Origin of the sequence: Leptotrichia rugosa (assembly GCF_041200005.1) — a bacterium.
GTDB lineage: Bacteria > Fusobacteriota > Fusobacteriia > Fusobacteriales > Leptotrichiaceae > Leptotrichia > Leptotrichia rugosa.
This window is the reverse complement of the sequence record NZ_CP165644.1, coordinates 805,771-863,441: the sequence shown is the minus strand read 5'-3', so window position 1 is coordinate 863,441 and position 57,671 is coordinate 805,771. Positions and strand designations below refer to the sequence as shown.

Genomic DNA, 57,671 nt, shown 5'->3' with positions numbered 1-57,671 from the left:
GACTTGGAGTATTAAAAAAATCACAACTCATAAACGAAATTTCAATCGTTACGATAGGTTCGCTTATGTACTATTTCATAATAAATTTGGCACTTATGTCAAATACCTGGACAAAATCACTATTTCAAGCGATTAAATTGCCAGATAACTTAATTCAGATTTTGGAAATCAAGCCAACTGATGTAAAAATTATTACAGCAATAATTTTAACGATAATTTTATGGAATGAATTTGCGAAAAAAGCCAAAAAAGGTAAGAAAAAATTGAAAAAAGAAAGTGGAAGATAAAAAATGATAGAAATAAAAGATTTACATAAAACATTTTTTTCAGAACTAGGGACGGAAAAAAAAGTTTTCAGAGGACTAGATTTTACAATAAATGATGGCGATTTTATAACAGTTATCGGAAGCAATGGTGCAGGAAAATCAACTTTATTAAATGTTCTAAATGGACAAGTGATACCTGACGCAGGAGAAATTATTTTAAATGGCCAAAATATAACAGCTATAGAACAGCACAAAAGAGCCAAATGGATTTCTCAAGTTTATCAAAATCCGACAATGGGAACAGCGCCTTCAATGACCGTTTTAGAAAATCTTTCGATGGCAAAAAATAAAGGTAAAAGATTTAATTTTACATTCGGACTGGACACAAAAAACATTGATTTTTACAAAGGACAATTAGCTGACATCGGTTTAGGTCTTGAAAAGCAGCTGCATACTCAAGTAGGACTTCTATCTGGTGGACAAAGACAGTGTCTATCGCTTATAATGGCAACACTAAACCGTCCAGACATACTTTTGCTAGACGAACATACAGCAGCACTTGACCCAGAAACTTCCAATAAAATTTTGGAAAAGACAAAGGAAATTATCGAAAAAAATAATATCACAAGCCTTATGATAACCCACAACATGCAAGATGCCATAACCTATGGAAATCGTCTTATTATGCTTCATGCAGGAGAAATTATTTTCGACATAAAAGGTGCTGAAAAGCAAAAATTGACAGTTGAAAAATTATTGGAAATGTTTAAGACAAAAGATGCCAAGTTATCAGATAAAGATGTGTTTTAAAAAAATTTTTAAATTCAAAAATTAAAAAATCGAAAATTATAAAAATAGAAGTGGAAATAATATAAAATAAAAATAAATTTCCACTTTTTTATTAATTTTATAAAAAATTTTAGAATCTTAAAATTTTTCTGCTATCCAGCTTTCTATTTCATATCTCAAAGGACGACTGGAAACTTTTTTTATAAATCCTTTTTTTTCCAATTCTTTCGTATATTTATTTATCGTCTGTTGAGTTTTATTTAAATTTGGAATTTTTGCTATATCTTTATTTTTTATTTTTTCAAATTCGTTAAATAAATAATCTTGAATAAAAATATATAATATTTGCATTTCTATTTTTTTCACATCTTTTCTTTGATTTTCAATTTCTTCACAAATTTTATCCATATATTCCGCCTTTTCAATCGTTTTTTCAATTAATTCCAAAATTGAATTTTGTCCTTCAATAACATTTTCCAAAATATTTTCAACAAAAAAAGTTATTTCTCCCAAATTATATTTACTCTCGACTTCTTTAAATGATTTATAATATTTCATTTTATTTTGTGCAATCATATATGAAATTGACAGCGCTGTATATTTTCCCACATATTTAGCCAAGTTCATTGACAGCAAATATCTTCCAAAGCGACCATTGCCGTCATAAAATGGATGAATATATTCAACAAAAAAATGAATTATTGAAATTTTTATAAGCGACGGAATTTCTTTTTCGTTTAAAAGTTTTATTACTTTTTCAACTTCTTTTTGTATATTTTCCTCTCCTAAAATTCCCCGATGAATTACTTCCATCGCATCGTTTTTTATTTCAACGCCATCTTTTCTAAAAATTTTTCCATCTAATTTATAATTTTCACTCTCCAAAAAATCAATAAACAATTTTTCATATATTTTCCTAAAATCTTCAGAACTTTCAATTTTTTCTTCTTTATTTTTCAAAATATTTTCATATTTTTTTACAATTCCAACTAATTTTTCTTTTTTACTAAATTTTTTTTTACTAGTTTTATTTTGCAATTCGGAATAAATAGCCTTTTTGCTAGAATGAATCCCTTCAACTTTGTTCGTATAAAGAATTTCATTTACAAACAGCTTATTTACTGTATAAAACATCATCAAAGAAGTCAACTTTTGAAATTCTAATTCAATTTTTTTACTATTTTTATAAATTTCTTCCTGCAATTTAAAGTGTTTCGGCAAAAATTTAAAAAACAATGGCACTTGCTTTTTTTTATATTCGGAATAAATCATCAAATTTGTAACAATCGTTGAGCTATCTTTTATTCTTTTTTCATATTCTTCATCTAATTTTTTACTTTTATAATATAATTTTTCTAATTTTTCATATTTTATATACATTTGAATCACTCCTACTATATAAATAGTATCATTTTTATATTTTAAAGTAAAGATTTTATAAAAAATTTTTTTATTTTTCATAATTACTAAAATTATTCAAAAAATTCAAAATACATAGTTTTTAAAATTTTTGTTGTAATATCCCATTTTTTTTGGTAAAATCTTAATTGAGAAAAAATATTTTTAGAAAGGAAATTAAAATGAATACAGAAAATCAAACATTAAATTTGAACACAATAATCAAAATTATTTACAAAAATAAAGCCTTAATTGCTCTAATTACAGTTATAACAATAGTGCTTGCGACAGCCTTTGTTTTTTTAAACAAATCTTTTAAAACGGAAATAAACTTATATGGAAATGACAAAGTTTTGACGGAAATTGGAGAAAATTCTCAATATTCACTTAGTTCATTTGAATTTTTTTCCTACATAAAAAATCATTCAAAAACACTAAAAAACTTAAATTTGCCAGAAAATAAATTTTTAAAAGAAATGTCAACTAGACTTACTACACAAACTGAAACTGGCGATCCGATGGTAAAAGTAAAATTTTCAACAAAAAGTAAATCCGAAGGGGAAAATTTTTCCAAAGAATATCACATACTTGCACAAAATTATTTGGCAGACAAAAAAAACAGTTATTTGAATTCTCAATTGAAATTATTGGATGAACAATATAAATTTATTTCTAAAAATACAGATATAAGAACGACGAAAGACCCTTTGACTGACACTCTGGTTTCAAGACTTTCATATTACAGACTTCTAAAAAATGATTCAAGCCCAGTTATAAAATACATTAATTCAACTACAAAACCATCATTAAATAAAAAATTAGTTTTAGCTGCAGCACTTTTTGTCGGACTATTTTTAGGAATTTTTGCTGCATTTGTTAAAGATTTTTCAAATACATTGGATTGGAAAGATATTAAAAGCAAAAAATAAATAAATTAAAGAAAAAGAGAAAATATAGAGAAAAAAATTAAAAAAAAAGAAAACAAGAAAAAATGAAAGGGAAAAGAAAAGGAGAAATGGATTTTTTTTATCACACGATAACAACATTAATTTTAATATTTTTTTATTATGTCGGCTTCAAATTTCCAGATTACGACTTCAAGTTTAAATTAAGCCATAGGAATATATTGACCCACTCTCCGCTACTTGTAATTATTTTATTTGTACTGCATCAAAGTAAAATTCTTACATTGACTTATAAAACGAAGTATGACATAACAGATTTTGTAACAGTTGGACTTAGCCTTGGAATTGCAATCCATTTACTTTATGACTTATTTCCCAAAAGTTTTAAAGGCACAGCTCTTCTACAATTTCCTATTGTGGAAAAAAGTTTGTCAAAAGACGAAACAATTGCATCCATAATAATTTTTATCATCTTTTTGACAGGATTTTCTGTTTATAAGATAAAAGATTACCTTGATTTGGCAACAAACCTCATTTTAATAATAATTACTTTTATTTTAAAAAGAAAAAGTGAAAAAAAATTTTTTCGAGTGGCATTTCTTTTCGTCGCCATTTTCTCACTTTTAATTTATTTAAAACAAAACACAATTTTTAATAAATTTTTTTAAAATCAAAAAAACTATCTTAAAAATTGATATTCAAATCTATTAAGATAGTTTTATTTTTTGCTTTTCTTTTAATTTTTTTACTTTTAAATTATAATTTAATTATTTATTGACTTCGTCAGCCAATTTTTTACCAACTTTAAATTTTACTACTTTTTTAGCAGCTATTTGCATTTTTTCTCCCGTTGCTGGGTTTCTTCCTTCTCTTGCCGCCTTTTCTTCCACTTTAAATGTTCCCCATCCAACGAATTGGATTGATTCTCCTTTTACTAAAATTTCTTTTGCTGTTTCTAAAAAGGAATTTACTAATTCTTCTGATCTTTTTTTAGTTTCTCCTGTTGCTTTTGCATAAGCATCTACAAATTCTTTTTTTGACATTTTCATTCCTCCAATTTTTTTTATCACTATAATAGTACCATATTTTCGGCATTTGTCAAGTTTTAAAAGAAGCTTTTTAAAATTTTTTTAATCATTTTTTCTTCTTGAAATCACTTTTATAATTTCATTCACAACAAACGGAACAAGTGACAATCCTATCACCATTTCCCAATGACTCGGATCTATCGCAGTTACTTTAAACATTTGTGCAATACTTGGAATTGAAGTCAGACCAATTTGCAAAACTATCCCAATAACAATTGCTCCAATCAAAAATTTATTTCCAAAAAATCCAATTTCAAAAATAGTTTTTTTACTATTTCTCATTGACAATGAATAAAATAATTGTGAGAATGTAAGAACAATAAACGCCATTGTTCTTCCATAAGTTAAAATTTCCCGTGTTGCGGGATTACTGTCTTTTACGACCGAAATAGGCACAGTCCCGCTATGAATAATTCCTAGGTAAAATGCCACAAGTGTAAGTACTCCAATCAGCACTCCACCAACAATTGATCTCATTCCCGCACCTTCAGAAAAGAAACTCTCCTTCGGATCTCTAGGTTTTCTAGTCATAACTTCCTTATCTCCAGGGTCCATTCCAAGCGAAATTGCAGGTAATGTGTCAGTTATTAGGTTTACCCATAGAAGCTGAGTCGCAACTAACGGTATTGCCCATCCAAATAATGTTGCAATAAACACACACAAAACTTCTCCCAAGTTACAAGAAAGCAAGAATATAATTGTCTTTTTGATGTTGTTAAAAATATTTCTTCCTTCTTCAATCGCATGAATTATCGTAGTAAAATTATCATCAGTCAAAATCATATCACTGGCACCTTTAGAAACATCTGTACCAGTAATTCCCATTGCCACTCCTATATCGGCAAATTTAAGCGACGGCGCATCATTCACTCCATCTCCAGTCATTGACACAATATTTCCCTGCTCCTTAAACGCCTTTACTATTTTAACCTTGTGCTCTGGCGAAACTCTCGCAAACACTCTATATTTATTCACTTCTTTGGCAAATTTATCATCCGGAATCTCATCAATTTCAGCTCCAGTTAAACTTTGGCTAATATCTGTCGCAATTCCAAGCTCTTTTGCAATCGCAACCGCCGTATTCTTATGATCTCCAGTTATCATAATCGGAGTAATTCCAGCTTTTTTAGCTTCCACAATCGAATCTTTCACTTCAGTTCGAGGCGGATCTATCATTCCAACGATTCCAACTACAACCAGATCCTTTTCCATCTCTTCAGGCGAAATTTGACTGTCAACATCTTTAAATGCCACTCCAAGCACTCTTAAAGCGTCATCAGACATCTCTTCAGCAACTTTCAATATTTTATTTTTCGCTTCTTCAGTCAATGGTAAAATTTCTCCATTTACAAGAATTTTATTTGCTCTTGTGAGAATATTGTCAATCGCACCTTTTGTGTGAACTCTATATTTCCCACCTTCTTCATTAAGTGTCGACATAAGTTTTCTGTCCGAATCAAATGGATTTTCAGAAACCCTTTTATATTTAGCATTCAATGCGTTTTTTTCCAAATCAAATTTATTTCCCAAGACAATCAGAGCCACTTCTGTCGGATCTCCGATATCTTGTCCATTTTCAACAGATGCATCTGAGCAAAGCACAAACGAACGGATTAACTCAGTTTCATCAATATTTGCCTTTTGTCCATCTTGACTGGAAATATCTCTCAAATTATCCAAAGTATAAGTTTTTACAACAGTCATCTTATTTTGAGTAAGCGTTCCGGTTTTATCAGAACAAACGATATTTACCGCTCCCAATGTTTCAACCGCAGGTAATTTTCTCACAATTGCATTTTTCCTTGACATAGTCTTTACCCCAAACGAAAGCACAATTGCAACAATCGCAACAAGTCCTTCAGGAATTGCCGCCACAGCTAGACTTATTGCAGTCATAAACATTTCAACTGCTTCTCTTCCTTGAATCAACCCTATGACAAAAATAATTCCACAAATTGCCAATGCTCCATATCCCAAAATTTTTCCAAGTTCTTCTAATTTTATCTGAAGCGGAGTCAATGTATTGTTATCTTCATCTAAAATCTGTGCAATTTTTCCAATTTCCGTATTCATTCCAGTTTCAACTACAACTCCTTCTCCTCTTCCATAAGTTGCCATAGTTGACATAAATGCCATATTTTCCTTATCTCCAATAGGTATTTTTGCATCAGTTGTAATAAAATTAGCATCTTTTTCACTTGGAACAGATTCTCCAGTAAGTGCTGACTCTTCAATCTGCAAATTAGCACTTTCAATAAGTCTGACATCTGCTGGAATATATCTTCCTGCATCAATTACTAAAATATCTCCCGGCACCAGTTCTTCCGAATTAACTTCAATCACTTCGCCATTTCTTCTAACCAAGCTCTTAGGTGTCGTCATTTGCTGTAATGCTTCCAATGCCTTTTCCGCCTTAGATTCCTGCACAACTCCAACTACCGCATTTATAAGAACTACCGCTAAAATTATCAAAGCATCAGCTATCCCGTCTTTCCCATGCGCAATAATATTAACAACAGCTGCACCAATTAACACATAAATAAGCATATCCTGAAGCTGTGCCAAAAATAGCTGCAATAAACTTTTTTTCGGCTTTCCTTTTAATTTATTAGGTCCATATTTCTCTAGCCTCTTTTTCACTTCTTCCGTTGAAAGTCCTGTTTTTTCCGAGACATTCAACTCTTTTAAAACATCTTTTGGTGATTTAGTAAACCACATATTTTAACATACCTCTTCTTTCTAAAAAAATCTTTATAACTAGAATCATTATACACTAAAATTGATTTTATTTCTATAATTTATTATGAAAAAAATTGCCCTTTTAATAAAAAGGACAATATATATTATAAAATTTATTGTTGATTATTCAGTTGTGTTTTTTACTGGCGCAGCATTTTGAAATTGAATTTCAATTCTTCTATTTTCTGCTCTACCTTGTTCAGTTTCATTTGTAGCAATTGGTTGTTTTTCACCCATTGATTCCACTCCAATAATTCTTGCTGGATTCAATCCAAATTCAACTAATTTATCTCTAACAGCAACAGCCCTTCTCATTCCAAGTTTCATATTATAAGCATCTGAACCTTTAGAATCTGTATGTCCAACAATTACTAAATTTAAATTATTTACTTCTGCATATTCTTTTACATTTCTTAACAATTCATAATATTTTTCTTTAACTACAGATTTATCAAAATCAAAATTCAATTTATTAGAATCAAGTGTTATAGTCTTAGGACCTTCATCTATAATTCCTTGTTCCTTAGCTTCTTCTAATTCCAAAGCATTAATTCTTATTGTATTTTCTCTCATTTTAGTTGTAGTCAATCTTCTAGCCATTACTGGTGCTGAAATCATTAAAATTGCAAATATGGCAATTATTGTTGATCTGATGGTTGTTCTTGTTGTGGTTGTTGGTTTGACCATGATTCAGCCTCCTTTTCAAGAGATTTGTATTCTTTACTTCCTGGATATGGTTTGTTAGCTTTTAAATAATCTTCGATAGTATCTAATCTACCTGCATTATAGTCTACCAATTTTGCGTTTGTACAAGACAAAGCTCCTAATCCTAATGCTAATAATATTAATTTTTTCATATTTTTATCCTTTCCCTTCCTGTAATAACTACTTATTTCTATTTTTTTATTTCATTTTTCCTTGAATTCCATCTAGTCTTTCTTCCATTTTATCTAATAATTCATTAGTTTTGTGAAATTTTTCAATATTATTGTTAATTTCATCGACTCTTTTGCTAATTCTTTGTATTTCATAGTTCATCTGTTCACTTTCAGACATATTTTTTCTATTTATTCTTACTTTTTTTACTTTTTTTACATTTAAATTTACAGCAGAATTTCCACCTTGTTTTGTAACAGCTGGTTCAGAAGTTGTTTCTTTTGTTTTTCTCTGTTTAGCAAGTTTTACTAATCTTTGAACTGCAGCATCAGTATCTTCACTTTTTGCCATCACAGCAAACGGAAGTTGACTAAGCATTAATACTGCTATTATTCCTACTTTTTTATTCATTTTTTTTCCTTTCTAAAATAAATTAAAAGAATTTATTTTATTTGATTATTTATTTACCTGAACTTTTTCTTATAACTTTTCTAGAAGATTTCTTCTTACCAAAAACATCATTAAATCCTTTTAGTTCATTTTCTTCTCTTTGAACACTTCTCACTACGCTTTGATAAAAATCTACTCTATCTTTTGCTCTTGCAGTGTTATATTCCAATTTTTCCAATCCAGTTCTTGGTTTGTACACCTCTTCCACACTTCCATCGGCATTTTCAATTACAGTTAAAGTTTTATCAACTTTTTTAGGTTTCAAACTATTGTAGTAATCTTTTCTTGCATCATTTATTATAGCTTGTGCACTTTTACCAAATATCGGTAAAGAGGATGCCACCACTACACCGAATAATAATAATTTACTATTTGATTTCATTTTCATTACCATTCCTTCCATTTTTTATTAATCCATAACTGATAAAAGTGTTTCTAGTTCAGTAATTTTTTGTTCTTTTTCAGCTATCATTTTTTCAATATTGTAATTATTTTTTTCAAAGTCTTTTAAAATAACTTTATATTTATCTCTGTGCCATCTAACTTCAGAATCTACTCTTAATTTTTCTATAGTTTTTTCTCTTCCGTCTCTTTGTTCTTTTAGAACTTCTACTTCAGATTTTAACTTTTCAAGTTGTCTCTTATAAGATTCTTTCTGTGCCGCTTCTTTCTTCAACAATTCATTATATTGATTTTCAATAGAATTTAAACTGTCCTCCAACTTACTTGTTGCGGAGTAACTTGTCATTGAAACCATCATTATTCCTATTAACAAGAATCCCATCTTTTTCATTCCATTTCCTCCTACTTTAATTTGAAATCAACACTCCTCACTCACAATTGCATAAATTTTTCTCAAACTATTCTATAATGTTACCACTCACAATTATTATACCAAATATTTTTTAAAAATACAATATCTTTATAATTTATTTTTAAGAAAATAAAACCCCATTAAATAAAGGGGTTCTACATATTTTCTATATTTTTTTAATAAAAAAATAATAATTTATTATTTTAATAAAATTAAAACTTCTTCAACTGTTTCCGCAGACTCTATTTTTTCTACAAGTTCTTCTTCAAAGCTCAATTTTGAAATTTCTGCAAGTAAATCTAAATGTTCCCCTTTTGCATCTTCTGGTGCAGCTATCATAAATATTAATTTTGAAGGCTCATCGTCCATACTGTCAAAATCTATTCCAGTTTTAGAAATTCCAAGTGCTAAGGACATTTTTTTTATTAAATGTGTTTTTGTATGTGGAATTGCGACACCATCTTGCATTCCTGTCGGAGATAATTTTTCTCTTTCATAAATTGAGGAAATAAATTCATCTAAATCATCAGCATTCAAAATACCATCTTTTACAAAAACTTGCGCCATTTCTTTTATAACTTCCTCTTTGTTTTTCCCTTTTAAATCCACTTTTATTCTATTTTTTGATAAATATTCTAAAATTTCCATTTTTTTAATACAAGACCAAAATTTTGGTCTTTCTCCTTTCTCAAAATTTATTTTTTAAAAATTTTTCCATCTTTTTAAGATATCCTCTATAATTTCACATTCAGACATTTCAGAAAAATTGTAAACAATATAGTTCTTTTCTTTTTTAAACCAAGTCAGTTGTCGCTTTGCGTAATTTCTGCTTTCTTTTTTTATTAATTCTATGGCGCAATCAAAAGTTATTTTATGTTCAAAATATAGAAATAATTCCTTGTAGCCTATCGAAGATATTTTATAAAGATTCTTTCTGTACTTATTATATACTTTTTTTGCCTCTTCAACAAGCCCATTTTTAATCATAATTTCCACGCGTAAATTTATTCTTTCATACAATTCATCACGATTTCTATTTAAGAAAATTTTTAAAAATTTATAATTATTATTTTTTATATTTTTCATCCTTAATTCACTAAATTTTCCATTAGTTAAATAACAAACTTCTATTGCTCTAATTAACCTTAATTTATTAAATAAATCAATTTCATTGTAAGATTTTTTGTCCAAATCTTTTAAAATTTCCTGTAATTCTTCCAAAGATTTACTGGAAAGTTCTTCTCTAATTTTTTCATTTTTTGGCGGCAAATTGGCAAATCCATCAGTTATAGATTTTATATAAAGTCCTGTTCCACCGACAAGCATAATATTTTTATTTTTAGATTCCAAATTATTTTCTTTTTCAAATAAAATTTTGTTGACTTCTTTTTCAAAATCTCCGACAGAATAATCACTGCAAGGATCTGCAACATCAATCATATAGTGCTTTACCCCCTGCATTTCCTTTGGGGATATTTTAGCTGTTCCAATGTTTAACTCTTTGTAAATTTGAGAAGCATCTGCGGAAATAATTTCGCTATTTATTTCCTTTGCTAACTTTATTGATAAATCTGTTTTCCCAACTCCAGTAGGTCCAGCTATTACAATTCCTTTTAAATTTTTTTTCACCCCAATTTCTTTCCATCCTTTCCTTTTATTTTTTCTCTTGTTTTTTCCTTCCCCCATTTTTTATTTTTTAAATCACATATTCAAATTCATATCCAGCGATAAGTATTGTATCTCCTTCTTTTACACCTGCTTTTTCAAGCTCAGCTTCCATTCCCAGACTTCGCATTTTCTGTAAAAAATTAATAATTCCCTCTTCTCCAATAAATACATATTTATTAAGTACATCATCCACAATTCGTCCATCCACTTCAAAGGCGTTTTCACCAGTTTGTCTTATTTCCCAGTCCTCTTTTTTATTAATGTCACTTAATAAATCCTCAACTGATTCCACTTCTTCCAACGGTTCTCTAGGAATAGTTTGAATCAATTCCCAAGCTTTAGATAAAACCGGTTTTATCCCATCATTCGCAATAACCGAAATTGGATATACAAATTCAGCTCCATTTTCTTTTACAAATTTTTCAAACTCGTCGTATTTTTCATCTTCATAGAGCATATCAATCTTGTTTGCTACAACAATTTGTTTCTTTTGTGACAATTTTTCACTATAATTTTTTAACTCCTCATTTATTTTTAAAAAATCTTCTTTCGGATCCCTTCCGTCAATTCCAGAAATATCAACAATGTGAATAATCGCTTTACATCTCTCAATATGCCTTAAAAATCTATCTCCAAGTCCCACTCCTTCATGAGCGCCTTCAATCAAACCTGGTACATCGGCAATTACAAAGCTTTCTTCATCTCCCATTCTGACAACTCCCAATTTTGGTTTTAAAGTTGTAAAATGATAACTTGCAACTTTTGATTTTGCTTTTGACACCTTGTTTATGAAGCTTGATTTTCCAACACTCGGATAACCAACTAAAGCAATATCTGCTAGCATCTTTAATTCCATTTTTATTTTTAGCTCAATGCCCTCTCTTCCACTTTGAGCGATTTTTGGCGCTTTTGTTACAGAAGATTTGAAGTGGATATTTCCACGGCCTCCATCTCCTCCTTTTAAAAACACCACTTTTTCATTGGGACTACTCAAATCAAGTAAAAGCCTATTTGTTTCAAAATCCCTAATCATCGTTCCAACTGGTACTTTTATGACCAAATCTTCTCCAGATTTTCCCGTTGCACGAGATGGCATCCCCTTTTGCCCATCTTGAGCCTTAAATTTTTTACTGCTTTTAAAGTCTACCAACGTATTGATATTTGGATCTGCAAGAAAGACAATATCCCCTCCTTTTCCGCCGTCTCCGCCATCAGGTCCGCCAAACTGGACAAACTTTTCACGCCTAAAAGTAGCGGCTCCATCTCCTCCTTTTCCAGAAATTACCGTAATTACACTTTCATCAATAAACATCTATTTTATCTTCCTTTTCTATATTCTATCTTTTTTATTTGCTCCACTTTTTTTCTTTTATCTTCTTTTCGTTTTAGTTTGCTTAACATTTTCCTTCTTATTTCTTCTGTAAATCCAAGGCTCAATGTAACCTTTTCTTGAAAATAATCCCAATTTTTTTTGTTTTGCATTTTGCTGATACTCTTCAAATTGCGTATCATTTTTGGCGTATTCCTGATACCACCATGCGTTTCCAGTTTTTACCATCTCTTCATTGATATTTTTACCATTTACATAAATAACCGCAACTGTTCTGCCATATCTGTCCTTATTTTTCACTTCTATGCTCAAAGTTTTCCCGGCCACTAATTTTTCTAAAGCTTGTCTACTTTCAGGACCATAATCCTGCGATTTTTCAGGCGCATCCATTCCATACATTCTAATTTTTAACATTTCACCGACAAATTTTCCATTTTCAACTTTTTGAATATTAATTGTATCTCCATCGCTGACTTTTAGCACTTGATAACCGTCAGAAATTTTTGGAATTACTTCTTTTTTTTCTTTAGATTTTTTAATTTTAGGATTTTTTGTGGCACTTTTAGAGATTTTAGCACTTTTAGTATTTTCACTGTTTTTTATATCTTTTCCGTTTTTGTTAAACATCCCAAAGAGCATAAATACTGCAATTATAACAACTGCCATAATTAATATTATCTGAGATTTTCCATCATCAATTTTTTTAGCCATTTTTCTCCTATTTTTCTATTTTTCCAATGCTTGTTTAAAGTCTGCAATTAAATCGTCAATATTTTCAAATCCGACTGCAATTCTAATCAATGAATGTGTAAATCCTCTTGCTTCCTTTTCCTCTTCAGGCATTTCAGCGTGAGTAATTGTGCTTGGATGGGTTACCAATGTTTCAGCTCCACCAAGACTAGCAGCAAATATTGCCACATTTAAACTTTCAAAAAACGTTTTTACTTTTGAGTCGTCTTTTAGAGTGAATGAAAATACTGCTCCACCACCAGTTGCTTGACTTTCGTGAATTTTTTTACCTTTGTTTGTATCCAAAGTTGGATAGTAAATTTTGTCAACTGCATCATGTTTTTGGAAAAACTCTATCAATTTTTCTGTATTTTTTTGTGCAGCTTCCACTCTTAATTTAAGTGTTTTAAGACTTCTCATAAGTAGCCAGCTGTCAAACGGAGAAATTAGCGCTCCCGCCGCAGTTTGAGCAAATTGAATTTTTTCTGCCAATTTTTCATCGTTTGTAACTGCAACTCCCGCAAGTAAATCGTGATGTCCAGATAAAAATTTAGTTGCGCTGTGAATTACAATGTCAACTCCAAAATCAAGCGGTTTTTGCAAATACGGTGTCATAAATGTGTTGTCCACAATTGTAATTAAATTATGTTCTTTCGCAAGTTTTACAACTCCCCTTATATCAGTTACATCCAACAAAGGATTTGACGGTGTTTCGATAAGAATTGCTTTTGTATTAGGCTTTATTGCTTTTCTTATATTTTTCAAATCAGTTGTATCAACAAACGTAGATTCAACTCCAAATTTTGAATAAACATCGTTCAAAATTCTATAAGTTCCGCCATAAATATCTTGCCCCAAAATGATATGATCTCCTGCTTCAAATATTGTAAAAACTGAAGTTGTAGTTGCCATTCCAGATGAAAAGGCATATCCATATTTACCGCCTTCCAAATTTGCAAGTAAACTTTCGAGTTGATTTCTAGTTGGAGCGGACACCCTTGAATATTCAAATTCCTGCGTTACTCCAAATTCTGCAACAGGAAAAGTTGAAGCGAAATTTACAGTTGTTCCCCATAATTCTTTCTTTTTTTCCTTTTTTATTCCATGTATTGTCTTAGTTTCAAATTTCATGCTTAATCATCTCACTTTCTTTAAACTTTTATTTTCTATATTTTTATATTTCTTTTCTAATATCACTTATAACAGGTTTTTTTCGCAAAATTTTTTCAAATGCAATTCTTTTGGCCCCAACATCTGGCTCTCTGTCCAAAAATATTACTCCACAATACTTAAAATTCTGTTTTTCCAAAATTCTTCTCATTGGCTCATTATTTTCATGCGTATCTGCTCTCAAGCTGAAAATATTATTCTTTAGGCAGACATCTTGCGAAAATTCCAAAAGTTTTGTAGCAATTCCTTGATTTTTTACATTTTTATCAACCGCAATTCGATGAATTACCACATAATCACCGCAAGTTAGCCATTTCCCATCAATTTTACTATATGGTGTCTCTTTTTCAGGAGAGAGTGCAATTGTCGCCACAACTTTATTTTTTCCATCAATTCGAGTTTCCAGCACATAACTTATCCCTTTTTTTATATCACTTTCAATTGAGTTTCTATTTGGATAGCCATTTTGCCACTGATTTAGCTTCATTTTTTTTAGCTCTTCCTTTGCCATTTCAATGATTTCCAAAATTCTGTTGACATCTTTTGGCTCTGATTTTCTAAAATTCATTTAATTTCCCTCCTTTCCTAAAAAAAATTATATTTGCCAGTCAATCTCTTTTTTCCCTAATTTTTTCAGAATCTCATTAGTTTTTTTAAAATGTCCACAGCCAAAAAAACCACGACTTGCAGATAATGGACTTGGATGCACACTTTCCAGAATATAATGTTTTTCCAAATTTATAAGCTTTTTCTTACTTTTTGCATTATTACCCCATAAAATAAATATAATCGGATCTTCTCTTTCGTTTAAATAACTTATCACATTGTCAGTAAAAATTTCCCATCCGATTTTTGAGTGAGAATTTGCTTTTCCTGCAACAACTGTAAGAGCTGTATTCAAAAGCAGCACTCCTTGCTTTGCCCACTTTTCCAAATATCCGCTATTACTCATTTGATAGCCGTATTCATCACTAATTTCCTTATAAATATTTTTTAACGACGGTGGAAGCATAATTCCTTTTTTTACAGAAAAAGCCATTCCATGCGCCTGATTTTGTCCATGATAAGGATCCTGTCCAAGTAAAACCACTTTACAGTCCTTGTAACTTGTAAGTTTAAAAGCTGTAAAAATTTCTTCAGCTTTTGGATAAATTTTCTTTGTCCTATATTCAGACACCAGAAATTTTCTCATCTTTCTATAGTAATCTTTTTCAAATTCTTTGTGATAACTAAAAATCTCATCCCAGTCATTTCCAATATTAACCATTTTTTTCCTCTTTTCAGCTTTCAACTTTTTTATTTTAAATTTTTTATTTACGACTATTTTTATTTCTAATCTTTAAAATTTATAACAATCTTTTTCTTTTCCATTTTTAGATTCACAATTTCTACACCTGCATTTTTCAATATTGTTCTCGAAGCAACAGTTGATTCCAAATTCTTATGTTTATCTGAAAAATAGATAACTTTTTTTATTCCTGATTGCACTATCGCTTTTGCACACTCATTGCATGGGAAATGTGTCACATAAATTGTGCTTTCTTTCAAAGATTTTATGCTGTTTAAAATTGCGTTTAATTCGGCGTGAACAACATACGGATATTTTGTGTCCAAAAAATCTCCAGTTTTCCCCCAAGGCATCTCATCGTCAGAACTTCCTAAAGGGAACCCATTGTAGCCCATTCCAATTATTTTTTTTTCCTTGTCAATTATACAAGCTCCCACTTGTGTCGATGGATCTTTACTTCGCATTCCAGACAAAAAGGCGACACCCATAAAATACTCGTCCCACGAAAGATAATCATCTCTCTTTGGCATCTTTTTCACCTCGTTTTTATAATTTTTTGTTTTTTTAATCAACTTTCATTTTTCTTCTCACATCTTTAAACTGAACTTCCACAGCATCATTCTTGCTAAGCTCAATTCCCCTTTTCACAATTTTTCCATTTTTTCTCGTAATTGTATATCCTAAATTCAAAATATCCTGAACAGAATATTTAGAAATTTTTAGTTTTTTATACTGCAAATTTTTTTTTGCGTCATTCAAAATATTTTTTATCGCAAAATTTATATTTTTCTCTTTTTCTCTCAAGTTTTCTTTTCGCTTAAAAATCTCTTTTTTTAAATCAATTTTATTAATTTGCTGTTTTCTGTATTCTAACTTTTCCTCAGCTTTTTTCAAAATTCTTTTAAGTTCTTTTATTAAAATTTTCTCTTTTTCAATAATTTCCATTTTTTTGTCGTCTAAAATATTCAAGAAATTTTTTATATAGTAGTTATTTTTCTTTTGCTCCAATTCTTTTCTCATCAAAGTTACACGATTTTGTAAAATTTTAGTAAGTCCATTTTTTTTATTATTCAATTCCTCAATCAAATTTTTCTTTTCAGGAATCAAAATTTCTGCAGCTTGAGTTGGAGTTGCAGCACGTCTATCAGCCACTAAGTCCGATAGTAAATTGTCAATTTCGTGTCCAACTGACGAAATAATCGGAATTTCAGACTTGTAAATCGCTTCTATTACGATTTCTTCATTAAAAGCCCACAAATCCTCAATACTTCCACCTCCACGTCCGACAATGACCGTATCTACACAAATTTTATTCTTTTCTTCAAAATTTTTAGCCCTATTGAAAAACTCAATTCCACTCACAATTTCCTGTGCCGCCCCATCTCCTTGAACTTTTGCAGGATAAAGAAAGATATTCACATTTGGAAATCTTTTGTGAGCTGTATTTACTATGTCTCGAATTGCAGCTCCTGTCGCAGCTGTCACAACTCCCACATTTGTTGGAAGTTTTGGAAGCAATTTTTTTTGGCTACTGTCAAAATAGCCCTTTTCATTATATTTTCGCTTTAACATTTCCATTTTTTCATAAAGTGAGCCAATTGAATTAGTTCTCTCAAGAAAATCGGCGACAATCTGATAACTTCCACTTCTTTCATAAAGAGTAACATTCCCCCTTATTTTCACTTGTTCCCCCTCTTTTAAATCCACAGGAACTCCACGGTACTTATATCTAAAAATTGCACATTTCACGCTAGCTCCAGCGTCTTTTAGAGTAAAATACAAATGCCCTGAACTGTAATAAGTTATATTTGAAATTTCACCTTGAATGAAAATATTTTTAAATGTATTTGTTCCTTCCAAATACTGTTTTACTTCAAAATTAATCTCACTTACCGAAAATACCGTTGCTTCCACATCTTTTCACCTTCTTTTGTCAAATAACTTTCAAATTTTTAATTTCATAGTAAAATTATACTTTACTTTGTTCGTAAAATCAAGGTTTTTTTATTAATAAATAATAAAAATAGTGAAACATAAAAGTCTCACTATTTTTTTATTCATGCTAAATTGTAAAAAAGTTTTCTTCAATTAGTAAATCAATCTGAATCCAAGTCCACCTCTTACATTTTCTCCCTTAGTGTCATATCCAGCATTTACTGTTACTCCGAATCTTGTGTTGTCAATTCCAATGTTAAGGTCAAACTTACCGCTTCCTTTTCTGTCTTCTTGCTATAAATATTGATGTCTTTTGTATTTTTCTATCATAACTACGTAATTAAGCTGTTTCATTCACTCTTACACCATATTTAAAAGTTTTATTCCAGTAAATATTTTCAAGTGTAGAAATTACAACTCCTTTTGATGTTGAAGCGTTTAAGAATAATGAATTTCCCAAATACACGGCAGTATGATTTCCTGTGCCTTCTGGTTTAAAAAATACAATATCTCCCGCTTTTAATTGGCTTCTTGGGACATGGTTTCCCGCTTGAGCTTGGTCAACTGACCGTCTTGGCAGCTCAAAGCTAAACACTTCCCGATAGACTCTCCGAGTGAATGCCGAGCAGTCGATTCCACTTGCAGAATCTCCACCAAGCACATATTTTGTCCCTTTCCATTGCTTATATGCCCGCAGTAATTTATTTTGCAGCGCCACAACTTTTTTTTGACTTGATGTTCCTTCACTTAATATTTTTCTCTGCTCCATTTTTAATTCTGTCAATTTCTGCATTACTAGCCGGGAATTTGGCATCTCTTCATCAACCAGTTCCTTTTCATCCAATAGCCCATTTGAATTAATATTCGTTGTGATATAATCTGAATCATCTTCTTCTTTTTCCGAATGCTTTTTCGCAATTTTATTTTTTATTTCATCATTATTTTCTTTTGACTTTTTATTTTTTTTAGTGTCATTTCCTTTTTTATAATAACTTTTACTTCATCATTTTGACTAGTATTTGCAACGACAGGATTAGCGCTGCTGTCCTTATCTAAATTAGTTTGTAAACCTGTACAACTTGCAGTAAGCAGCATACAAGCCGATGTAAATGCTATCTTTCTTCCCATTTTCTTTTTTTCCCTTTCCTTTCTTTTCTCTCCAATAAAAATGCTAAAATCCATCAATTTTTAAATATTAATAAAAAGAAATAAAAAGCGATTATTTTAAAAAAAATGGTATTACTAAAAAAATTAAAAAAACTAACTTTCAATTATCAAATTTACAGGTCCATCACTTTCTGAAACAATTTTCATATTTGCTCCAAATTCACCTGAACCAAATTTTATTTTTTCTTCACTTAATTTTTCTAAAAATAAATCGTACAGTTCTTTTGCTTTTTCCGCTTTTGCCGAATCAACGAAACTTGGTCTTCTACCTTTTTTAGTATTTCCATAGATTGTAAAATTACTGACGACCATTACTTCATATTCTAGATCTTTTAACGACAAATTTAATTTTTCATTTTTATCATTAAAAATTCTTAAATTTATCAATTTATCTATACAATATGTTATATCTTCTCGTGTATCTTCATTTTTTATTCCGACAAAAGCTAAAATCCCTTTTTTTATCTCCTCCTTAAATTTATCATTGACAAACATTTTAGCATAATTTACTCTTTGAATTATTAATTTCATTTTATATTCTCTCTCTTTTTGCAATTATATCATTTTTTTAAATTTGTATAGAATTATTTTTATCTTTTTTTAATAATATCTTTTTTCTTCTCCAATTGTTGTATCAAAGCTATGTCCTGGATAAACTTTCGTATCTTCTGGATACTGCATAAGTTTTTTTAGCGATTTCCCCATTTCAATTGGATTACTTGTAGGCAAGTCAACTCTTCCATAAGTTCCTTTAAAAATCGTATCTCCTGTAATCATAACTTTTTCCTTTTCATTATAATAGCAAATATCTCCCGATGTATGCCCTGGTGTTTCTATTATTTTAAAAATACATTCATCTTCATCTTCCGTAATTCCCGCTAATCCAATCATATCATTTTCCTTCACGGTTCTGATGTCCAAACTTTTGTCAATTTTAAATTCCACATCTTGCCAGATACAAAGCGAAATTTCTGGATTAAACAAAAATTCGTAACCTTTTTCACTCACAAAAAGTGGAACTTTTTTGTATTCCATCATCGAATTAATTCCCAAGATATGATCCCAATGTCCGTGCGTCAAAAGTACCGCCACCATTTCCAGCTCATTTTTTTCCAAAAAGTCAATAACTTTTGTCATTTTTTCTTCTCCTGGATCAACCACAAAACATTTTTTTCCACATTTTACTATGTAACAGTTGCTTCGTGCCAAATTATCGTTTACAAATCTTATTAATTCCATTTTTATTTCTCCCTTCAAATTTTATTTATTTTTAAATATTTTAAATTATTTTTATTTTTTATAAAAATTTTTTAATAAAATTATTTATTTTTTATCATCACATTCATATGCGGATAAGGTATTTCAATCCCTTCTTTTTCAAATTCTAATTTTATTTTTTCATTTAATTTTAACTTTAAATCTATGTAGTGTTCAGTTCTCGTGTAGACATAGACATAAAAAATTATCGCAGATTCTCCTAGTTCTCCCACACCAATAATCGGTTTATGCGATGGCAAAATCAACTTGTCATGTTCTGTAATCTCTTTTTCTTTTTCAACTTCTTCGAGTTCATCGAGCTCCTCTTTTAAATTCTCATGCGCTGATTTTTCAGCTTCTTCCATTTTCTTTCTGGAAAATAACGTAGAAAAGAAATTTATTTTTTTTCTTTCCTTCGATTCCAGAACTGTACTTTGCCACTTTTTAAACAAATTTTCTTTTCTTTTATCTTCTTCGATTTTATCCATTGTCTCTTCTTTAATAATCTTATTAATGACCTCTTTAACCTTTTGAATATCACTGTCGTAAGATACTCCTATGGTTAAATCTAGCCGTCTTTCTCCATCTTCCCTTATGTTTCTGATTTCTGTATTAGTTATAATTCCATTTGGAATGATTACAAGCTCATTTTGCGGATTTATAATTTTTGTGTAAAATAATTCAATTTTTTTTACAGTTCCGATGTAATTATTATATTCAATCGTGTCTCCCACACGAAACGGCTTAAAAGTAAGAATAATAATTCCACCGCAAAAATTTCCCAACGTTTCTTTAAAAGCGATCCCAAACACTATCCCAGCCGCCCCTAAAAATGTTGTAATTGAAGTCGTATTAATTCCCAAAATTCCAATTGAAATATAAATTAATATAAAATAGTAAATAACCGAATAAAGTGAAATCAAAAAAGATGCAATACTTTTATCCATATTCGATTTTTCAAATATTAAATTTAATATTTTTTCAATTCTTCCTTTAAATATTTTTGCAATTTTAAACATAATGTAAATAATAAATAATTTAAAAATATTTGTCTTTAAAAATTTAATTATGTTGTCAAGTTCCAAAAATTTTTGCAATGCAGTTAGTTTCATTTTTTCTCCTATTTTCATTCTATTCTAAAATTATAAAATTATAAAAAAATAGAAATATTTTTTCTATTTCTATTTAAGAATAAGCGGGGCAAGACCCCCTTGATAATTTTTTTAAACATTAAATCTAAAGAACATAACATCTCCGTCTTGCACAATATACTCTTTCCCTTCAAGCCGCATCGCACCTTTCTCTTTTGCTCCGTTCCATCCATTTAATTCAATAAATTTATCAAACGAAACAACTTCTGCTCGAATAAATCCTTTTTCAATATCCGTATGAATTTCACTAGCCGATTTTTGTGCATTTGTTCCTTGTTTAATCGTCCAAGCTCTGACTTCCTTCACTCCAGCCGTAAAATATGTAATTAATCCCAATAATTTAAATCCAGCACGAATTAATCTATTTAAACTTGGCTCTTTAATTCCAAGTTCATCAATAAACATCTGTCTTTCCTCTTCATCTTCAATTTCGATTAATTCAGCTTCCACTTTTGCCGAAAAAGTCACAACTTCGCTGTCATACTGTTTTGCAAATTCCCTAACTTTTTTTACATAGTCATTTTCAGTCTCGCTTGTCAAGTCATCTTCAGAAATATTTGCTGCAAACATCATTGGCTTTATAGTCAAAAATTGATAAACTTTTATTAATTCTTCTTCCCTTTGAGTAAATTCTAAAGTTTTTAACAATTTGAATTCTTCCAAATGTGCCTTACATCTTTCAAGAACTGCAAGTAATTCCTTTCCTTCAGCGTTTCCGCCACGAGCCAGTTTCTGATTTTTCTGAATTGCTCTTTCGACAGTTTCCAAATCAGCGAAAATAAGTTCCGCATTGATTGTTTCAATATCTCTAATCGGATCAACGCTTCCTTCCACATGAATAATGTTGTCATCGTCAAAACATCTTACAACTTGACAAATTGCAGCCGTATTTCTGATATTTGACAAAAACTGATTTCCAAGCCCTTCCCCTTTAGAAGCACCTTTCACAAGCCCCGCAATATCCACAAATTCAACTGTCGCTCCAACCGTTCTCTCTGGATTAATCACTTTTTCCAAAGCCTTTAGCCGTGGATCTGGCACACTCACAAGCCCCACATTTGGCTCAATTGTCGCAAACGGATAATTTGCTGCCTCTGCATTCTGTGTTTTTGTTATTGCATTAAATAATGTTGATTTTCCTACATTTGGTAATCCTACAATTCCTATTCCTATCATTCTTTTTATTTCCTTTCTTAAAATAAATACTTTTTAAATAATTTTATATATTTGCAAATATATTTGCTATTTTCCATTTTTCCTTATCGGTTGTCTTATTCAAAAAATAGTCAATGTCATAAATTGGAATAACAGTTATCCCAAAATAGTCGTACTCCTTGCCAAACATTTTTTTTATATCTACTTTTTGACTTTTTATAAGTGCCTTTGTTGGCCTTTCTCCAACTGAAATTATATATTTAGGATTCACCAGAGCAATCTGTGTATCCAAAAAGACACTGCACGCACTGATGTTTTCTTCTTCGATGATATTATCTGCTTTATAGCACTTTGTGAGAGTTGTAAAATAACATCTTTTCATATCCAAATTTGAATATTTAAAAAAATTTTTTAATAACTTTCCGTTTTCATCTTCTAGCAAAAGTCCTCTCTCTGCTTCTTTTCCATTTATTTCATCCATCAAAAAGAATATTTCAGCTTCTTGGTTTCCTTGCCCAACAATGCGGACATTGTCGTATTTTTTCCCCAATTTACATCTCTCGCAAATATCTACTTCAACTTCCAAATTTTCCCACATATTTTTTCCTTTTAAAATTTCAAAAAAATTAATTTCTTATATTTATTTTACAGTTTCGCCACTAAATTAACGATTTTTTAAGGTAATTTGTAAATTTTTGTACCTGCCTCCCCAATAACTTCAATTTCCAAATTTTTTCTGTTTTCTTTTTTCAAAATCTTGTGCAGCGAGTTATAAGCCAGTTCTGGCGTGTTGTTATCTTTACTTATATGCATTAAATAAACTTTTTTTAATTTGTCGCATAAAACTTCTCCAACTAACTTTGACGCATCTTCATTTGACAGGTGACCGTATCTGCTTTTCACACGATTTTTCAACTCCCAGTGATAAGGTCCTGTTATAAGCATCTCGTAGTCATAGTTGCTTTCCAAAACGATGACATCACTATTTTTCAAATTTTCTCTTATAATATTATTCACACATCCAACATCACTCGCATAAGAAAGTTTTTTTTCACCAAATTCAAAAGTGTAGCCCAGACATTTTTTTGCGTCATGCATAACTTCAAAATTATTTATCACACAATTTTCAATCACAATTTTATCTTCTCTTATAAAATTAAGATTTTTTTTATCTATTTTTCCAATTTTATCTTTAATTACGCTGTAAGTCAATTCGTGTAAATATATCGGAATATCATATCTTCTGGATAGAACTCCAAGCCCCAGAATATGGTCAGTATGCTCGTGCGTCACAAAAATTCCCTCTATGTCTTCAATTCGCTTTTCTATGTCATTCAATCTTTGAGCCGTTCTTTTTCCGCTAAATCCTGCATCAATTAAAAATTTTTTATTTCCCATTTCAATAAAACTGGAATTTCCACTGCTTCCACTCCCTAAACTTGAAAATTTCATTTTTTTTGATTTCCTTCATTTTTTTGTTTAATTATCAACATATAATTATATTTTTTAAATTATTAAATATTTGGTGTAACCTTTCCACTTTTTTTATCGTAGACCCAGCCACCTTTTTTATCTTTTTTTATTACAATTTGGTTGCTTCTTTCCCTATGAAGCTTCAAATTTTCAGGAATTTCATAAATTTGTTCAGTCCCATAGAATGTACTAAAATTAAAACCGTCATTTTTAGGACTTTTGACAAGAGATAAATTATTTTCAAATCCCGCAATCTCAGGATAAATTCCCTCTTTTTTATAATATTCATTCACAGCATTCTGAAATCTTGCCGTCTCTACTTGCACATCAGCCTTTATTAATTTATCGGCTTTTCTTGAAGCCATGATTACGACAATAAAAATTGCAACAGCGAATGCAAACACAAAAGAAATACTTCTGAATAACAATTTTTTCAATATTTTTGAACTATTTTCATTAAACGCCATATTCTTCTCCATTTTTTAATTTTTTTTTGACTTAAATATTGCTTCTCTCACAACGACTTTAACCGCTTCTGGATACACAATTTCTACTTTTAACGTTCCTCTTTTGACATTAATCCAGCCAAGTCCTGCAATTACAAGCTCTTCATTTTCTTTAACTTCTATAACTTTTGTTACAAATTTATTTTCAAAATATCTCTCCTTTTCATTTTTGGATAAAATTTGAAAAAAATCTCCTTTTAATAAGTCAGAAACTCTTTCCTGATGTGTCACATGAAATTTCACATTTTTTGAGCTATACGCTGAAAATATTGTCTTGTACCCCGAATTTGCTTCCAAAATCTTAAATCTACAAAAAACATCAAACATAAATACTTGATTTTCTTCAAGCTTAAACGTCTTTCTTGAGATTTCTCCAGCTGGAACCAATTTTAATCCAGATTCCACGCTTATTAAATCAGAAACTCTGCCAACTGGAATAAGTCCAGGTGTATCTACAATTGTAATCTGAGTGTCTGGAACTTTATTATTTATTGATTTTAATGTCGTTCCAGAATATTTTGAAGTTGTGATTCTATCATCCTTTAAAAGTAAATTTATAATCGAAGATTTCCCAACATTTGACACTCCCAAAATTGTCGCTCTCACTTTTTTATTTTTAAAAATATTATTTATTTTTCTGATTATACCATTTACGCCATATTTATTTTTAGCACTCACAAATGCAATATCATCTGGCACAATTCCCTCTTCGGCAAGTCTTGCTTTTACCCAGTTTGAAATCTCTGTTGGATGAATAAAATCTGGCAATAAATCAATTTTATTAATCAAAACTATTGAATTGTAATCTCGTAAATAGTCCAGAACTTCATCGGTAAACGAACCTTCAAAGTCAATAATATCAAAAATTGGAAGTATTATATCAGATTTTTTTACACTTTGTAAAACTTCTTTTCTGTAATCTTCCGAACTAAAATTATTTGTCAAATTTTGCCCATAATTTTTTATTTTATAACATCTCTGACAAAGCAAATTTTCTTGCGTCCAAAGTTTTTCTTCTGGAACAAACCCTTCTTTATTTTTGTCTTCACATTGCAATTCAATTCCACAACCAAGGCATTTTTTTGTTATCAAATTCTTTCCTCTCTTTCCTCCGTCACTACATTTTATACTTTTTATAACCTTCTCTTCTCCCTTTTAAAACTACTCTGTGATAATCCTTATTTTTCGTAATAAGCATTCCCACAAAGCTTCTAAAGATTTTTTTCCAATATTTAAAAATATACATTCTATTTTTTCTATACTTAACTTCTTTTTTTGCCAAAGCTCCAAATCCCAAAGCGTAGTTATAAGCTCTCGTCAAATCACTGTAATTTCCTTTTTTTGCTGGATGAAAAATTATATCATTTGCAAAATATCTACCTTTGTAGCCTTTATGAAGCAAAGTCAACACATAATCAGTTTCTTCGCCACTTCCATAAGTTGCTCCAACTCCCAACTGCTCATCGAATAAAATTATTTCGTCCCCGTTATAATTCACAAAAAAAGTGATGGATTTTACAGTCGTATCAACATTATCAGGTGTAATATTCATATCTTTTGTTTCCATAACACCTGTTCCATAATTTTTCCCACGCTCAAGCGTACGGCATGAATAGATTTTATAATTTTTTTTTCGCTTAAAAAAAGAAACTACTTTTTCTAGCGTATCGTCGTCATACTCACAATCATCATCAGGAAATCCAACTATTTCGCCATTTCTCAAAATAAGCCCTTTATTTCTATTAAGACTAAGCCCTTTTTCATCGCTTTTCACATATTTTATGTCAAATAACTTTTCATATCTTTTTAAAATTTCAAATACTTCATCGTGCTCATTCTGATCTATCACAATCAATTCAAAATCTTTAAATGTCTGTCTTGAAAGGCTATCCAAAAACAATATAAGCTCATTCGTGACATTTATCGTCGGCATTATCAAAGAAACTTTCATAAAAAAACTTCTCCTTTCAAATTTTTTTATTTTTCAATTAAATTAGCGAATATCCAATACAGCCATATATGGAAGATGGTCTGATAATTTTGTCCAGTCTTGCGTGTTGTCATTTATGTAATAACTTGACTTGACTCTCCATTTATTTGACTTATTCCCAAAAATATAGTCAATTCTTGGTTTATCAAGCGATCTTATCTCAGGCGAACGAGTTTCCATATAAGTATCTTTCCAATTTTTCATCATTTCACTGTAATAGCTTGTTGTCGGTAAAAAATTGAAATCTCCGCTTATAAATTTTATGTCATTTTTGTCAAAAAAACTTGTCAAAACTCCAAGTGATTCTATTTCCTCAGGTTTCATTTCCTGTTTAAAATCCAAATGTGTATTCATAATTAAAACTTTTTTCCCAAAAACTTTTTTTTGAATTTCAGCAATTATGAGCTGTCGTCTTTCCCGTCCCATCGAAGGCAACTCGTAGCTATAAATCTTTTCAATCGGATATTTTGAAATAAATGCAATTCCAAATTCACCTTTGTCATAATCCATTGCTTTCTGAAAATAATAATAGCCATATCCCAGCTCTTTTGCAATATCCGAAGTCACATCTCTAAAATTACTTCTCTGCGTGTTTCTGTCAACTTCCTGAAGTGAAACAAAGTCCGGTGAATACGGCTTTATGCTCTGCCCCAATTTTTGCCCATTTGTAAGTCTAGCTCCGTAAATATTATATGTCATCAATTTTAATTCCTTTGCCGAAAGCATGATAGCGTTTGCCATCAAAAACAATGACACCATTTTTTTTATACTGCTCATTTTAAAATTACTTCTCCTGTTTTTTTATTATTATATCATTTTTTTTTATATTCGTAAAATTTATTTTTTAAAAATAAAAATGGAAGACCTTTTTAATTTTCTTCCATTAATTTAGTTATTTAGTTAATTTAGTAATATTTAGATTAATTTTGATATTTTTTATTTAAAAAGTTCATTTATCTTTTGTATAGTAGAATTTACATCATTTGATTTTGTAATCTCAACTATACTTGTCCCAACTATAACTCCATCTGCAAATTTTCTCATTGTGTTAACATTGTCATTATTTTTTATTCCAAATCCCAATGACACAGGCAAATCAGTTTTCGTTCTAATATTTTCAATAAATTTTTCAAGTCTTGGTAAATCAACTTGTTTACTTCCTGTCACTCCAAGCGACCCAATTGCATATACAAATCCACTTCCCCTAGATGCAACTTTTTCAATTCTATCCTGTGAAGTCACACTCACAAAAGGAATAAAATCAATATTATTTTCTTTAGCTTTCTCAAACAGTTCTTTAGCTTCCTCATAAGGCAAATCAGGAACTAGAAGTCCTTTTATGCCACATTCTACACATTTTTTAATAAATTTGTCAATTCCATAAGAAAAAATTAAATTATAATAAATTAAAAATACAAGCGGTTTTGTAACTTTCTCTTTCACTTCATTTATCAAATCAAATACTGTATCTGTTGTAACTCCAGCTTCCGATGCTGCAAAAGAAGCTTCAGAAATAAGTTTTCCATCAGCCAGTGGATCTGAATAGGGAACTCCAACTTCTAATATATCAATGCTTGTCTTATCCAAATTCTCTAAGAAATTTTTTGTAAATTCCAAGTTTGGATAACCTGCGACAACATATCCAATATTTGTTTTTTCTCCATTTTGTCTTTTTTTCTCAAATACATTCTTTATACTATTCATTAACGTCATCTCCTCTCAATACTGAAAACACTGTATGCATATCTTTATCTCCTCGTCCAGATACATTTACAATTATAGTTTCTCTTCTATCTTTAGAAAGTGTCGGACAAAGTTTTTCCAGATAAGCAAGTGCATGAGCGCTTTCTATTGCAGGTATTATCCCTTCTTTTCTAGTTACCAAAATTAGTGCATCCATCGCTTCTTTATCAGTAATCGGTGCATAAATTGCCCTTTTCATATCGTGCAAATACGAATGTTCATACTCTATTCCAGGATAATCAAGTCCTGCTGAAATCGAGTGAACTGGTAAAATTTGCCCATATTTATTTTGAAGCACATAAGTTTTCATTCCATGAATAATCCCTTCTCTTCCAAGCGTTAACGTAGCAGCATGTTTATCTGTATCAATTCCAAGTCCTCCAGCTTCAACACCATACAATTTCGTAGTTTTGTCATCTAAAAATCCACTAAAAATCCCAATCGCATTACTTCCTCCACCAACACAAGCAATCACATGGTCAGCATGTTTCCCTAAATCTTCAATCTGATGTCTAGCTTCTTTTCCAATTACCGATTGAAAATCCCTAACAATCGTAGGATAAGGATGTGGTCCAACAACAGAACCAATTACATAAAATACAGTTTCAATCTCCGCAACCCAAGCCTGAATTGCCGCAGTAGTAGCTTCTTTCAATGTTTTAAGTCCATCTTCAACCGAAACAACTTTCGCTCCTAAAAGCTCCATTCTAAACACATTCAATTTTTGACGCTCAATGTCAACTGCTCCCATATAAACATCACATTCAAGCCCAAGAAGTGCCGCAGCTGTAGCAGTCGCAACCCCATGCTGTCCAGCCCCAGTTTCAGCAATAACTTTCTTTTTTCCCATTTTTTTTGCAAGTAAAACTTGTCCCAACGCATTATTAATTTTATGTGCTCCCGTGTGATTCAAGTCCTCTCTTTTCAAATAAATGTCGTGGTTGTAATAGTCGCTCAAACTTTTTGCATAATAAAGTGGCGTTTCTCTTCCAACATAATTTTTCAGCAAATCTTCAAAATTTTCATAAAATTCCTTGTCATCCTTCAATTCATCGTAAGCTTTTTCCAACTCAAATAATGCCGTCATTACCGTTTCTGGAACAAACTGCCCTCCGAATTCTCCAAAATATGCTTTTTTATTTTCCATAGTTACTCCTTCTATTTTTTATTAAATAATATTTTTTTAAATACTTTTTATCGGTATATCTTGACCCCTTAATATATAAATATCGCTATTACCTAATTTTTATTTTAACTTAACTTTTTACAATTTCAATTATTTTTTCTACTAATTTTTTATTTTTTCTGTTATCAATTTCAACTTTGCTATTTACATCAACTACCGCTGGTCTATAAGATATTGCTGCTTCCACATTTTCTGTTGAGATTCCTCCAGCTAAAATAAATGAATATGGACTCACTTCCTTTAAAATTTGCCAATTAAAAGTTTTTCCATTTCCACCCGCTTTTTCGCCTTTTGTTTCAAAAAGTGGATATTCGATAAACGATTTATAATCATTAATATTTGGAAGTTTATTTTTCACAGCAAAACTTTTCCAAATCACAGTTTTATCTTTAATACTTTTTACATCATTTTTCAAATCATTCAAATAATTTTTATGAATTCTCTCAAGCGCTTTTCCCAGCTCTTCACAATATTCCGCTGTTTCATTTCCGTGAAGCTGTACAACATCAATTTTAAGCGTTTCTACAATTCTCACAATATCTCTAATCATTGCATTTACAAACACGCCAACGACTTTTTTCTCATTTTTATGCGCAATTTTTACAATTTGACTTGCAATTTCAATATTCACTTGCCTTGGACTTTTTGCAAAAATACATCCAACATAATCAATATTAAGTCCCTTTAACTCATCCATTTCCTCAATCGACCGAATCCCACAAATTTTTAGTAAAGTTTTATTCTTTTCCAACGCATCTCCTTTCAATCCACTAAATTCAAAAATTTATATTATTTTTTAAATTTTTTCCAAATCCAAATTCCCTCTCATAAGCGCTTCCCCAATCAAAAGCCCATCAACTCCAATAGTTTTTGCATATTCCAAATCATCTTTTGTCATAAAACCGCTTTCTCCAACAAGAATAAGTTTTTCTTTCATTTCATCTGGAATTTTATCTACCAATTTTTTTGTTGTCGAAATATCCACTTCAAAAGTATCAAGATTTCTATTATTCACTCCCAAAATTTCCAAGTCAGGTATCTTTAAAGCTCGTTCCAACTCAACCTCATCATGAACTTCAACCAAAACATCAATCTCCAAATCATGTGCCAATTTATGCAACTCACACAAAGTCTTGTCATCCAGCATTCTAACAATAAGAAGTATCGCCGAAGCTCTCAAAAACTTAGCATGTGCCACCTGAAACGGAGTATAAATAAAATCCTTCCTCAAAATTGGCATTTCTGGAAATTTTTCCCGAACAATTTTTATAAACTCATTCTCCCCTTTAAAATATTCTTTTTCTGTCAATATCGAAAAAGCTGCAACCCCTTTATCCACATAACTTTGTGCCTGTTTTAACAAATCAAAATCATCTTTTGCAATTTTTCCCTTCGATGGAGAAGCTCTCTTAATTTCTCCTATAATTCGTACTCCATTCTGTTTCAATGCCTCTTTCAACGACGGCTGCTTAAAAGATTTTAATTCTTCTTCAAGCTGTATATCTCTTTTTATTTTTATTTTTTCTAAAATGTCCATGTTTTTCCTTTCAATAAAATATAATTTTATCAATAAACTTAATAAAAATTCCCAACACAATTACATGCGTAAAAAAAATTATTATTTTTAATTTAATTTTATATTTTTTTCTTTTTTCTTTATCTTTAATTCTATTTATTTTTTCAAGCTTTTTAAAACTGAAGTATATAATTATTATTTTAAATAAAATCCAACTTATAGGAAGATTCCAAAATCTATTTTTAATCGTATTATTAAGAAGATAAGGCAAAATCCATAAAGGATCTACTGGAGCATCAAACCAAAAGATAATTATAGATATTATGTCAGGTACTATAAAATACCTCAAACATTTTTCTTTATACAAAGTTTTTATCATCATCTAAATTCCACTTCCAAAAAATTATTTCACATAGTTTTCATAAAATTCATAAACTTTCCCACTCTCAATTGCTTCCAAAATCATTTCTTTCGCCTTCGCAGGATGATCCACCACATTTGCAGTATAAAGCCCAAACATCGCATTTAATACAACTATATCAAATTTTGCAGATTTTTCTTCACCTTTTAATATTCTCTTTAAAATTTCAGCATTTTCTTCTGCAGTTCCACCTTCGATTTCAGAGTGAAAAGCTCTTTTAAATCCAAAACTTTCAGGCGAAATTGTATATTCTAGAATTTGATCTCCTTTTACTTCGATAATTTTTGTATCGTCGCAAATCGTAATTTCATCAAGTCCATCATTTCCACGAACAACTAACGCATGTTCTCTTCCCAATAATTGCAATGTTTCAGCGTACAATCTATGAACAGGTTCGTGATAAAGCCCAACCAACTGATATTTTAATTTTCTGTTAGGATGCAACAAAGGCCCTAAAACATTGAAGACAGTTCTTATTCCAAGCTCTCCTCTAACTTCTCTCACTTCTCCCACCAATTTATGGAAAAATGGCGCATGGAAAAATGCAAGATTTTTATTTTCAAGTTTATTTATTTGATTTATCAAATTATTTTCAAGCGGTACACCCAATTTATCCAATACATCGCTACTTCCACTCTTACTTGAAACCGCACGATTTCCGTGTTTTGCGACTTTTATGCCCATCGCTCCCAAAATAAATGCCACTGCTGTAGAAACATTTATCGTTTTAAATCCATCTCCGCCAGTCCCACAAACATCTATCATATCACTTTCATCCTCAAACGTTGTGCTGTATTCCAAAATATTTTTTACAAAAGCAGTAAGCGATTCTGGATAAAGACTTTTTTCTGAAATTAACACAAGAAGTGCTCCTAGTTGCACAATATTATAGTTCTTGCTGTCAATGATTTCACAAATTTCCCTAAAATCAGAATCTGTAAGCGAAATATTGTCTTGCAGTTTCTTCAAATATTTTTTTAAACTTTCATTTTTTTTCATATTTTTTAACTCCTTTTTTATCTCTACTTCTCTTTTATTTTTATTATCAAGTTTTACAAAATTTTCTATTATTTTTTTACCATATTCCGTAAAAAATGACTCAGGATGAAATTGTATTCCATAAATGTCTTTATTTTTATGTTCAATCGCCATAATTACGCCATCTTTTGACTTTGCTGCAACGATTAAATCTGGACTTAGTGTATCTTCATCCACATAAAGTGAGTGATAACGCATTACATTAAACTTTTTAGGTAAATCACGAAACAATTTTGAATTATCATAAAGTACTTCAATTTCCGAAGATTTTCCGTGCATTGGATTTTCCATTCTTTTTATTTGTGCACCAAATATATAGCCAATCGCTTGATGTCCCAGACAAATTCCTAAAATTGGAATATCTTCGATTTCTTTCAAAATGTCAAGACAAACTCCGCTATCTTTCGGATGCTTTGGTCCAGGCGACAAAACTATTTTACTTGGATTTAATTTTCTAATTTCTTCTATCGAAATTTCGTCATTTCTCACTGTTTTAACTTCTTCGCAAGACAGCTCCTTTAAATATTGCTCCACATTAAACACGAATGAATCGTAGTTATCTATCATTAAAATCATATTTTCTCCTATTCTACAAAAAATTTTTTTATTTGCAAAATTTTATTTTTTTGATTTTTTATTTTTAAAAAATTCTATTTCTTAAACTTTATTTATAACTTTAATTACAATTTACAAAAACTATATTTTTTTAGAATTTTTTTCAAAAACCCCTATAATAGACGCTCTTTTATTGCAAATTTCCTTGTATTCATTCTCTTTTACTGAGTCAAACACAATTCCCGCTCCAGCTTGAATAAACACAGTTCTTTTTTCATCAATCTTATTAATATCGCAATTTTTATTTTCAAAAAACACTGTTCTAATCACAATCGCAATTTGCACATCTCCATTAAACCGTAAAAATCCAATTCCTCCGCCATATACATTTCGCTTGTAAATCTCAAATTCTGAAATTATCTGCATTGCACGAATTTTTGGTGAGCCAGAAAGCGTTCCCGCTGGAAGAGCAAGGGAAATCACGTCAAATACCGACACATCTTTTCTTTTTTTTCCATAAACTTCTGACACAATGTGCATAACATGCTGATAATTTTTAATGTGCATAAGATTTTTTACCACGACACTTCCTTTTTCCGCAAATTTTCCCACGTCGTTTCGAGCCAAATCCACAAGCATCCTATGTTCAGCACATTCTTTTTCGTCATTTAACAAATCATTTGCCAAGAATGCATCTTCATTGGCATCTTTTCCTCTCGGACGAGTTCCTGCAATTGGAGCGATATAGATGTTATCCGATATAATTTCAACTAATATTTCTGGACTTGAACCAACCACATCTCCATATTTTGTTGGGAAATGGAACATATACGGTGATGGATTTGCTTTAGACAAATATCTGTAAAATTCTAACGAATCCATATTTGTTTCTAACTTCAACTGTTCACTCAAAACAACTTGAAATATATCTCCAGATTTTATATATTCTTTCGCTTTTTCAACTATTTCATAAAAATGATTTTTTTCATCATCTAAATTTGTCTTAACAGAATAATAAATTTCTTTTTTATTTTTTAATTTTTCTTTTGCTTTTTCTTGTTTTTCTTCTTCTTCTTTATTTTTTTCTTTTAAATTATCAAAATATTTTTTATTTCCGTAAAATGAATAATCTTTACTCACTTTTGAATAGTGCAAATAAGCCTTCGCATTGGCAAAAATGAACTTTGGAAATTCAAACTGAGAATTTTCAACATTTTCTATTTTTTCAAAATAATGAATACTTTCATACGCAAATGTTCCAAAAAGTCCTGCAAATGGCGCAATTTTTTCTCTTTTGAAAAGCATTTCATAGTAATTTTTCAACATTTTGAAGTCGTATTCATTTGAATCTAAATAATTGCAGTCAATTCCGATAATAATTTGTCTTTCGTCTTCTGCAAGATACGAATTTGGAAAATTTTTTCTTATAACTGAATAATAATAAATCGGTTCTTTTGTAAACATAATTTATTTTTCCTTTCTTTGATTGTACGAATATTATAAGGCAAAATCTTTATTAATATTTTTCTGTAATTTCCCATAAAACACTTTATTTATAGTGAAGTAAAAATTTTAAAAATTATTTTTAAATATCAAATATTTTTTATTTTCCAATAAAAATTTTTTTAGATTGATTTTTTTAAGATTTAAAAATAAAATTTTCTTATTTGCCGTCAGATTTTTACTTTCTGTAATTTTACTAAAATTTGTAAAATAAAAATCCTTTAAACCACAAATGTAGAATAAAGGACTTAAAAAAATAAAAAACATTGATAAATTTTGTTCACCAATGTTTTTTTTTATTTTATATTTTAGCAATTAATTAATAAAATTATCCCGAATTTATGGCGAAAAATATTAAATTGTATTTAAAATTTGCCACCACCATAATAATTTTACCATCTTAATCACTCCTATTTTTTAATTTTTTATTTGTCTTAGTATACAACATTTTTTTTAATTTGTAAAGTCTATTTAAAAAATTTTTTATTATTTTTGAATTATTATATAAAAATAAAAAATGGCATAGTAGCTAAAATAATTTATAAAAAAGGAATTTCTATTATTTTTACTATGCCATTTTTTTTAATTTTTGTTTTTACCGAATATCGGGATGTCTTTCTGGTCTATTTAATAACTGAACTAATTTACTTGATTCCTCTTTTGTTAGTTTTTTGCTATTTATTGAATTTACCAAAGAATCAATTTCTTCTTTAGATAATCTAGGTCTTGCATTTTTATCTGCTTTTTTGCCTTTAAATTTTTTCTCAAATTCTAATTTACATTCTTCGCTCATTTTATCATCAGGTTTAGGACCATCAAAATGAGGTTTAATCAACTGAGTTAAATTTTCAGCTTCTTCATCTGTCAATGTTACTGCACCTTTTTTTAATTTTGCTTTTAAACTTTCAATTTCTTCTTTTTTAACTATTTTAACTATTGTTCCATCTGGAGCAATCATATTTCCATTTGCATCTTTTTTTAATTCAAGTTTCTGCGGCGGTTTGCAATCCGCTTTTTTATTTACAGTTTCATTCGTATTTGAAGCTCCTACTGCAACTCCTGCATAAACCGACAGTGAAGCTAATAAAGCCATTCCCATTATTCCTTTTTTTCCTAATCTTTTCATAATATATTCTCCTTGCCAATCAAAATATTTTTGATTTATTTATTTCTTATTTTTTCAACATATGTATAGTATCATTTATTTTTGACAAAAAAATGAAAAAATTGTGTCTTTTTTGTGAAATTTTAAAAATTTTTTTATATCCTGTTTTATCACAGAATAAAATATTTAGCGATAAATAAAAAAATGTTGAAATTAAAATTTTTACACTATTCCTACTTTATCTTTTAAAGAAAAAAGCTGGACTAATTCAAAAATTTTGTATATAATTTATTAAAAGAAAGAAAATTTAAGAAATAAAAAAATGAATAATGGGAGAATATTTAATAAAAAAAATTATGAAAAAAGAAATATTTTTAAAGCAATTTTCAAAAGAACTGGAATATTTGGCAAGTAAACTTTTTAATGTTTATGAAATTGCCAGCGACTATGAAATAATAAGTTATTCTGAAGAATTTTATACTCCAAATTTTTGGAAAAAGTTTCAAAAAAAGGCAAATGGTCTAAATGTGATTACAAATGGCATCTTTGAAAACAGTGATAGACGGCAAATCGCTTTTGTTCCCGATAATTTTATACCAAAAAATAACGAAGATTTTGAAAATTTTTTTGATTTTCCACATAAACTACTAAAAATTTCGATTGCTTCAAAATTTAAAGAATACAAGCATAAAAATTTTTTGGGAAGTCTTATGGGATTAAATATAAAAAGAGAATTAATGGGAGATCTGATTTTAGAAAATGGTGCGGGATATATCCCTGTTTCAAATAAAATTGCCGATATTATTTCAAATGAGCTTACGCAAATTGGAAAAGCACCTTGTACAGTTGAAATTGTTGATTTAAAAGAAATAAAAAATTTACCGAAATACAAATATGACGACAAATTAATTACAGTTTCATCAAAACGGCTTGACAACATAGTCTGTGAAATAACAAATATTTCAAGGAACAAAGTTATAGAACCAATTGAAAAAGGAAAAATCTTAGTCGATTACACGAAGGAAACAGACAAATCAAAATTGATTGAAGTTGGAAGTCTGATTACAATAAAAGGATTTGGAAAATACAAGCTTTTTTCTGAAAAAGGGGAAACAAAAAAAGGTAAAGAAAGACTTCTTATAAAAAAATATATTTAATAGGAGATGAGAATTATGAGAGATGTAACACCAAAAGGAAATTTAGAATTATTTTTAAAATGTTTAGGAATAGCTGTCGGAGCAGTTGCAATTATAGCACTTCTAAAACTGGCATTTTCAGTATTTATGTCGGTTGCTGGATGGATTATTCCGATTGCAATTGTACTTTTTATTTATAAAAAATTTTTTGACTGAGAAATAATAAAAAACAGGAGGGAAAAATATGGAAAGAAAAGATATACCAAAGGAATATAAATGGAATTTAGGCGACATTTATGAAAATTATGAAAAATGGAACGAAGATCTTGCAAAAATGGAAAAAATTCAAGAAGAACTTGTTGAATATAAAGGAAAATTTGATAATGAAGATAAACTTCTGGAATTTTTGAAAAAGCAGGAAGAGTCAGAAAAAATTGCTTACAAGCTTTATAGATACCCACAACTTGCGACAGACCTTGACTCATCGGACAAAAAAGCAACTGAAAATATGCAAAAAATTCAGTTTTTGTTTGCAAAAATGGGAACAGAGCTCTCTTGGGTAAATCCAGAACTTATTGAAAATAGAGAAAATATTGAAAAATGGATTCAAAAAAAAGAATTTTCAGATTACAAATTTGGACTTGAAAACTTGTTTAGACTGCAAAGTCATGTTTTGGACGAAGATAAGAGTAAGCTTCTTTCTTATTACAGCTCATATTTTTCAGCACCAAGAAGCATTTATTCTGAAATAACAGTAACTGATGTAGAATGGCCTTTGGTTACACTAAATAATGGCGAAGAAATTCAGGCGACAGCTGCTAATTATAGTAAAGTTGTGTCTACAAATAGAAATCAGGAAGATAGAAAATTGATATTTGAAAATTACTACGGCATTTTTGAAAAAAGAAAAAATACGATTGCGGCAATTTATAATTCAATTTTGCAAAAAAATGTAGCAAATTCAAAAGCTTATAACTATAAATCATTTTTGGCAAGTGCTTTGGAAGATAACAACATTCCCGAAGATATTTATTTGAATTTAATAAATACTGCGAAAGAAAATACTGCGCCGTTAAAACGATATATTAAATTAAGAAAAGAAATTTTGGGCCTTTCTGAATATCATAACTATGATGGTTCGATAAATCTTGTTAAATTTGATAAAGAATATGAATATGACGATGCTAAAAAAATTGTTTTAAATTCAATTGTGCCGCTTGGAAAAGATTATACAAAAAAAATGGAAAAAGCAATTTCACAAGGCTGGCTTGACGTATTTGAAACTCAAGGAAAACGCTCGGGAGCTTATTCTGCTGGAGTTTACGGAGTTCATCCATATATGTTATTAAATTACAACAAGACTCTTGACAGTGTATTTACATTGGCACATGAATTAGGACATACTTTACACACATTGTATTCTCAAGAAAATCAACCTTTTTCAACATCAGATTACACAATTTTTGTAGCGGAAGTGGCATCAACCTTTAACGAAAGACTCCTACTTGACTATATGCTTGAAAAAACGCAAGATCCAACTGAAAAAATAGCGCTTTTGGAACAGGAGATAAGGAATATTACAGGAACATTCTATTTTCAGGCGTTACTTGCTGACTACGAATATCAGGCACACAAATTGGCGGAAACTGGCCAGCCAATTACAGCTGATGTTTTGAGCAAGATAACAGAAGATTTATTTAAGGCTTATTACGGCGACGAAATTGAAAGAGACGAACTATTAAGTATTTTCTGGGCAAGAGTGCCACATTTCTTTAATTCACCGTTTTATGTGTATCAATATGCAACTTGTTTTGCTTCATCGGCAATACTTTACGATAAAATGATAAAAAATGAAGATGAAAACACTAGAATTGAAGCACTAAAAAAATATATCGAGCTATTAAGTTCAGGTGGAAATGATTTTCCAATGAACCAATTAAAAAAAGCAGGAGTAGACTTGAGTAAAAAATCTACAATTGAAGCAGTTTCTAAACAACTTGACAGTCTCCTAAATAAATTGGAAGCTGAAATTAAAAAATTGAGAAATTAAAATAAAAAATTTCAAAAATATAAGGAGATGATTTTATGAAACTTAAAGAAAAATTTAAAAACTTGTTTCCTGATATGAAAAAGGGAATAGAAAGATTTCCAGTAACTGTGATATTTGGTTTAATACTTTTTATTGTAACAATATTTTCAATTGAAGGCAGCTATTATAAGCTAGAAACTTGGATAGAATATTTAATCATAGCGATACCTTTTTCTGCGACAGTTGAGCTTATAAGAGAAAAATATTTTGAAAATAAAAATCGTAAATTCTTTAGAATTATCAATTTTTTTGGGACAATTTTGTTTATTTTTGTTTCAAAAATGTTTTTTAAAAATTATTTTGCAGGAGAAGTAATTAACGTTACTGCAGCAGTACTGATATTTTATGTACTTTTTTATTTGATTCCGATTGTTTACAGAAATGAAAACAGAGAAAAATATTTGCAGTCAGTTGTTGGAAATCAAATAATTACAATAGGTTTTGCTTTAGTTTTATTTTTAGGATTTTCTGCCATAATAGGCACAGTCGATGTCCTTCTTGTAAATCTTTTACACACACTATATATTCATGCTTTCGTGTTTTCATCGGCAGTTTTCGGGGTAATATTTTTTGTATCAAGATTAAAAGAAAAAGATGAAAGTCTTGAAAATTATGCATTGCCAAAAATTGTGGAAATTTTAATCTGCTATATTTTAATACCATTAATCTTAATTTATACAGCAATTTTATATTTATACTTTGCAAAAATTATATTTACACTAAAAATGCCAAAAGGAGTTGTGTCGCACTTAGTTTTATGGTATACAGCTTTTAGTCTGTTTATAATAATTATGGTAACTCCAATAACTTTTAAAAATAAATTTGCAAAATTTTATAAAAAATTTTTTCCAATGATTTCAGTACCGCTTATTCTACTGGCACTTTTTTCAATAAACGAAAGAATTTTTCAATATGGAATAACAGAAAATCGATATTTAGTGGTAATTCTTGTAATTTGGCTGTTATTTAATATGATTTTGTACATTGTAAAAAATGATGTAAAATGGGTACTTATTTCATATATTTTTGCAATTTTAATCGCAGTATTTAGTCCATTTAACTTGGTAACTGTTTCTATAAACAGTCAAAATAAACGGCTTGAAAGACTTCTTATAAAAAATGGAATTATTCAAAATGGAAAAATTACAAATAAAAATGATAAGATTTCCATAAAAAGTAAAAATGAGATTATGTCAGTAATAGATTATTTTTACAACAATACTTCAGAATTAAAATGGAAAAAAATAAAAATTTTAGGAAAAACATACGAAAAGCCAGAAGATTTTATGAAAGTAATCGGCGCTAACGACTTCTGGAGAAGCTATGAAAGTATTGACAATCAAGAAAAAGGCGTTATTTCTGAAATTAGTTTAAAAATGAATGATGGTATTAAAATGACCGAAGCAAAGGGATATGATTACTTAATATATGATTTTAGCGTTTCGTATCTATTGGATGCAAATGAAACAAAAGAATTTGACAACGAAAACTATAAAGTAGTATTAAAAAATAAAAATTTAATGATTAAAAATATTCAAAAAAATATTGAAGTATTAAATATTGATTTAAACAAAATTGCAACTGAAGTCTATTTAAAAATAAAAGAAAAAGCTAAAAAACAAAATCAAAGTTACGTCGAACTTCCTGAAAATGATTTAACTTATTTATCTGAAACAAAAAATTCTAAATATAAAATTGTATTTAGCGACATTCATTTTAGTGAAGAGGATAAAATTGATGGTTTGAATATAAATATTTATTTTAGCGAAAAATAAAATTTTTTTAAATCAAAATTACATATATTTTTACATTATTTATTAAAAATCAATTTTAAAAGGGAATGTTTCTCTTATTTACGAAACACTCCCTTATTATTTTTAATATCCTTAACCTACTTTTTAGTGTTCTAAACTTCTCAATTCACAGACTGCAAATATTTTTACACCAAATTAATATTTTTTTAACTTGTAAGCATAATCAAGCTTAAAAATGTTCCGACCAGTACTTCTCCACCCATCAATCCATTTGAAAATAATAACATTCTGCCATAAAAACTTTTTGAAATCCGATTTGCTAAAAAACTTAACATACCGCCAAAAAATACTGTCAATGTAAAACTAAATGGCATATACATTCCTATTCCAAAAATTATTATATTAAAATTGAAAAATTTTAAAATTGCTCCTATTAAAAATCCTGTAAAAAATACTTTCAAATGCGGAATTTGATTTATAGAGTCCAATATAATTGAAATTTTTAAGTTGGAACTAGCATATGATAAAGTTTTTTCTGATGAAAAAAATAAAAGAAATAAAAATGTTATTATAAAAGAGCTGGCAACTGCCCCTATCATCTGTGCCAAAAACTGTTCTCTTGGATTGATTCCAACTTTTGTGCACATTTTAGAATTATTTAAAATATCTCCTGCAAAAGAACTGGCAACAGTTACAATACATGCCATTAAAAATAATATCAAAGTTGTTAGTCCCACAATATATCTTTCTCCAGAAATATTTAGTCCATTAAACAGCTTATTTAAAAATGATATTAAAGAAATTGTCACAATGGCATTGATTTCTATTGGATTTATTCCTGTTTTTCCAGTTGTATAACCAGAGATTACTACGGCAAAAATTACTAAAAACATCGAAAGTATTGATAAAAACAGCGGTATTTTATAAATCATATTCGTGAAAAAAAGAAAAAAAATTGTCAAAAATAAAAGTTTTACCAAAATATTTGAATTTTTTTTAAAATTTTCAAATGTAAACGTCTTAAAAACTATACAAAATCCTATCCCAACTAAGATTCCCATAGTCAAACTAAATTTTACATTTGCGAAATCATCTATTTCATAAAATTTTGAAATTAAATCTGAAATAAAATAAACTAAAATTCCTCCCAAGAACCAGAGAAAAGTTTTTGAAAGACCTAAAATATAGCCTATTCCGACTAACATTGGAGAAATATAAAAATTAAGACCATTTTTTAAGAAAAAAACTGTTGGAACTAATGGTTTACTTCTAGAAAAATTGGCATCCCGCAGAATGGTTACGATTGAACTCACTCCCACTCCAAATCCAACCGCTCTGGAACTTTGAATGTTTTTTCCAGAATTTATCACATTAAAAGTGGCTTCTCCAACAGGAAATTCGAGTTTATCCTCTTCTAACATCTTGGCTCTAAAAATATACGACACAAATCCCCCCAGAATGCTCCCAACTAAAACTGTAAAAAACATTGTATCTCTATTAATACTTTCAAGGCTTCCTCCAAAAAGAACATAAACTGGCATAGTAAAAGCTACCCCAGCCGCAATCGTGGTTCCACTTCCCATAATCATCTGGGTAATCGCTATTTCTTTGTCATTTGTGTTTTTTAGAAAATTTAGAATTAATATGGAAATTGTTGTAACTGTAATTGAGGACCAGGTTAAAGTTCCAAATTTCAATACCATGTAAAATGCACTAGATGAAACTAAAACTGCGCCAAGAACTCCCAAAAGGATGGAAGTGATTGTTATATTTAATTTTTTCCCTTCAGCCATACCAAGCTTTCTCCTTCTTTAGTATAAAAATATTTTATAAATAAAATTGCTGTATGAATTATTCACAATTTTGTCAAAAAGAAAATTTTAAAGTAAGAATAATTTTTTACAGCAATTTTTTACTTGTTATTTTTTATTATTTTAAAATTTAAACAAAGATTATTGTGTGAATTATTCATATTAAGGTCTGAAAGGAAATCCATATTTCAGGAATTCCTCTCCGATTAGCACTTTCGTGCTCTACAAAGTTCAGAAGTAGGAATAACTTTTTAACAATAATCTTTAGTTTATTTTAACATAAAAATTAACACTTATCAAGTTTTTTTAATAAAAATCTGCTAAAATTTGTGCAAGCGGAAGCGGATTGTTCACATCAATTTTATCAAATACGACATCTGCCACTTCTTTATCAAACACTTTTGTCCCTCTCGCTTTTACATTCATCTCAATCAAATCATGCATTGTCATATATTCTTTGTTTACAAAATATTTCAAAACATCTTCAAGATAAGCTATTTCATTATTTTGAAGCCTATTTTGCTCTCTATAATTTTCGCTGACAGGCAAATTCATATCAATCCAAATGTATTCCGATTTTTGTAAATCCACCAAAATTGTACTAGTTGTATAATTTTTTGACAAAATTTGAAAACCTTGACTAATTGCACTGCTAAACATATTTTCTCTATCTTGCGATTCTTCTTTTGTAAGTTCTAAAACTCCTGTAAATACGCTATTAATTTCCTTAAAATTAAACCCGTTGTAACTTCTAATAGTCATTAGAATGTAATTAATCCCTTTTTCCTTAATTTTTTTTAGATCACAAATATCAATAAATTCCAGTGCTCCAGAAGGTGCATCTACGATGTCTCCACTAAAAGCAAAACCTTCTTCAACCTGATTATAATATGCGATTGAATTTAAAAATTTAAACTCAGAATCAAAGTAAATGGCAGATAAATCAATATCTGTTCGGATTTTTAGGCCATCTTTTTCAAAATTTTTCCAGCCAACAAAAAATCTCAAAACCTCAGCATCGCTGTTAAATTTGATTTTTGAACCTTTTGTCATTGGACGAAGTGAGATGTTGCTATCTTTTTCACTCGTTGTGACCACAATATTTTTATAACTCTCATCAACAAATACTTTTTTTAGCTCATCTTTTTCTTTTAATTTTTCTTTAATTCCATCTCTTACAACTTCCGCCAAGTCTTCAATCAATTCATTACTTAAAAATATTGTCTCATCTATTTTCCTCCAAATTCCTTTACTATTCACAACTCTTGGAATTTCCATCTGTAAATTTTTGATTTTTTCTTTCTCAAGAATTTCAAAAATTTCAATTTTACTTTTTTCTCTTCATCATTTTTTCGATTTTCTAAATCAGATTCATTTTTCTGTTCTTCCTTGAAAACAAGATTTCTAAAAACATTTCTAATTTTTGAGCGTTTTTCAGGTGAATTTTTTTTCAAAAATTTCTTCCACAGTTTTTTCTTCTTCTGAAATTTGTAAGTTTTTGATTTTTTCTATTTTTATTTCTATTTCTATTTCTTTATTTTTTTAATTTCTTCCAATTGATTTTTTTTCTTTAAATTTAAAAGTCTGTCATAAAGTTGCAATAAAACCCTTGTATTTACATCTTTCATACATTTTTTTAAACCATCTATCAAAATGTGATATTGTTTTTTACTTGAAATATTCAAAAGCGACAAAATTTGTCTTGTATAATCGCCAGAAAATTTTAAATAAAGTCCAATAAATTTTTCTAAATCTTTATTTGACATATTTGAAATATTTTTTCTCACTCTGTCAAAATAACCTTTTGGTGTTTCATATTTAAATTTTGAAAATAACATATTCATAATTTTTTGAACATTCGGATATTTTTTTAAATTAATTTTTTTTGCATTCAATTTAAAAAACTTGTGCCACGGCTTTTTGTATCTTTTAATATCAGGAAAACTGTTTTTTATTTTATCCAATTTTTTTATAATTTGATCCAATTCTATTCTACTAAAATATGCAAAATGAATATACTTCGTATTCAATTCTTCATTTGACAACTTTGCAATAAACCGTAAAACATCTGTTGCCGTGTCAAAATCTCCAATTAAAATCTTTCTTTTTTCCCAAACATAACTTGACAGCGTCGTAAGAGTTTCCTTCATCAAAATATTTTTAGAATATTCCTCCAATTCATCGCCAGAAAATCCATTTGACAAAAAGCAGACATCTTCCAAATATTGACTGGACAAAGTGACATTGCTTGAAAGTAAATTATAAAACAATTTTTCAATATCAGAATCAACCACTAATTTTAAGTGAGAAAGTTCAACTAATTGAGCTGGTTCACTTTCTTCGTATTCAAACTTTTTTTTATTCTTAAAACTTTCATGTTTTGGAACATAGCCAAACCAGTAATGAAGTATCTGATTTATATAAATATCCGCTTCTTCCATATTCATCACATCTTTCGGAAAATTTTTATAAAAAACTTCATATTCTTTATCTGACTTAAAATCTTCAATATTTTCCAGAATTTCACGGCACAAATCTATGGCATAATCCCTATCTACTTTAAAAATTATCTCTGCCAAGTCCTTTTCAAAAGTATATCCATATCCTTGAAATTTTTTGATGATCGTAGCCATCTCGGCAATACTCAATGTATTATTATTGCTCACTTTTTCAATATTTAGTTTTTGCTCTTGAACATAAACTCCGTTTAAATGTCGTAAAGTAATATTGTTTATTGATTTTATCATTCTTCTTCCACCTTTTAAAATAGTTTATACTTAATTATACTAAAAAGATTAATATAAGTCCAGCACTAAATTTTCTCTTTATTAAGAAAATATTTTATTTAATTTTTTTATTTTTAGTTTTTTAAAAAAAAGACTAGAATTTTTTATTTTTCTAGTCTTTATTTTAAAATTATTTTTTTTAAATTTTTTAAACTTCTTAAATTATTCCTTGAAATATTTCAAAATTTCTTGCATAACTTTATCTGACTTTAAAATGCTTGAATGACTTTCCCCATCAATTATTTTAAATTTACAGTTTTCCAATTTTGCACTTTTAACTGGAACCGCTCCGTCACTTTCTCCATCTGTTATTACCGAATATAACGGATTATTTGCTCTATTTCCAACCATGACATAACAGTTGTAATCTGGCTCTTTCAGATGATTTACAAAACTATCTTTTTGAACATTTATCTGTTTTATCGCTTTCCCCAAATATGGACTTAACAGTTCTGTAAAAAAATTTCCTGCCATTGAACTTCCGTGAGATGGCGGCGAAAGAAACACTACTTTTCCTAATTCTTCAAAAGTATTTTCTTGTAACTGGTATCTCAAAACGACTGAACCCATTGAATGAACTATAAAGTTTATTTTTAATTTTTTTTTGTTTTCCGATACTCTTTTTTTATTTATTTCATTTAAAATTTTAATTTTTTTCTCAATTTCTGGCTCAATATATTTTTTTGCTATATCTTGAATTTCATCTTTAGTAGTTGGATACTGAATATTAACTCCTGAATATCCATTTTCCTCCAATTTTTTCTCAATATACTCCAAATTGTCCAATTTACTGTAAATACCGTGCATCAAAATAACAATATCTTTATCTGTCTTTTCAATATTCCCAAATTCTTCTGTCCTAAATTCATGCGTCAATATTCCAGCATTAATATTTATTGTTACTGACAATAAAAAAACAATTTTTAATATATAATTTTTTATATTTTTCATATTTTTCCCTTTCACTAAGAAAGCCTATTACGAAAATCCTCATACTTAAATGTACGAATAACTTTTAATCCATCCTTTTCAGTATAAACTGCAATTGACGGAAGATTTATTCCATTGAAGGTGTTTGTTTTAACCATGCTGTAATGCGCCATATCGGTAAAAATCAGTTTATCCCCAACTTTTACTGGCTCATCAAAAGAATAATCTCCGATAATATCTCCTGCAAGACAAGTTGGTCCACCAAGTCTATAATTATATTTTTTCTCATTTGGCATTCCAGAACCGAAAATATACGGTCTATACGGCATTTCTAAAACATCAGGCATATGACACGAAGCCGATGTATCAAGCAAAAGTATATCAATTTCATTTTTTGTCATATCCAGTACCTCTGACACCAAAAATCCAGTATTTAGTGCAGCAGCTTCCCCAGGTTCAAGATAAACTTCTACATCATATTTGTTTTTTATATGATTTATGCATCTCACAAGTTTTTCTATGTCGTAGTCTTTTCGAGTGATATGATGTCCACCGCCAAAATTTACCCATTTCATATCATAAAGATATTTTCCAAACTTTTCTTCAAATATTTTTAGCACATTTTCCAAAGCGTCGGAATTTTGCTCACAAAGTGCGTGGAAATGAAATCCATCTAATCCAGAAAGTCTTTTTTCATCAAAATTTTCCAAAGTCACTCCAAATCTTGAATATCTTCCCGCAGGGTTGTAGATTTCTGTTTCAACTTCTGAAAATTCAGGATTAATTCTAAGTCCACAGCTTATTTTTTTTCCAGTTTCTTTTATTTTAGCAAAAACTCTGTCTTTAAATTTAGCCCACTGATTAAACGAATTAAACACGATATGATTAGTTAAATCTAATATTTCATCAAATTCATCATCTCTGTAAGCTGGATTAAAAATGTGAGTTTCGATATTTTTATCAGAAACTTTTTTTTCCATTTCTTCATAGCCAAGTTTTGCCTCAAATAGTGAACTTGCTGTAGTTCCGTCCAAATACTGCGCTATTAACGGATAAAAATAAAACATCGAAAATCCTTTTTGTGCCAATAAAATTTTACATCCAGTTCTATCTTTCACACCTTTCAGCACTTCCAAATTTTTTTTCAAAAGCCTTTCATCTACTAAAAATGATGGTGTTGGAAGATTTGTAATGTCTATGTCTATATATTTATTTTTTGTCACTTTTCCTCCTAATTTAAATATTTTGTTAAAATTTTTGATTTAAAAAAATTTTCACAAAAACTAATCCACTAATTCAGGATTAAAATCTTCAATCCAAGGAAGTCCAAATTTATTTAATGCATCCATAAATTTATCAGGATCAAGTTCTTCCACATTGTAAACTCCTGGTTTTTTCCATTCTCCAGTAAGTACCATAAATGCTCCAATCATCGCTGGAACTCCAGTCGTATACGAAATTGCCTGAGAACTAACTTCTTTGTAGCATTCTTCATGTGTGCAGACATTGTAAAGATAATAAGTTTTATCTTTTCCATCTTTTTTCCCTCTAAAAATATTTCCAATATTCGTCTTTCCTTTAGTTCTAGGTCCAAGTGAAGCAGGATCTGGAAGCACAGCTTTTAAAAACTGCAGTGGCACAATTTTTTGACCTTCAAAATCAATTGGCTCAATCGAAGTCATTCCCACATTTTCCAATACTTTTAAGTGAGTCAAGTAACTTTGCCCAAAAGTCATAAAAAATCTAATTCTCTTAATACCTTTTATATTTAATGCAAGTGACTCAAGTTCTTCGTGATGAAGCAAATACATATCCTTTTCCCCAATTTGCGGAAAATTATACACTCTTTTAATTTCCATTGGCTTTGTTTCCACCCATTTTCCATCTTCCCAGTAACTTCCATTAGCAGTCACTTCTCTTATATTTATTTCAGGATTAAAATTTGTCGCAAACGGATACCCATGATCTCCAGCATTTGCGTCAAGAATGTCAATATAATTAATTTCATCAAAATAATGCTTTTGTGCATAAGCTGAAAATACTCCAGTCACACCTGGATCAAATCCGCAACCTAAAATAGCTGTAATCCCAGCATCTTCAAATTTTTTACGATAGTCCCACTGCCATTTATACTCAAATTTTGCCGTATCTAGCGGTTCATAATTGGCTGTATCCAAATAATCTGTCTTAGTTTCAAGACAGGCATCCATTATTGTCAAATCCTGATAAGGTAGTGCCACATTTATCACAATATCAGGTTTATATTCATTTATTAATGCCACAAGTTCTGGCACATTGTCAGCATCAACTTTAGCCGTCTGAATATCAATTCTTCCCGCATATTTACTTTTTTTGATTGTTTCTTTAATTGCATCACATTTAGATTTTGTTCTACTAGCAATCATAATGGAGCTAAAAACTTCTGAATTTTGTGCACATTTATGACACACGACATTTGACACTCCTCCTGCTCCTATTATTAATGCTTTTTTACCCATTTTTTTACCTCCTGCTTTCATTTACATTTAATAGTTTTTAAATTTTTAAATTAATTAATCAATATAAATTATCCCATTTTTAAAATAAATTCTATTTGCATTTTTTTCTTTCAAATCAAATTTTATTTCAACAGAATTTACTTTTATTCCCATTTTCCTAGCTTCTAACTCATTTAATGTCCTATTTACCTTTGCTAAATTTATACTTTCAGGTATTAATTTATTTATCAATTCTTTACTTATGAGCACTTTTTTTAATTTATATTTAAATTTTCCTTTTTCAAATGGATAATTTAAATTTGTATTTATTCCTGTTTTTATCACCGCTTCCACTTCCATGGCTTTGTAAATTAACTCAACTTTACTGTTGTCATAAGGTCGGATTTCTACTACTGTAATTCCTAATCTGTCAATTGGATATTCTATATTATCATTTAATTCTGGTTTTTCCACTCTTGGTACATTTTTTCAATTTCTTTCACTTGCGTCTGCATTTCAAATGAATAAGAAGATACTCCCGTAACAATTAACATTGCAATTAATAATTCTTTTAACATATTTTCCTCCTTCTTAAACTTTTTTATACGATTTAAAATATATAAAAACTACTAATAATATTATTTTTATAAAAGAATAAAGAGCTAAATTTATCTTTCTTTATTTTACTTTTTCAATTAATTATATCACAAATATTTTAAAATTTTAATTATTTTTATAAAAAAATTACAACATCAAATGCTGTAATTTTATTAATATTTTATAATTCTTGTTTTAAAATGTGTCCCATTTTTTCTTTTTTTGTTTTCAAATATTTTCCATCAATTTCATTTGCAGGGATTTCAATTTCTTCTCTATTCACAACTTTTATTTTATAATCTTCAAGACCCTTAATTTTAGCTGGATTATTTGTCATAAGTGAAATTGATTTTATTCCCAAATCTTTTATTATTTGAGCTGCCACTGCATAATCTCTTAAATCTCCCTCAAATCCAAGTTTGTGATTGGCTTCCACTGTATCAAATCCTTCATCTTGAAGTTTATATGCTTTTAATTTATTTAAAATTCCTATTCCCCGACCTTCCTGTCTTAAATAAATAACAAGGCCTTGCCCCTTTTTTTCTATTTCATTTAAAGCTTTGTGAAGCTGAGCTTGGCAATCACATCTTTTCGAGCCAAAGACATCGCCAGTCAAACATTCAGAATGAAGTCTGACGCTTACGTTTTCTTTGCCTTTCACGTCGCCTTTAATTACAGCAATATATTCCTTATTTTCTATTTTATCGCTATATCCTATAAAGTCAAATGTCCCATATTTTGTTGGTATTTTGACACTTGCTTCACTTTTTACCAACTTTTCGTTATTTTTTCTGTATAAAATTAATTCATCAACTGTAATAATTTTTATGTCGTGTTTTTCACAAAATACAAATAGATCATCTCGTCTTGCCATCGTTCCATCGCTGTTTAGCATTTCCATAATAACTGCAACTGGCTCAAATCCAGCAAGTTTGGTCAAATCCACAGCGGCTTCAGTGTGTCCCCGTCTTTCCAGAACTCCATTTTTCTTAGCAATCAAAGGAAACATATGTCCAGGTCTAAAAAAATCTTCTGGCTTTTTATTTGGATTTGCCAAATCCAAAACAGTTTTTAATCTGTCAGCTACCGAAATTCCAGTTGTTGTCCCTTCAGCCGCATCTACTGAAATTGTAAAAGCCGTCCCGTGATGGTCAGTATTGTGATGGGTCATCGGATCCAACATAAGTCTTTCGGCTACTTCGTGGGAAACTGGCACACACATAAGTCCTCTTGCTTCATTTATAATAAATCTCATCCATTCATAGGTTGCAACTTGTGCAGGAAGTATCAAATCCCCTTCATTTTCCCTATCTTCGTCATCCACAACCACAATTGGTTTTCCAATTTTCAAATCTTCTAAAGCTTCTTCAACACTATTAAAATTTTTTTTCATTTTATCTCTCCAATCAAAACTTATAATTTATTTTAGCTATAAAATATAAATTGTTACATTTTGACAAGGAATAAAAATTCCTTTATTTTACTTAATTTTGCTCAATTCTTAAAATCCATTTTTTTGTAAAAAATCCATCGTTATTTTTGATTTTTCTTCTTTTTTACCATTTTCCATTTCCTCAAATTTCAAAATTTTCTCAACATATTTTCCAAATAAATCGGTTTCAATATTGACAAAATCTCCAGCCTTTTTTCTCCCAAGCGTAATATTTTCAAGCGTATGTGGAATTAAAGACACCGAAAAAGTTCCTAAATCGTCATCTACATCAATTACGGTAAGACTTGCTCCATCTATCGTAACTCTACCTTTTTGTACCACATATTTTATATTATTTTTGTGCTTTTCTTCCAGCTGAAATTTATATAATTTTGCTATTCCTTTAGAAGTAATCGACAAAATTCTGGCTTCGCTGTCAACATCCCCCATAACCAAATGACCACCTAAAAATGTTGTAAGAGTCAATGATTTTTCAAGATTAACTTTATCTCCAATTTTTATTCGTTTAAGTCCACTTCTATTAATCGTTTCATACATCACATCCGCTGTAAAATCCTTACCGTTCATCTTTGTAACAGTAAGACACACTCCATTGACCGCAATACTGTCTCCTATTTTTGCTTTTTTAGTAACTTCATTGCCTTTAACAGTTATGCCAAGTCCTGTTTCTTTTTTGGAAATATTTATCACTTCTCCCATTTCTTCAACTAAACCTGTAAATATATGAATCACCTCCCTTTAAATTTAGAGAACTTTATTTTCTACGCATTTTAATTTTTACTTTTCTGAATATTTTTTCAAATAAAATTTCATTCCAATATTTTCGCCATAAATATTATTTTTCACATTATTTAATAGAATAGCTTCTTCCATTTTATCTTTTGAAAATCCTGAAATAAAAGGTTTTGCATTTTTGTCTCCTAAAATTTTATTGGCAACAAAAATCTCTCCCGCATCTATCACTTCTTCTTTAAATGCAAGTGAAATAAGACTTTCTCCGCCTTCTAATAAAACGCTGTCAATTCCCATTTTTCCAATCTCTTCAAGCATTTCTTTAAAACTAAATTTTTCTTTATCAAGAAATATAAATTTCACTTTATTATTTTGACTTAGTCTTTTCTGTTTCATCTTAATTTCAAAATCTTTGTCATTAATATTTTCAGAATTTTCAACAAACTGATTTTTTTGCGAAGTAATAATCACAGTTTTTTCATCTTCATTATTTTTTACAACTTTACAATTTTCATCAATCTTTAAATGTGGATCGACAACTACTCTAAAAGGATTTACTCCATTTTGAATCCTTGCTGTAAGACTTGGATTATCAAGCACAACTGTGTTTATGCCGACCATTATTCCCATAAATTTATTTCGGTAAAATTGAACTTTTTCACGAGCAATTTCATTTGTAATCCATTTGGAATTTCCTGTCTTTGTAGCAATTTTCCCATCCAAAGTTATTGCACATTTTAAAAACAAATACGGAATTTTTGTTTTTATATATTTAAAAAAAACTTGATTTAATTTATCGCACTCATCTTTTAATACACTTTCTACGACTTCAATCCCAGCTTTTTTTAGCATCGCCACGCCTTTTCCAGCAACTTGTGGATTTGGGTCACTTGAACCTACAAAACATTTTTTTATTCCCATATCAATTATTTTTTTTGCACAGGGCGGTGTTTTTCCATAATGTGAACACGGCTCCAAAGTAACATAAATTGTAGCCCCACAAGCCTCTTTCCCTGCTTCTTCCAATGCATAAACTTCCGCATGTGGTCCACCAAAAAATCTATGATACCCTTTTCCTACCACTTTTCCATCTTTTACAACAACAGCTCCGACCAAGGGATTAGGATTCACTGCTCCTTCTCCTTTTTTAGCCAGTTCTATTGCCATTCTCATATATTTTTTGTCAATATTTTCTTCCATTTTATTTTTTTATTTTCCTTTTTTTATTAATTTTTAAAGTTTTTAAAATTTAATTTTAGAAAATTAGAAATATCAAATATTTAAATATTTATTATAAAATTATCCAATATTTTTTATCAAATCAATCATTTCTAATGCTCCAAATGCTGCATCAGCACCTTTATTCCCTGCTTTTGTCCCCGCTCTTTCAATAGCTTCTTCAATATTATTTGTAGTAAGCACACCAAACATAACAGGTAATCCTGTGTGCAGTGAAATCTGAGCAACTCCCTTGGAAACTTCCGCACAAACATAGTCAAAATGAGGAGTTGCTCCTTTTATAACAGCTCCCAACGCCAAAATTGCATCATATTTTTTTGACTCAGCCATTTTTTTAGTAATTAAAGGTATTTCAAATGCTCCTGGAACCCATGCAACATCAATATCGTCGTCATTTACATCATTTCTTTTCAGTACATCTACTGCTCCTGCAACCAATTTTGATGTAATAAATTCATTAAATCTTCCTGCAACAATTCCTATTTTTAAACCTTTTCCATTAAATTTTCCCTCTAGTGTTCTCATTTTTGTTCCTCCTATTTTATTTAGTTTTTAATTTTTATAATTTTATTTTTAAAATAAAAAAAACTGGATTTTTAACCCAGAGCTTTAAATTATTTTAAGAAATTTTTATAACTTTATGAATTTTTTACTTATGTTAATAGTTAAATTTTTCTTTTCTTAAATTCACATATTATATCACTTCTTTCATCCAGACTGTACTGTCGGTAACGGAATTGCACCGTTTCATGCAACTAAAATATATTTAGCTTTGCTCGTGGACTTTAACCACCGGTCAGGAATTTCACCTTGCCCTGAAGTTTACTATTAAAGCTATTATATACTCTTTTTCTCAATTTGTCAAATGATTTCATTTTTAATTTCTTTTAAAATTAAAAAAAATTAATCAATTTAAAATTTTATTTTTTTAAAATTAATGATATAATACTACAAGTGTCGTTTAAAAATTATAATTACTAAGTTCGACATTTAAAATATAAAATAATACAAAATATGCAAACAAGGAAAGGATTTTTAACATTTATGAAAAAAAGGGACTTTTAACTACGACTTTTATGATGGTCGCAATGCTTATGGAACTTTGCAAGCCAAAGTTTCAAAAACTAAAAAACCTATAAAAAAGAAAACTTTAGCAGCAAATACGAAATCAAAAAATATTTCAAGAAAAAAATAACTTCTTCTAATTCAGGAATTTACTCAATTCCAAAAAATAATAAATCAGAACTTGTTGTAGAAAAGATGAACGAGTTAAAAAAATATCACGAAAAAGTGCTTCACTCAGGAACAGCTGCTCAAAAGAAAAAGTTTTCACGCAAAAAAACTTTTGACATCTTATAGTCATTGGAAAGGGACAAAATATGCATTAGGTGGAGATTCTAAAAAAGGTATCGACTGTTCTGCCCTAACTCGTCAAGTTTATCGTGAAGTGTACAAAAAAGAGCTTCCAAGAGTTTCAGCTCAGCAAGTAAAATCTGGAAAAAGAGTTGCAAATAAAAATTTGGAGCCAGGAGATATTTTATTTTTCAAAACTAACGGCGGAAAAACTAACCACACTACAGTTTATGTTGGAAATACATTATTTATAAACGCCTCTTCTTCAAAAGGTGTTGTTATGTCTTCTCTAAAAAGCCCATATTGGAATAAGTCTTATAAATATGGAGTCAGAGTAAAAAAATCATAAAATAATTTATTTAATCTCTAAATATAAATTATATTTAGAGATTTTTTATTTTTTATACAATGAAAATGTCTGGAATTTTTTTAAAATATACACATAAATTCAGTAATATAGCAACTTTTTATTGTATTTACATGATTTTCAATATGATAATTTTAAATAAAATATCATAAAAAAATCACAGTTAAATTAATAACTGTGATTTTATCTTTTAGATATTTAACTTTTTGTCTAATTTTAAATATCTAATTTTTTTGAGACGATTATTTCATGAGATAAATCCTCTTTTGCTATTTTACACTTCTGTAAAAAACTTATTTGAATTAGTAAATCAATCTAAATCCTACACCACTTCTTACATTCTTACCTTTAGTGTCGTATCCTGCATTTACTGTTACTCCAAATCTTGTGTTGTCCACTCCGATATTTAAGTCAAACTTACCGTTTCCTTTTCTATCTTCCTTGTCTCCTCTTATTCCAAACCAGTCTGCATCTGTATATCTTACTCTTCCTTCGTTGTTCTTACTTGCCATCTTTCCTAGTTCATTTTCATATGCCGCTGTAAGTCCTACTGATAGATTTGTTTTTACTGCCATTGGTTGGATATATTTGAACTCTAGTCCTGCTTCCGGTTTTACTGAGAAATAGTTGTTTCCTTTTACTTCCAATCTCATTTCCCCTGAATCCTCTTTAATTTTACTAAATCTTCCATACTCCATCTTTAATGCTCCATACGGTCTTAAGTGTGTTCTTTCACTCAATCTTATATCATATCCCAAGTCTGTCTTAAGCGCTGCTCCATATGAATGATAATCTGATTTTGCTTGGAATATATCGTCTACAACTAAATATCTACGTTTCATATCATTAATTCCGAAGAATATATCTCCTCCAATTGTCCATTGTAGTGATCCATTATGATCTTTTGACGGCGACATTGTCTTAAAGATTCCTGCTTTAATTTGAGTTTGGTTTTCTCTTGAATGCCCTATATCTTTAAATTTAAATCTATTTGTTACTGCTCCTGCATACCATCCTTGTGAGTTACCCATCTTAACTGTTTCATCTTCATGAACATAAGCTACTCCGTAGGCATTACTTGTATAATCAATAACCCCCGCTGTGTCAGTATTATATTCATCTCTTTGACCAAATACTTTTATCTTGTTGTTTTGTTTTGATGAATTTCTCCAGTCATGTTTTAAATATCTGAATTCTTTGTCCAACAAGTTTCCTGTTGCATTGATTCTTTGCTGTAGATTTCCATATTGGTGTCCCATCATTTCGTCTGTCGCTTGATAGAATAAGATTTCCTCGTTATTTCCTATTCCATTTAACTTATTAAATAATGTTTTTTCTCTTGTCCCTAAACCTTCAACTCCATATCTTTGTTCCAATCCATCTAGGAAATTGTATGTATCTGTACTATTTACTGGAGTATTTTGATTTCCTGCCCATTTAGTATATGGTATTTTTGCCAAGTAAGCATTTTCTATTGTTCCATCTGTTTGGTTTTGTGCTACACTTGACATCCATGTAAGTGAACCTGAATAAATATTCCATTTTCCAATCTGTGGATTATTTAAAATCATCTGATTATATGGTGCAAGTATTTGTGGACTTAATTGAATATATTTACTTGTTGTATTTTGTGCCGCTTCTGTCCCTATAATCAAATCTGCATTCTTTAACGTACTCAGATTACTTAATCCAACTATTGGTCTTGTAAACCGTTTGTTTGAAGTGTCTATATACATTCCTATTGTTGAAACTTCCATTGGTTTGTATTCTTCTCCTGTCGTTGTCGCTACTTCTGGTACTACTGGCACTCCGTTTACTGTTATTGTCGCTGTTGATGAACCTGATGGCGCATGTATCTTAATTCCCGCCATATCTTTTGATATTTCATGTCCTGGCTGCGGAATCTGAGTATTTACTGATCCTGCTCCTCTTATAGTCAATGTTCCGTAGTTCTTGATTATTCCTGGATTATTTCCTGCCGCATTTCCTTTCGAAAGTAATCCTACCGCTTCATCGGCATTAATATCAATTGTTCCATTATTTTCTATTGTCGAACCAGCTTTAACTACCACTCCAACTACTTTCTTCAGTCCTGTTCCATTTGACTTGATTATTCCGTTATTTATTCCTTCTGCTCCGTTATCAAGGTACATTCCTGTTGTGTTGCTTGCATTCAAGTTAATTGTTCCACTGTTTACTACCTTTGTTCCTTTGTTTACTCCGTACATTCCTATACTGTATGGTCCTACTACATTAATTGTTCCCTTGTTTTCTATGTTTCCTGTATAAGCCGGTGTTGTCGCATCTCCTATATATCCTGCCGCCATTCCTATTGCATACTGGTTAGCTGTCGGATCAGAATTTGAAGCTCCTACTGTTATTGAAACACCTGGATTATTTACCGCATTTCCTCCATTTATACTGTAAATTCCTACGTTTCCTATTCCTGAACTGTAGTTAATATCTGCATTATTTACTACATTTCCTGCTGAATAAAGTCCATAGTTTAGTGAACCAGTCGAAGTTAACGGTGTATTGTTTATCACTGTTCCTGATGTATCTCTTGAGAATACGAAGACTGTGTTATCTCCAACTGTCTGTGAAGTCATATTACTTGTTATTGTGTTTCCTGTTCCTTCATTGATGAATCCATATGAACCATTACCAATTGCCATTATAGAACCTGCATCTGCCGTTATGTTGTTTCCTGTTCCTTTTGTGTATACCCCAATTGCTTCATCTTCTCCCAGATTAATTACAGAACTGCTTGTTAGTCTAACGTTTCCGCCTGTACTTAGTATTCCCTTACCTTTGTTTCCAATATTTAGTGTTCCGTTATTTACCACATCTGCACCTTCAGAATAGATTCCATAAGCTTTTCCGCTTTTATCTGTTATTGTCGCTGCATTTGTTAGAGTTCCACCTGTTGTATAAAGTCCAACAACACCTCTGTCGCTACCGTTATTTACAATGTTTATATTAGTTGTATTTGTTGCTGTATTGTCATAGAAAATACCAGCTCCAGAACCATTTGCAGAACCTGTGTATTTTATTTCAAAGGTTTTTCCATTAGGATTTACAATTGAACCGTTTGTAACAGAAATTCCTACACCTTTGTCTTTTACTTCTATTCCTGTATCTGAAGTAAAGTTTACAACACTTTTTGTTCCACTTGCATAAACTCCAATTCCGTTAGTTCCTACTGCAATGTCTGAACTTCCTGTTCCTCCTAGATTAATCGTGTTTCCTTTTCCTTCAGACACTATTCCAACGCCACTGTCTCCGGTCATAACAATTTTACCATTATTTGTAATAACTCCATTTGAAGTTGAAACTACCCCTGAATTCGTAACATCATTTGTATTTCCGTACAATCCAATTGAACCATTTCCCGCAACTGTTATTGTACCATTATTAGTTACTTCTAAAACCTTATTACTTCCCAAAGTTCCAGTTGTTATCTGTTTGTCAGTTCCATAAGTTTTTAATGTGGAAGCTGAAGCAAATCCTGCCATACCTACTCCGCTTGAAGTAATATTTATAGCACTATTATTTGTAAGGCTGCTTCCATTTATTCCATACGCTCCAATTCCGTTATCTACATTAATAGTTCCTTTATTATCAACATATCCGAAACTTGTAGACAATGCTGTTGTGTTTGAAGGCGTACCTCCTGTTATATTAATTGTTCCGTTATTTGTGTATCCTGTAGTTGTATTATTGGGAACATTATCAT

The 57,671-nt window shown here is 29.8% G+C and carries 60 protein-coding genes and 1 riboswitch (2 of these 61 only partly in view); of the genes, 9 read left to right on the top strand and 51 right to left on the bottom strand.

Features of this window, described 5'->3' with window-relative positions:
- Nucleotides 1–287, top strand: the 3' end of a protein-coding gene (locus tag AB8B22_RS04295; RefSeq protein WP_369711785.1) for an ABC transporter permease. It extends 850 nt beyond the left edge of the window; only the last 287 of its 1,137 coding nucleotides appear in the window; its start codon lies off the left edge, out of view; its stop codon occupies nucleotides 285–287.
- Nucleotides 288–290: 3 nt separating this feature from the next.
- On the top strand, nucleotides 291–1,076 hold the full coding sequence (locus tag AB8B22_RS04290) for an ABC transporter ATP-binding protein (RefSeq protein ID WP_369711784.1): 786 nt from the start codon (nucleotides 291–293) through the stop codon (nucleotides 1,074–1,076).
- A 117-nt stretch (nucleotides 1,077–1,193) separates the two neighbouring features.
- Here the strand turns inward: AB8B22_RS04290 and AB8B22_RS04285 are convergent, their stop codons facing one another.
- Entirely contained in the window at nucleotides 1,194–2,435 is a 1,242-nt protein-coding gene (locus AB8B22_RS04285; protein WP_369711783.1) for a Fic family protein, read from the bottom strand.
- Between the two features lie 200 nt (nucleotides 2,436–2,635).
- Between AB8B22_RS04285 and AB8B22_RS04280 the strand changes: the two genes are divergently transcribed.
- Nucleotides 2,636–3,382 (top strand): lipopolysaccharide biosynthesis protein, encoded by a 747-nt coding sequence (locus tag AB8B22_RS04280; RefSeq protein ID WP_369711782.1) that lies wholly within the window; start codon nucleotides 2,636–2,638, stop codon nucleotides 3,380–3,382.
- Nucleotides 3,383–3,444: 62 nt separating this feature from the next.
- Complete coding sequence (locus AB8B22_RS04275; RefSeq protein WP_369711781.1) at nucleotides 3,445–4,026, top strand: hypothetical protein; 582 nt, start codon at nucleotides 3,445–3,447, stop codon at nucleotides 4,024–4,026.
- 99 nt (nucleotides 4,027–4,125) lie between these two features.
- On the opposite strand, the gene AB8B22_RS04270 is transcribed toward AB8B22_RS04275, so the two are convergent.
- The 36 genes from AB8B22_RS04270 to AB8B22_RS04095 form a co-directional block, all read right to left on the bottom strand.
- Nucleotides 4,126–4,401 carry an HU family DNA-binding protein gene (locus AB8B22_RS04270; RefSeq protein WP_369711780.1) on the bottom strand — a complete coding sequence of 92 codons (276 nt, stop codon included), beginning with the start codon at nucleotides 4,399–4,401 and terminating at the stop codon, nucleotides 4,126–4,128.
- An 87-nt stretch (nucleotides 4,402–4,488) separates the two neighbouring features.
- Nucleotides 4,489–7,164, bottom strand: coding sequence for a cation-translocating P-type ATPase (locus AB8B22_RS04265; RefSeq protein ID WP_369711779.1), 2,676 nt, complete (start codon nucleotides 7,162–7,164; stop codon nucleotides 4,489–4,491).
- 144 nt (nucleotides 7,165–7,308) lie between these two features.
- Nucleotides 7,309–7,872, bottom strand: a complete 564-nt coding sequence (locus AB8B22_RS04260; RefSeq protein WP_094080611.1) for an OmpA family protein — start codon at nucleotides 7,870–7,872, stop codon at nucleotides 7,309–7,311.
- Nucleotides 7,824–8,042, bottom strand: a complete 219-nt coding sequence (locus AB8B22_RS04255) for a hypothetical protein (protein WP_094080612.1) — start codon at nucleotides 8,040–8,042, stop codon at nucleotides 7,824–7,826. The genes AB8B22_RS04260 and AB8B22_RS04255 overlap by 49 nt, the downstream gene beginning before the upstream one ends.
- Before the next feature lie 46 nt (nucleotides 8,043–8,088).
- Nucleotides 8,089–8,472, bottom strand: coding sequence for an FAD-I family protein (locus tag AB8B22_RS04250; protein ID WP_369711778.1), 384 nt, complete (start codon nucleotides 8,470–8,472; stop codon nucleotides 8,089–8,091).
- 49 nt (nucleotides 8,473–8,521) lie between these two features.
- Nucleotides 8,522–8,899: a hypothetical protein gene (locus AB8B22_RS04245; protein ID WP_094080614.1), complete on the bottom strand. Its 378-nt coding sequence runs from the start codon at nucleotides 8,897–8,899 to the stop codon at nucleotides 8,522–8,524.
- Nucleotides 8,900–8,920: 21 nt separating this feature from the next.
- Complete coding sequence (locus tag AB8B22_RS04240; RefSeq protein ID WP_094080615.1) at nucleotides 8,921–9,304, bottom strand: adhesion protein FadA; 384 nt, start codon at nucleotides 9,302–9,304, stop codon at nucleotides 8,921–8,923.
- A gap of 219 nt (nucleotides 9,305–9,523) precedes the next feature.
- A complete protein-coding gene (locus tag AB8B22_RS04235) occupies nucleotides 9,524–9,973 on the bottom strand; it encodes a PTS sugar transporter subunit IIA (protein ID WP_094080616.1) in 450 nt (149 codons plus the stop codon).
- Between the two features lie 54 nt (nucleotides 9,974–10,027).
- Nucleotides 10,028–10,954 carry a tRNA (adenosine(37)-N6)-dimethylallyltransferase MiaA gene (gene miaA / locus AB8B22_RS04230; protein ID WP_369711777.1) on the bottom strand — a complete coding sequence of 309 codons (927 nt, stop codon included), beginning with the start codon at nucleotides 10,952–10,954 and terminating at the stop codon, nucleotides 10,028–10,030.
- Nucleotides 10,955–11,021: 67 nt separating this feature from the next.
- Complete coding sequence (gene obgE / locus AB8B22_RS04225; protein WP_369711776.1) at nucleotides 11,022–12,305, bottom strand: GTPase ObgE; 1,284 nt, start codon at nucleotides 12,303–12,305, stop codon at nucleotides 11,022–11,024.
- A 57-nt stretch (nucleotides 12,306–12,362) separates the two neighbouring features.
- Nucleotides 12,363–13,034: a thermonuclease family protein gene (locus AB8B22_RS04220; RefSeq protein ID WP_369711775.1), complete on the bottom strand. Its 672-nt coding sequence runs from the start codon at nucleotides 13,032–13,034 to the stop codon at nucleotides 12,363–12,365.
- Between the two features lie 15 nt (nucleotides 13,035–13,049).
- Nucleotides 13,050–14,183, bottom strand: coding sequence for a trans-sulfuration enzyme family protein (locus AB8B22_RS04215; RefSeq protein WP_369711774.1), 1,134 nt, complete (start codon nucleotides 14,181–14,183; stop codon nucleotides 13,050–13,052).
- Nucleotides 14,184–14,226: 43 nt separating this feature from the next.
- Nucleotides 14,227–14,790 (bottom strand): GNAT family N-acetyltransferase, encoded by a 564-nt coding sequence (locus tag AB8B22_RS04210; RefSeq protein WP_094080621.1) that lies wholly within the window; start codon nucleotides 14,788–14,790, stop codon nucleotides 14,227–14,229.
- Between the two features lie 27 nt (nucleotides 14,791–14,817).
- On the bottom strand, nucleotides 14,818–15,489 hold the full coding sequence (locus AB8B22_RS04205; RefSeq protein WP_094080622.1) for a uracil-DNA glycosylase: 672 nt from the start codon (nucleotides 15,487–15,489) through the stop codon (nucleotides 14,818–14,820).
- 65 nt (nucleotides 15,490–15,554) lie between these two features.
- Nucleotides 15,555–16,040: a deoxycytidylate deaminase gene (locus tag AB8B22_RS04200; protein ID WP_369711773.1), complete on the bottom strand. Its 486-nt coding sequence runs from the start codon at nucleotides 16,038–16,040 to the stop codon at nucleotides 15,555–15,557.
- Nucleotides 16,041–16,074: 34 nt separating this feature from the next.
- On the bottom strand, nucleotides 16,075–17,424 hold the full coding sequence (gene xseA, locus AB8B22_RS04195) for an exodeoxyribonuclease VII large subunit (RefSeq protein WP_369711772.1): 1,350 nt from the start codon (nucleotides 17,422–17,424) through the stop codon (nucleotides 16,075–16,077).
- A gap of 361 nt (nucleotides 17,425–17,785) precedes the next feature.
- Nucleotides 17,786–18,289: an NlpC/P60 family protein gene (locus tag AB8B22_RS04190; RefSeq protein WP_369711771.1), complete on the bottom strand. Its 504-nt coding sequence runs from the start codon at nucleotides 18,287–18,289 to the stop codon at nucleotides 17,786–17,788.
- Between the two features lie 83 nt (nucleotides 18,290–18,372).
- Nucleotides 18,373–18,573 (bottom strand): hypothetical protein, encoded by a 201-nt coding sequence (locus tag AB8B22_RS04185; RefSeq protein WP_369711770.1) that lies wholly within the window; start codon nucleotides 18,571–18,573, stop codon nucleotides 18,373–18,375.
- Nucleotides 18,574–18,705: 132 nt separating this feature from the next.
- Complete coding sequence (gene dtd / locus AB8B22_RS04180; protein WP_369711769.1) at nucleotides 18,706–19,143, bottom strand: D-aminoacyl-tRNA deacylase; 438 nt, start codon at nucleotides 19,141–19,143, stop codon at nucleotides 18,706–18,708.
- 69 nt (nucleotides 19,144–19,212) lie between these two features.
- Nucleotides 19,213–19,851 carry an MBL fold metallo-hydrolase gene (locus AB8B22_RS04175; RefSeq protein WP_094080626.1) on the bottom strand — a complete coding sequence of 213 codons (639 nt, stop codon included), beginning with the start codon at nucleotides 19,849–19,851 and terminating at the stop codon, nucleotides 19,213–19,215.
- An 80-nt stretch (nucleotides 19,852–19,931) separates the two neighbouring features.
- The gene (locus AB8B22_RS04170; protein ID WP_369711768.1) at nucleotides 19,932–20,981 is read right to left on the bottom strand and encodes a mechanosensitive ion channel family protein; all 1,050 of its coding nucleotides are present in this window, start codon (nucleotides 20,979–20,981) and stop codon (nucleotides 19,932–19,934) included.
- Between the two features lie 111 nt (nucleotides 20,982–21,092).
- Complete coding sequence (gene ychF, locus AB8B22_RS04165; RefSeq protein ID WP_018498778.1) at nucleotides 21,093–22,196, bottom strand: redox-regulated ATPase YchF; 1,104 nt, start codon at nucleotides 22,194–22,196, stop codon at nucleotides 21,093–21,095.
- A gap of 43 nt (nucleotides 22,197–22,239) precedes the next feature.
- Entirely contained in the window at nucleotides 22,240–22,773 is a 534-nt protein-coding gene (locus tag AB8B22_RS04160) for a uracil-DNA glycosylase family protein (protein ID WP_094080629.1), read from the bottom strand.
- A 77-nt stretch (nucleotides 22,774–22,850) separates the two neighbouring features.
- Entirely contained in the window at nucleotides 22,851–23,627 is a 777-nt protein-coding gene (locus AB8B22_RS04155; RefSeq protein WP_369711767.1) for an MBL fold metallo-hydrolase, read from the bottom strand.
- Between the two features lie 62 nt (nucleotides 23,628–23,689).
- Nucleotides 23,690–24,115 (bottom strand): competence protein ComE, encoded by a 426-nt coding sequence (locus AB8B22_RS04150; RefSeq protein ID WP_094080631.1) that lies wholly within the window; start codon nucleotides 24,113–24,115, stop codon nucleotides 23,690–23,692.
- A gap of 15 nt (nucleotides 24,116–24,130) precedes the next feature.
- Nucleotides 24,131–25,246, bottom strand: coding sequence for a ribosome biogenesis GTPase YqeH (gene yqeH / locus AB8B22_RS04145; protein WP_369711766.1), 1,116 nt, complete (start codon nucleotides 25,244–25,246; stop codon nucleotides 24,131–24,133).
- Nucleotides 25,247–25,271: 25 nt separating this feature from the next.
- Nucleotides 25,272–26,105: a glycosyltransferase family 2 protein gene (locus AB8B22_RS04140; RefSeq protein WP_369711765.1), complete on the bottom strand. Its 834-nt coding sequence runs from the start codon at nucleotides 26,103–26,105 to the stop codon at nucleotides 25,272–25,274.
- Nucleotides 26,106–26,147: 42 nt separating this feature from the next.
- Nucleotides 26,148–26,921 (bottom strand): endonuclease/exonuclease/phosphatase family protein, encoded by a 774-nt coding sequence (locus AB8B22_RS04135; RefSeq protein WP_094080634.1) that lies wholly within the window; start codon nucleotides 26,919–26,921, stop codon nucleotides 26,148–26,150.
- A 159-nt stretch (nucleotides 26,922–27,080) separates the two neighbouring features.
- Nucleotides 27,081–27,848, bottom strand: coding sequence for a tryptophan synthase subunit alpha (gene trpA / locus AB8B22_RS04130; RefSeq protein WP_369711764.1), 768 nt, complete (start codon nucleotides 27,846–27,848; stop codon nucleotides 27,081–27,083).
- Nucleotides 27,841–29,034 (bottom strand): tryptophan synthase subunit beta, encoded by a 1,194-nt coding sequence (gene trpB, locus AB8B22_RS04125; RefSeq protein ID WP_369711763.1) that lies wholly within the window; start codon nucleotides 29,032–29,034, stop codon nucleotides 27,841–27,843. The genes trpA and trpB overlap by 8 nt, the downstream gene beginning before the upstream one ends.
- 109 nt (nucleotides 29,035–29,143) lie before the next feature.
- The gene (locus tag AB8B22_RS04120; protein ID WP_369711762.1) at nucleotides 29,144–29,824 is read right to left on the bottom strand and encodes a phosphoribosylanthranilate isomerase; all 681 of its coding nucleotides are present in this window, start codon (nucleotides 29,822–29,824) and stop codon (nucleotides 29,144–29,146) included.
- A 45-nt stretch (nucleotides 29,825–29,869) separates the two neighbouring features.
- Nucleotides 29,870–30,610, bottom strand: coding sequence for an indole-3-glycerol phosphate synthase TrpC (locus AB8B22_RS04115; RefSeq protein ID WP_369711761.1), 741 nt, complete (start codon nucleotides 30,608–30,610; stop codon nucleotides 29,870–29,872).
- Between the two features lie 10 nt (nucleotides 30,611–30,620).
- Nucleotides 30,621–30,956, bottom strand: coding sequence for a hypothetical protein (locus AB8B22_RS04110; protein ID WP_369711760.1), 336 nt, complete (start codon nucleotides 30,954–30,956; stop codon nucleotides 30,621–30,623).
- Between the two features lie 36 nt (nucleotides 30,957–30,992).
- Nucleotides 30,993–32,624 (bottom strand): anthranilate phosphoribosyltransferase, encoded by a 1,632-nt coding sequence (gene trpD, locus AB8B22_RS04105; RefSeq protein WP_369711759.1) that lies wholly within the window; start codon nucleotides 32,622–32,624, stop codon nucleotides 30,993–30,995.
- 120 nt (nucleotides 32,625–32,744) lie between these two features.
- The gene (locus tag AB8B22_RS04100; RefSeq protein ID WP_369711758.1) at nucleotides 32,745–34,067 is read right to left on the bottom strand and encodes an anthranilate synthase component I family protein; all 1,323 of its coding nucleotides are present in this window, start codon (nucleotides 34,065–34,067) and stop codon (nucleotides 32,745–32,747) included.
- A 634-nt stretch (nucleotides 34,068–34,701) separates the two neighbouring features.
- Nucleotides 34,702–35,232 carry a hypothetical protein gene (locus tag AB8B22_RS04095; RefSeq protein WP_369711757.1) on the bottom strand — a complete coding sequence of 177 codons (531 nt, stop codon included), beginning with the start codon at nucleotides 35,230–35,232 and terminating at the stop codon, nucleotides 34,702–34,704.
- Between the two features lie 335 nt (nucleotides 35,233–35,567).
- On the opposite strand from AB8B22_RS04095, the gene AB8B22_RS04090 reads away from it, so the two are divergent.
- Genes AB8B22_RS04090 through AB8B22_RS04075 form a run of 4 tightly spaced genes read left to right on the top strand, consistent with a single transcriptional unit; the run spans nucleotide 35,568 to nucleotide 40,211 of the window.
- Entirely contained in the window at nucleotides 35,568–36,368 is an 801-nt protein-coding gene (locus AB8B22_RS04090; RefSeq protein WP_369711756.1) for an RNA-binding protein, read from the top strand.
- Between the two features lie 15 nt (nucleotides 36,369–36,383).
- On the top strand, nucleotides 36,384–36,563 hold the full coding sequence (locus AB8B22_RS04085) for a hypothetical protein (protein ID WP_094080643.1): 180 nt from the start codon (nucleotides 36,384–36,386) through the stop codon (nucleotides 36,561–36,563).
- A 28-nt stretch (nucleotides 36,564–36,591) separates the two neighbouring features.
- Nucleotides 36,592–38,397 carry an oligoendopeptidase F gene (gene pepF / locus AB8B22_RS04080; RefSeq protein WP_369711755.1) on the top strand — a complete coding sequence of 602 codons (1,806 nt, stop codon included), beginning with the start codon at nucleotides 36,592–36,594 and terminating at the stop codon, nucleotides 38,395–38,397.
- Between the two features lie 35 nt (nucleotides 38,398–38,432).
- Nucleotides 38,433–40,211, top strand: a complete 1,779-nt coding sequence (locus AB8B22_RS04075; protein WP_369711754.1) for a DUF4153 domain-containing protein — start codon at nucleotides 38,433–38,435, stop codon at nucleotides 40,209–40,211.
- A gap of 185 nt (nucleotides 40,212–40,396) precedes the next feature.
- On the opposite strand, the gene AB8B22_RS04070 is transcribed toward AB8B22_RS04075, so the two are convergent.
- The 13 genes from AB8B22_RS04070 to ribE all read right to left on the bottom strand — a co-directional run bounded on the left by AB8B22_RS04070 (nucleotide 40,397) and on the right by ribE (nucleotide 52,740).
- Nucleotides 40,397–41,983, bottom strand: a complete 1,587-nt coding sequence (locus tag AB8B22_RS04070; RefSeq protein ID WP_369711753.1) for an OPT/YSL family transporter — start codon at nucleotides 41,981–41,983, stop codon at nucleotides 40,397–40,399.
- A gap of 324 nt (nucleotides 41,984–42,307) precedes the next feature.
- Complete coding sequence (locus AB8B22_RS04065; protein WP_369711752.1) at nucleotides 42,308–43,279, bottom strand: hypothetical protein; 972 nt, start codon at nucleotides 43,277–43,279, stop codon at nucleotides 42,308–42,310.
- On the bottom strand, nucleotides 43,258–43,455 hold the full coding sequence (locus AB8B22_RS04060; RefSeq protein WP_369711751.1) for a hypothetical protein: 198 nt from the start codon (nucleotides 43,453–43,455) through the stop codon (nucleotides 43,258–43,260). The genes AB8B22_RS04065 and AB8B22_RS04060 overlap by 22 nt, the downstream gene beginning before the upstream one ends.
- Before the next feature lie 72 nt (nucleotides 43,456–43,527).
- Nucleotides 43,528–44,748, bottom strand: a complete 1,221-nt coding sequence (locus AB8B22_RS04055) for a hypothetical protein (protein ID WP_369711750.1) — start codon at nucleotides 44,746–44,748, stop codon at nucleotides 43,528–43,530.
- A 201-nt stretch (nucleotides 44,749–44,949) separates the two neighbouring features.
- Nucleotides 44,950–45,738 (bottom strand): esterase/lipase family protein, encoded by a 789-nt coding sequence (locus tag AB8B22_RS04050; protein ID WP_369711749.1) that lies wholly within the window; start codon nucleotides 45,736–45,738, stop codon nucleotides 44,950–44,952.
- Between the two features lie 14 nt (nucleotides 45,739–45,752).
- On the bottom strand, nucleotides 45,753–46,940 hold the full coding sequence (gene nspC / locus AB8B22_RS04045) for a carboxynorspermidine decarboxylase (RefSeq protein ID WP_369711748.1): 1,188 nt from the start codon (nucleotides 46,938–46,940) through the stop codon (nucleotides 45,753–45,755).
- Nucleotides 46,941–47,000: 60 nt separating this feature from the next.
- A complete protein-coding gene (locus tag AB8B22_RS04040) occupies nucleotides 47,001–48,215 on the bottom strand; it encodes a saccharopine dehydrogenase family protein (protein ID WP_369711747.1) in 1,215 nt (404 codons plus the stop codon).
- A gap of 54 nt (nucleotides 48,216–48,269) precedes the next feature.
- Nucleotides 48,270–48,668 (bottom strand): hypothetical protein, encoded by a 399-nt coding sequence (locus AB8B22_RS04035; RefSeq protein ID WP_369711746.1) that lies wholly within the window; start codon nucleotides 48,666–48,668, stop codon nucleotides 48,270–48,272.
- Entirely contained in the window at nucleotides 48,650–48,772 is a 123-nt protein-coding gene (locus tag AB8B22_RS04030) for a hypothetical protein (protein WP_369711745.1), read from the bottom strand. The genes AB8B22_RS04035 and AB8B22_RS04030 overlap by 19 nt, the downstream gene beginning before the upstream one ends.
- A 200-nt stretch (nucleotides 48,773–48,972) precedes the next feature.
- Entirely contained in the window at nucleotides 48,973–50,184 is a 1,212-nt protein-coding gene (locus AB8B22_RS04025) for a bifunctional 3,4-dihydroxy-2-butanone-4-phosphate synthase/GTP cyclohydrolase II (protein ID WP_369711744.1), read from the bottom strand.
- A 108-nt stretch (nucleotides 50,185–50,292) separates the two neighbouring features.
- Nucleotides 50,293–50,967 (bottom strand): riboflavin synthase, encoded by a 675-nt coding sequence (locus AB8B22_RS04020; RefSeq protein ID WP_369711923.1) that lies wholly within the window; start codon nucleotides 50,965–50,967, stop codon nucleotides 50,293–50,295.
- A gap of 54 nt (nucleotides 50,968–51,021) precedes the next feature.
- Entirely contained in the window at nucleotides 51,022–52,176 is a 1,155-nt protein-coding gene (gene ribD, locus AB8B22_RS04015) for a bifunctional diaminohydroxyphosphoribosylaminopyrimidine deaminase/5-amino-6-(5-phosphoribosylamino)uracil reductase RibD (protein WP_369711743.1), read from the bottom strand.
- Nucleotides 52,177–52,275: 99 nt separating this feature from the next.
- Nucleotides 52,276–52,740, bottom strand: a complete 465-nt coding sequence (gene ribE / locus AB8B22_RS04010) for a 6,7-dimethyl-8-ribityllumazine synthase (protein WP_094080657.1) — start codon at nucleotides 52,738–52,740, stop codon at nucleotides 52,276–52,278.
- A 171-nt stretch (nucleotides 52,741–52,911) separates the two neighbouring features.
- A riboswitch (FMN riboswitch) is annotated at nucleotides 52,912–53,042 on the bottom strand.
- A 518-nt stretch (nucleotides 53,043–53,560) separates the two neighbouring features.
- Between ribE and AB8B22_RS04005 the strand changes: the two genes are divergently transcribed.
- Entirely contained in the window at nucleotides 53,561–53,917 is a 357-nt protein-coding gene (locus tag AB8B22_RS04005) for a C40 family peptidase (RefSeq protein ID WP_369711742.1), read from the top strand.
- Between the two features lie 320 nt (nucleotides 53,918–54,237).
- Here AB8B22_RS04005 and AB8B22_RS04000 read toward each other — a convergent pair whose 3' ends face one another.
- On the bottom strand, nucleotides 54,238–57,671 hold the 3' portion of the coding sequence (locus AB8B22_RS04000; protein ID WP_369711741.1) for an autotransporter-associated N-terminal domain-containing protein. 3,418 nt of this gene lie beyond the right edge of the window; 3,434 of the gene's 6,852 nt are visible here — the last part of the coding sequence; the start codon falls outside the window, past its right edge; its stop codon occupies nucleotides 54,238–54,240.

Excerpts from the sequence above, each read along its gene's own strand:
- AB8B22_RS04290 (WP_369711784.1), top strand. The coding sequence starts at position 291 with ATGATAGAAATAAAAGATTTACATAAAACATTTTTTTCAGAACTAGGG.
- AB8B22_RS04285 (WP_369711783.1), bottom strand. The coding sequence starts at position 2,435 with ATGTATATAAAATATGAAAAATTAGAAAAATTATATTATAAAAGTAAA.
- AB8B22_RS04280 (WP_369711782.1), top strand. The coding sequence starts at position 2,636 with ATGAATACAGAAAATCAAACATTAAATTTGAACACAATAATCAAAATT.
- AB8B22_RS04275 (WP_369711781.1), top strand. The coding sequence starts at position 3,445 with ATGAAAGGGAAAAGAAAAGGAGAAATGGATTTTTTTTATCACACGATA.
- AB8B22_RS04270 (WP_369711780.1), bottom strand. The coding sequence starts at position 4,401 with ATGTCAAAAAAAGAATTTGTAGATGCTTATGCAAAAGCAACAGGAGAA.
- AB8B22_RS04265 (WP_369711779.1), bottom strand. The coding sequence starts at position 7,164 with ATGTGGTTTACTAAATCACCAAAAGATGTTTTAAAAGAGTTGAATGTC.
- AB8B22_RS04260 (WP_094080611.1), bottom strand. The coding sequence starts at position 7,872 with ATGGTCAAACCAACAACCACAACAAGAACAACCATCAGATCAACAATA.
- AB8B22_RS04255 (WP_094080612.1), bottom strand. The coding sequence starts at position 8,042 with ATGAAAAAATTAATATTATTAGCATTAGGATTAGGAGCTTTGTCTTGT.
- AB8B22_RS04250 (WP_369711778.1), bottom strand. The coding sequence starts at position 8,472 with ATGAATAAAAAAGTAGGAATAATAGCAGTATTAATGCTTAGTCAACTT.
- AB8B22_RS04245 (WP_094080614.1), bottom strand. The coding sequence starts at position 8,899 with ATGAAAATGAAATCAAATAGTAAATTATTATTATTCGGTGTAGTGGTG.
- AB8B22_RS04240 (WP_094080615.1), bottom strand. The coding sequence starts at position 9,304 with ATGAAAAAGATGGGATTCTTGTTAATAGGAATAATGATGGTTTCAATG.
- AB8B22_RS04235 (WP_094080616.1), bottom strand. The coding sequence starts at position 9,973 with ATGGAAATTTTAGAATATTTATCAAAAAATAGAATAAAAGTGGATTTA.
- obgE (WP_369711776.1), bottom strand. The coding sequence starts at position 12,305 with ATGTTTATTGATGAAAGTGTAATTACGGTAATTTCTGGAAAAGGAGGA.
- AB8B22_RS04220 (WP_369711775.1), bottom strand. The coding sequence starts at position 13,034 with ATGGCTAAAAAAATTGATGATGGAAAATCTCAGATAATATTAATTATG.
- AB8B22_RS04215 (WP_369711774.1), bottom strand. The coding sequence starts at position 14,183 with ATGAAATTTGAAACTAAGACAATACATGGAATAAAAAAGGAAAAAAAG.
- AB8B22_RS04210 (WP_094080621.1), bottom strand. The coding sequence starts at position 14,790 with ATGAATTTTAGAAAATCAGAGCCAAAAGATGTCAACAGAATTTTGGAA.
- AB8B22_RS04205 (WP_094080622.1), bottom strand. The coding sequence starts at position 15,489 with ATGGTTAATATTGGAAATGACTGGGATGAGATTTTTAGTTATCACAAA.
- AB8B22_RS04200 (WP_369711773.1), bottom strand. The coding sequence starts at position 16,040 with ATGCCAAAGAGAGATGATTATCTTTCGTGGGACGAGTATTTTATGGGT.
- AB8B22_RS04185 (WP_369711770.1), bottom strand. The coding sequence starts at position 18,573 with ATGGGAAGAAAGATAGCATTTACATCGGCTTGTATGCTGCTTACTGCA.
- dtd (WP_369711769.1), bottom strand. The coding sequence starts at position 19,143 with ATGAAATTAATAATTCAAAGAGTAAATTATGCTAAAATGTTTGTCAAT.
- AB8B22_RS04175 (WP_094080626.1), bottom strand. The coding sequence starts at position 19,851 with ATGGAATTAATAAGATTTGTAAACGATAATTTGGCACGAAGCAACTGT.
- AB8B22_RS04170 (WP_369711768.1), bottom strand. The coding sequence starts at position 20,981 with ATGAAACTAACTGCATTGCAAAAATTTTTGGAACTTGACAACATAATT.
- ychF (WP_018498778.1), bottom strand. The coding sequence starts at position 22,196 with ATGATAGGAATAGGAATTGTAGGATTACCAAATGTAGGAAAATCAACA.
- AB8B22_RS04160 (WP_094080629.1), bottom strand. The coding sequence starts at position 22,773 with ATGTGGGAAAATTTGGAAGTTGAAGTAGATATTTGCGAGAGATGTAAA.
- AB8B22_RS04155 (WP_369711767.1), bottom strand. The coding sequence starts at position 23,627 with ATGAAATTTTCAAGTTTAGGGAGTGGAAGCAGTGGAAATTCCAGTTTT.
- AB8B22_RS04150 (WP_094080631.1), bottom strand. The coding sequence starts at position 24,115 with ATGGCGTTTAATGAAAATAGTTCAAAAATATTGAAAAAATTGTTATTC.
- AB8B22_RS04140 (WP_369711765.1), bottom strand. The coding sequence starts at position 26,105 with ATGAAAGTTTCTTTGATAATGCCGACGATAAATGTCACGAATGAGCTT.
- AB8B22_RS04135 (WP_094080634.1), bottom strand. The coding sequence starts at position 26,921 with ATGAGCAGTATAAAAAAAATGGTGTCATTGTTTTTGATGGCAAACGCT.
- trpA (WP_369711764.1), bottom strand. The coding sequence starts at position 27,848 with ATGAATAGTATAAAGAATGTATTTGAGAAAAAAAGACAAAATGGAGAA.
- trpB (WP_369711763.1), bottom strand. The coding sequence starts at position 29,034 with ATGGAAAATAAAAAAGCATATTTTGGAGAATTCGGAGGGCAGTTTGTT.
- AB8B22_RS04115 (WP_369711761.1), bottom strand. The coding sequence starts at position 30,610 with ATGGACATTTTAGAAAAAATAAAAATAAAAAGAGATATACAGCTTGAA.
- trpD (WP_369711759.1), bottom strand. The coding sequence starts at position 32,624 with ATGATTTTAATGATAGATAACTACGATTCATTCGTGTTTAATGTGGAG.
- AB8B22_RS04100 (WP_369711758.1), bottom strand. The coding sequence starts at position 34,067 with ATGTTTACAAAAGAACCGATTTATTATTATTCAGTTATAAGAAAAAAT.
- AB8B22_RS04095 (WP_369711757.1), bottom strand. The coding sequence starts at position 35,232 with ATGAAAAGATTAGGAAAAAAAGGAATAATGGGAATGGCTTTATTAGCT.
- AB8B22_RS04090 (WP_369711756.1), top strand. The coding sequence starts at position 35,568 with ATGAAAAAAGAAATATTTTTAAAGCAATTTTCAAAAGAACTGGAATAT.
- AB8B22_RS04085 (WP_094080643.1), top strand. The coding sequence starts at position 36,384 with ATGAGAGATGTAACACCAAAAGGAAATTTAGAATTATTTTTAAAATGT.
- pepF (WP_369711755.1), top strand. The coding sequence starts at position 36,592 with ATGGAAAGAAAAGATATACCAAAGGAATATAAATGGAATTTAGGCGAC.
- AB8B22_RS04075 (WP_369711754.1), top strand. The coding sequence starts at position 38,433 with ATGAAACTTAAAGAAAAATTTAAAAACTTGTTTCCTGATATGAAAAAG.
- AB8B22_RS04070 (WP_369711753.1), bottom strand. The coding sequence starts at position 41,983 with ATGGCTGAAGGGAAAAAATTAAATATAACAATCACTTCCATCCTTTTG.
- AB8B22_RS04065 (WP_369711752.1), bottom strand. The coding sequence starts at position 43,279 with ATGGAAATTCCAAGAGTTGTGAATAGTAAAGGAATTTGGAGGAAAATA.
- AB8B22_RS04055 (WP_369711750.1), bottom strand. The coding sequence starts at position 44,748 with ATGATAAAATCAATAAACAATATTACTTTACGACATTTAAACGGAGTT.
- AB8B22_RS04050 (WP_369711749.1), bottom strand. The coding sequence starts at position 45,738 with ATGAAAAATATAAAAAATTATATATTAAAAATTGTTTTTTTATTGTCA.
- AB8B22_RS04040 (WP_369711747.1), bottom strand. The coding sequence starts at position 48,215 with ATGGGTAAAAAAGCATTAATAATAGGAGCAGGAGGAGTGTCAAATGTC.
- AB8B22_RS04030 (WP_369711745.1), bottom strand. The coding sequence starts at position 48,772 with ATGTTAAAAGAATTATTAATTGCAATGTTAATTGTTACGGGAGTATCT.
- AB8B22_RS04025 (WP_369711744.1), bottom strand. The coding sequence starts at position 50,184 with ATGAAAAAAAATTTTAATAGTGTTGAAGAAGCTTTAGAAGATTTGAAA.
- ribD (WP_369711743.1), bottom strand. The coding sequence starts at position 52,176 with ATGGAAGAAAATATTGACAAAAAATATATGAGAATGGCAATAGAACTG.
- ribE (WP_094080657.1), bottom strand. The coding sequence starts at position 52,740 with ATGAGAACACTAGAGGGAAAATTTAATGGAAAAGGTTTAAAAATAGGA.